The following is a 56,545-nucleotide window of genomic DNA, read 5'->3' as shown; positions in this document are numbered from 1 at the left end:
CCATGCCGTCATGGGAAGGGCAAGGGTGGCCTTAGATGCCTCGGCCTTGCCGTTGGTCGCTACGAAAACTACGGAGGAGTTCAACTCGAATCCCGATACCGCGCCTACCAATACGGTGAGGTCGTAGGATTCCTTCTTGACCTCCTCGATGGACTTGGTCGCGATCGAGCAGTCTATGGCTCCCTGGACGTTGGCTCCCCTGTAGAGAGGGTAGACCGATTTGGTCTTGAGGACGTCCGCCAGGGCGATCACTGCCTCTCCTGCGTCGGAGTCGTAACCTGCGCCCTTGCCGACGATTATGGCGATCTTTTTAGCCTTGCCTAGGAATTCTGCAGCCTTGGCGATGTTTTCTCCGTCGCTCTTTCCGTCCACGATGGCGGATTTCAAGGCTTTGGCGACCTTATCCACCGAGTCTTTCAGGACGACGGCTCCCCCCATGTCGAAACGGTCGCTGTGGGATCCTGCGTAGATCATGGCTGCGCCGTTTTTCCTCATGGCCCGGCGAATCCAGGAGGCCATGACCGGCTGATCCTGAGACAGGTCGTCGTCCAGAAGAAGAACGCAGTCGGCCTCTATGAGGCTGTCGTATCCGGCACCGGAGGACTTGCAGCCCCAGGAGCTCTCCATAGCGGAGGTCAGACCGGCGAAGCAGTCCACCCCGTCCACCGCGATGTCGGCGTCGATTCCTGAGAGCTTGACGAACTCGGTTACCGCTTCCATCTCCTCGTTGGTCAGATTGCCTCCGAGGACGAATGCTACCTTGGATGCCTTCTTGACCGAGTCCGCGAGCTTGGTCGCTCCCTCGGACCAGGATATGGTCTTTCCCGACGCCATAGGCGAACCTATGCGATCCTCTGAGACGTCGTCGAACTGGTAGCGTCCCTTGACGCAGGTCATTCCGAAGGCCGGACTGTCCACCTTGTTGAAGTCGCTGGTGATCCTGACGATTCTCTCCTTCGATGTGTCGAGGTTCATGTCTATCTCGCATCCCACCGGACACTTGGCGCAGGTGGTGCTGACGAGGGATGGCTTTTCCTGGTGAGGCCAGCGCTCGGCTCTCTTCTCGACCAAGGCGCCTACGGGGCAGTTCTGGACGCAGAGGCCGCAGAATGTGCAGTCCGATGCATCTATACCCTTGAAGTACTCCGGCGAGATGGTGGAGGAGAAGCCCCTCTTGGCGAAATCTATGGCGTGGAATCCGGCTATCTCGTCGCAGGTCCGGACGCACTGTCCGCAGAGGATGCACTTGTCCATGTTGCGGACGTAGAACTCGTTGGCCTCCTCTATGCCCTTTCCGTGCTCGCCTGCGACCCTCTCCGGGTTGACCTCGTAGTCTATGGCGTAGCGGCGTAGCTTGCACTCGAACACGTCGGGGCATCCACACTCCATGCAGCGGGAGGCGTCTCTGAGAACCTGCTCCTCCGTAAGCCCCGCATCGTATTCCTCGAAGGGCTTGCTGAGCCTTATGGCTGGATCGACGTGGGCGGTCTGCTCCCTGGGCTGTTTCTCCCTGTCGAGGAAGTCGTCGGGTCCCAGGTCGTCTCGAACCACGTCGTAGACGAAGGGTTTCTTCGCCTTGCCTGTGGTCAGATAGTGATGGATGCTCTCCGCAGCCCAGTGTCCCGTTCCGAGGGCCTCGACGGCTATCTTGGGGCCGGTCTGCTGGTCTCCGCATACGAAAACGCCTGGAAGAGGGGTCTCGAAGTCTCCGTCGACGGTCATCCTGCGTCCGTCGTGGATGGAGGAGGGCAGTCCCTGGAAATCGATTCCCTGACCGATGGCAGCTATGACGTTGTCCAGCTCGAGGGTGAAGGTCTCTCCGGTCGGTACAGGACGGCGTCTGCCGGAGGCGTCGGCCTCGCCGAGCTCCATCTTCTCGCAGACCATCCTCTCGACCTTTCCGTCTCCCTCGATGGACTTGGGAGCTGCCAGGAAGATGAACTCAATGCCTTCCTCCTTGGCCTCCTGTATCTCTATGGCCTCAGCCGGCATCTCTGCCTCGGTGCGGCGATATACGATGTAGACCTTTTCCGCTCCGAGCCTCTTTGCACAGCGACAGGCGTCCATGGCGGTGTTACCGCCTCCCACCACCGCTACCCTGTTGCCGATCTTGATCGGATCGTGAAGGTTGACGGTGTAGAGGAAGTCTATTCCACCCAGAACTCCGGGAAGATCCTCTCCGGCGGTCCTCATGGAGGAGGATTTCCAGCAGCCCATGGCCAGGAGAACTGCGTCGTATTCGTCCCTGAGCTGATCGAGGGTGACGTCCTTGCCCATGCAGGTGTTGAGCTTGACCTCTATACCGTGGGACAGAAGCCAATCGCATTCCTTCTGTATGACCTCCTGGGGAAGACGGTAGTCCGGTATGCCGTAACGCATCATTCCGCCGAGAGCGGCCTCTTTCTCTATCACCGTGACGGAATATCCCTTGAGACGGAGGTAATAGGCGGCACTCATGCCTCCAGGGCCTCCTCCGACGATCGCTACGGATTTCCCGTTTTCCTTTATGGAGGGGATGTATCCGAGGTCGCCGTTTTCCATGGCTCTGTCTCCGATAAACCTCTTGATGTTGCGTATCGATACCGGTTCCTCGTCGACGAAATGCCTGCGGCATTTCTCCTGGCAGGGAGCGGGGCAGACCCGTCCTATCGAGCTCGGAAGGACGATGTTTTCGTGGAGGATGTCCAGGGCCTCGGCGAACTTACCCTGGGCCGCCGTGTTGATGTAGCCCTGTACGTTTGCCTGAGCGGGACAGGCCAGGGTGCATGGAGGCCTGCAGTCTCCTACGTGGTCCGACAGGAGAAGCTCGAGGGCCAGTCTCCTGGCGTCGTTGGCTCTTTTAGTGTCGGTTCTTAACACCATGTTGGGAGCTATGGTGGAGGAACAGGCTCTGACGAGGGCCTTGGCTCCTTCCACCTCGACCAGACACAGCGAACAGCCTCCATGGATGGATAGGTGTTCGTTGTAACAGAGGGTGGGGATCTCCACACCGCACTCGGCGCAGAGGTCCAGTATCCTCTGTCCCTGGTAGCCGTAGACTTCCTTGTCGTTGAGGATAACTCTTACGTTTCTTTCCATAGCCATGAGCCTCCTACTCCACAGAGATGGCGCCCACGGGGCAGCTCACCTTGCACTTGCCGCATCTTATGCAGATGGTATCGTCGATGACGTGCGGTTTCTTTATCTCTCCGGAGATGGCGTCCACCGGGCAGTTCTTGGCGCATTTGGTGCAGCCGATGCACTTTTCCGGATCTATGACGTAGTGTATCAGGGACGGACAGACCGTTGCGGGGCATCTGTGGTCCACGATATGGGCCATGTACTCGTCCTTGAAGTATTTTATTGTCGTCAGAACCGGGTTAGGTGCCGTCTGACCCAGTCCGCAGAGGGAGCCGTCCTTTATCTGGTGGCATAGCTCCAAAAGGAGATCTATATCGCTTTCCTTGCCCTCTCCCTTGGTTATACGGTCCAGGATCTCCAGCATCCTCTTGGTTCCTATACGGCAGAAGGGGCACTTGCCGCAGGACTCGTTCTGTACGAAGGACAGGAAGAAGCGGGCGACGTCGATCATGCAGGTGTCCTCGTCCATGACGACCATGCCGCCCGAGCCCATTATGGCTCCTGTGGCGTTGATGGACTCGTAGTCGACGGGGGTGTCAAGGAGCTCCTTCGGTATGCAGCCACCGGAGGGGCCTCCCATCTGAACAGCCTTGAACTCCTTGCCGTCCGGGATTCCTCCGCCGATGTCGTATATGACCTCGCGGATGGGCATACCCATGGGAACCTCGACCAGGCCTCCCTTGGCGATCTTCCCTGCCAGGGCGAAGACCTTGGTGCCGCGGCTCTTGCCTATGCCGTATTTGGAGAACTCCTTGGATCCGTTTCTGATTATCCAGGCCACGTTGGCGTAGGTCTCGACGTTATTTATATTGGTAGGCTTTCCAAAAACCCCGCTTTGGGCCGGGAACGGAGGTCTGGGACGGGGCATTCCCCTTTTCCCTTCGATGGAGGCGATCAGGGCCGTCTCCTCTCCACAGACGAAGGCCCCGGCGCCCTCCTTTATCTTGAGGTCGAAGGAGAAACCACTGCCCATGATGTCGTCTCCGAGGAAGCCCCTTTCCTTGGCCTGCTCGATGGCTATGTTGAGGTTCTTGATCGCCAGAGGATACTCGGCGCGACAGTATATTATGCCGTGACTGGCCCCTATGGCGTAGCCGCATATGGCCATACCCTCGATGATGGCATGAGGGTCACCCTCAAGGACGGACCGGTCCATAAAGGCGCCCGGGTCCCCCTCGTCGGCGTTGCAGACCACGTACTTTTCGTCGCCTTTGGACAGGTTGGCGAACTTCCATTTCAGCCCCGTCGGAAATCCGGCTCCGCCTCTTCCTCTGAGGCCGCTGTCGAGGACCTCGGTGTATACCTGTTCGGAGGTCATGGAGGAGACCACCTTTTTAAGGGCGTCGTACCCCTCTCTCTCTATGTATTCGTCTATCTTCTCAGGATCGATTATCCCGCAGTTACGAAGGACTATGCGGACCTGTTTGTCCATCCTGGGATTTTCCATTCCGGATCCGTCGGAGTCGAGCACCAGGGCCTGGTCCAGCCTCTTGCCTCCCAGAACGTGTTCCTTGACGATATCCTCCACCGACTCCTCTGTGACGTGGCCGTACATGGTGGTTTTGCCGTCCATCTCCACCTCTACCAGAGGCTCCTGGAAACATAGGCCTATGCAGCCGACCTTCCTGATCTCTATCTCCGGGTGTCCTTCGAGCAGTGTCCTGAGTTTGGCCTCTACCGGGCGGGCTCCCGCCGCGATTCCGCAGCTTCCCATCCCTATCTTTACTATAGTCTGAGACATGTCCAGTCCTCCTTAACCCTTTTTACGGTAGTCTTCGAGGATCTCGATGGACTTCGGCGGCGTAAGCAGTCCGTGGACATTGTCTCCTACCATCATCACGGGAGCCAGACTGCAACATCCCAGACAGGCTACGTGCTGAAGGGTGAAAATCCCGTCCTCGGTGGTCTCACCTTCCTCGATCCCCAGGTGCCTTGCCACCTCTTCCGCCACAGAAGCGGACCCCTGGACGTGGCATGCGGTACCTCGGCAGATACGGATGACGTACTTGCCCTCGGGTTGAAGCCGGAACATGGCGTAAAAGGTAGCCACTCCGAACATCTCCGAGGCGGATATGTCCATTTTTCTGGAGACGTAGGTCACGGCCTCCTCCGCAACGTAACCGTACTCCTTCTGGATATCCGCCAAAAGCGGGATGGTTATCCCCTTCTTGCCTTGATAGCGCTGGACGATGGGATCCAGACGCTGCGACAGCTCGTTCGAGCTGACGGTGGTTGTGGATGACATCAAATTCCTCCTCCTCACAATGCGATCACGAGAGTTGCAATGCATTCATTATACTCGATTGATGAGGAAATGCCATTGCAAATACGAGCTTTTTGTTCAATCGTTTCTCCATTGAATTACCTGTGTTTATGGCTTGGATTTTTTGTGATGATACTTTTAGAAACTTTTATTGATACTATCTGTTTTTATCCCTGATGGGCTCTAGGCTTTTAAGTGATGCGTTTTCTCTTTAAGACGTCATATGGGAAGCGTCCCTCGGGTTTATTTTTAAGGCCTAAATCGAGCAAACTTCCCCTTTATTTGATATGATAATCTTCTACAGATGTAGCGTAGAGATTGCCGATAGAGGAGGCGATTTAAATGTTAGATGCGTTTTTTTTCAACGGAGTGGCCCCTTCGAGTTTGAATGAAGACCGGTTAAAAGAGGCTGCTGCCTGGATAGACCAGGGGGTTCAGGCGGGGTTGCCTGGATTTGGTTGGATGAATTTACCCGATGCCGATATCGGTTCTGTCCTGGAGATCTCTGAATGGTTGGGAAAGTTCGATTCCATCGTTCAGCTCGGCATAGGTGGATCTTCACTGGGCAACCTGATGCTCCATCAGGCTCTGTTGCCCCCCTATTTCAACGAGATGGACAGGATAGAGAGAGGGGACGTCCCCAGGTTCTACATGGCGGATAATCTCGACGAAGGGGAAAATCAGGCGATATGGAACAGGATAGACCCGAAGGATACCGCTTTTATAGTGGTGAGTAAGTCCGGGAGAACCCTGGAGACCATGGGCAACTTTCTCCTGTTCTGGGAGCGTATGACAGAGGCTCTGGGGAAAGAGGCTTCCTCCAGGTTGGTGGTCATAACCGATGCCGAGGACGGTCTGCTACGTCGTTTCGTGGGAGAGTCGGGATGCCGAAGCTTGATCCTTCCGGCGGACGTGGGGGGGCGTTACTCCGTTCTTTCCTCTGTCGGGCTCCTTTCCGCCGCTGCTTTGGGGATAGACGTCGAAAAGCTGTTGGAGGGAGCCTCAGAGATCAGAGAGGCCCTTTCCGGCGATGGGGTTCCAGGGGATAATCTGGCGTGGGTCATGGCCTGGAATCTGCTTTATCAGCTGGAGACTGGAAGGTCGAATACGGTTTTCATGCCCTACGGAGATAGGATGGAACGTCTTTCTGAATGGTTCTGCCAACTCTGGGCGGAAAGCCTCGGCAAAGGCGGTAAGGGTTTATCTCCTTTGAGGGCACTGGGGGCGGTCGATCAGCACTCTCAGCTTCAGCTCTATTCACAGGGACCGGACGATAAAGCCTATATAATTCTGGGGGTAAAACCGAGAGGTCGATTTCCCATAAAAGGGTCGATAATCCCCTCCCTGGAGGAGCTTTCCTTTCTCGACGGGTTGACCCAGGAGGATATTCTCGATCACGAGAGAAGGGCAATAGTGGCTGTTTTGGCCGGAGAGAATAGGCCGGTGTTTTCAATAACCATGGATAGCCTGGACGAGAGGACAATGGGAGGTCTGATATTCTTTCTGGAATACCTGACTGCCCTTACCGGTCGTCTAATGGATATATCCCCCTTCGATCAGCCCGGAGTAGAGCTTGGTAAAAAATACGCAAACGGATTGGCCGGGAAGAAAGAGGATAGCTGCTACGTGACCTTGGTCCAGGAGGTAGAGGAAAGGTTTAGGACAGGCAGGGTCGAGATCTAGTCTTCAGCCTGCCAGCGATCTTTTCCGTCTATCGATCTAAGAGCGTGGAGTATGTTTTGCTTTACGTCGGGGAACCTGGTCGCCAGATCGGAAACCAGTTCCTTGGCTCGGGTCCTCTCCGTCTCCAGGGAAAAGGGGCAGGTGTAGCGAACCAAGGGAAGCCTCATCCTCGAGATCTCCTGCAATATGGCCTTTTCCGTAAGGTAAAGGAGCGGTCTTATGAGGTTCATGTCGCTGTTGCTCTGCCATATTCTGGGCTGGAAGGATCTGAACCTGCCGGTGCGGAATAGGTTCATGAGGGCTGTCTCGACGGCGTCGTCCAGGTTATGCCCTAGGGCCACGGTGTTTCCTCCCATCTCTTTAGCCCAGCTGTTGAGGATGCCTCTTCTCATGTTGGCGCAGAAGCTACAGGGGGACCTCTCCTCTCTGATACGTATTATCTCCTCTATAGGGTGGGGTACCACCTTATAGGGGATTCCCAATTCGTCGCAGAGTTTCTCCATAGGAGACACGTCCCAGTTTCCCCCTGAAATGTCGACGCTACAGGCGGAAAGGTCGAATTTAACCGGACTCCATCTTCGGATCTGGCTGAGAGCCACCAGGAGAAACACGCTGTCTTTCCCGCCGGATAGCCCGACTACGACATGGTCTCCTTCGGAGACCATGTCGTAGTCGAAAATAGCTTTTCCGATTTTCCCCCTTATTCTGTTTCCGAGACTATGTTTTTTCATCTATATATCACCTTTTATTTAAGGTATAGTGTTCCACTAAACTAGCTTATTATGATAGCATATGAAGCGCTCTTGAGGAGGGATGTCCGTAATGGAAAAAATTCGCATGGTTCTCATAGATGATCACAAGCTTTTTCGCGACGGGATGAAAAAACTCCTGGAGATGGAGCCGGATTTTTCGGTGGAGGGAGAGGCTTCGGACGGCATCGAGGGGCTTGCCCTTATAAAAAGGTCGAGACCGGACGTTGTCTTGCTGGATATAGGGATGCCCAACCTAGACGGTATAGGACTTATAAGGGAGCTCAGGCGCATGGAGCAAAACACCAAATTCGTCGCTATAACCGCTTTTAACGATGAGAGGAAGCTCTCGGAGCTATCCTCCGTTGGGGTCCACGGATTCGTTCTGAAGTCTTCGGGGAGGACAGAGCTTCTATCGGCGATTCGTTCGGTCGCGAGGGGGCAGTGTTACGTGGATCCTAAAGTGGCAGGGCTGCTTTTAGGGGCTTTTCATAAAAAACAGGACGAGTCCGATATGCTTTGCGATCTCACCGACAGGGAGAAGGAGGTCCTTTATTGGCTAGCCCAAGGGCTCAGTAACCTGGAGATATCGGCGAAGATGAATCTCTCCGAAAAGACGGTAAAGAACCATGTCAGCCACATACTTAAAAAGCTGGACCTCAGGGACAGGACCCAGGCGGCCATATTGGCATGGAGGGTCGGAATAGCCGAGTCTTTAGAGGAGTAGTGCAAGACGAATACGGCGGGAAGAAGGACCTCCTTCTTCCCGCCGTATGTTATTTAACTGCTTCCGGAAGCAGATAGGGAGCTGAACGTGCTGGAAAGAGACGATGCCTGATAGTTGAGCTTTGTCATCTGTTCCTCCATGGCGGCGTATTGTTTATACATGTTCAGCTGTTGGGTGGTAATCCTCTCCTCGTAATCCTTTATCCTCTGTTGAAGCTGTGTGACCTCGTTTTCCCAGACGTTTATCTGGCTTGGTATACGGCCCTCTTTGGTGGAGGTGTCTCCTATCGCTACGGTAGAGGTGCTTACCACGCTGTCGAACTGGGTGTCTAGACTCTCCGATATCGTCTTTACAAGTTTTTGGACCGAGTCCGAATCGGTGGTCATAGCTTCCATGAACTTGTCGGTGTCGAACTCCAGCTTTCCGCTCTTTCCGAAGTCGGTCTCTTCGGTGGAGATCCCTATCTGATAAAGCATGTTGAAGGTGTCCTCGTCATCTCCTACCGACTCGGAAATGATCTTCCTGAGGTTGGACTTGGTCTGCCATAAAACGGTGTCGCCGGCCAAGAGGCCCTTCCTCCGACTCATGTCATCTTCCGGTACGGCTTTGGTGTCCGAGTTGGGGGTGTCCGAATAGTTGTAAGTCTTCTCTTCGGAGCGGACGTTTATGTATTCCATGAGGTCGTTGTAGCTTTCGACGAAGGCCTGGATGGACTCTACCGCCTTCTGGGCGTTCAAAGTGACCTCCATGTTCACCTCTCCGACTCCTTGGAGGTTCAGTGTAGCGCCGCCTATGAGGTCGTCGATTTCGTTGGAGGATCTCGTTACGTCTATTCCGTTGACGGTCAAAGAGGCATCCTGGGCGTCCCTGTGGTGGGTGGCGTCCTCCGTCAGTATTCCCAAGCCGTCGAGAAGGCTGTTATCGGTGTTCGAGTAATCTATCGAGAAGGTTGCGCCGTCGGCAGGTTTGGACCCTATCCAATGGATCGCCCATTTTTTGTTGTCATCTGGGTCCTCTACGATCTCGTAATCCGTTCCCTCCGTGTACCCTGCGATGCTTACGGTCGCTGTGTCCAGCTTCTCCACGTCGATGGTGTCGTAGTCGGACCCGGTTGCCCTGGTCAGGTCCTTGGACAGGGTTTCCCTTATCTCGTACAGCCCAAAGGTGTTGGCGTCATAGTCGTAGGATACGTCGTAGGTACTGGCCTCGCCGGGACGACTGGCTCCTAGCCAGTGTATTTGGTATCCGCCGGTGGCTGTGTCGGCTATTACCTCGAAGTCGGTTCCTTTTTCGTAAGTGGTGGACCCGACTGTTATGTCTCCTATGGAGCTCGGGTCTATTCCGTTGGCTCCCAGTGGGTCGTAGTCGCCGCTCCCTCTGGTGACCTTTTCCGCGAAGGTGCTTGATCCCAGTCCGGTGTTCTCGCTCTCTACGACCAGCCTGTTGTCTATCAGATAGGCGTCGAGTCCTATGTCGGCCGACCGTATCTTCTCGGCTACGGTCCTGAGCGAATCGCTGCTCTCGTAGGTTATCTCAGCTGCCTTCGTTCCGATCCTCACGAAAAAAGAACCGGACTTCCCTAGAGGAGTCGAGGAGCTGTCCTGACGGTCGGATAGCCGTCTCTCCGCTACGGCTAGGCTGTTTACCTTTATATTCCATTCCTGTATCTGGGCGGAAGGTTCTAAGTCGACCTTTAAGATGGCGTCGGAGCTTTCATTGCTTCCCACCACCACAAGCTCTGGGGTCTTCGATGTAAAGGTAGATTCCAGCTTAAGGGGGTCCAGGGCGGATTGAGCCGCCTTGACGGAGGAGGAAAACTCCTGGTAGAGATAGATCTTGTCGTTTAATAACTGAATTTTGTCGTACCAGGGATCCTCGTTCTTTCTGAGGGCCGTCATCTGTTCATCTATGATGTCCCCCCAGTCGAGACCAGATGACAGGCCGGTCATCTGAGTCGTGGGCAAACTGATCGACATATACCACACCTCCTGAGAGAGATTTGACATTGAAACTCTATTTGGTTATCGGAGAGATCGGCTTTTCGGTTGAGTCCAGGCCTTTAAGCGCTGTGCATGCTACAATACCACAATGAGGCGGAGGGCGATATGGAGGAGTGATGTTTCTTTATGGATATGTTTATAGACGGAGTTCCTTTTTCCATACTGCACATGGAAAGCCTGTCCAGGGAGGAGCTGTTGGACGTTGTCCTGGAGGAATTAGCCGGACGTGGTCTGGTTCTGAAGGAGATCGTCAGCCACGGAGAGGCTCTGAGCGAGGAGTCTTTTCTATCCATCCCCGACGGTGTAGAGGTCTATTTCCTTTCCGACACTAAGGAAGGAATAGTCGATAAGATCATTCTGGAGTTTAAGGAATCAGTGGATCGTTGTATTTCCGTCGCGGAAGGTTGGATGTCCCGGAGATCGGATATTCCGGACAAAAACTCGATGGAACGGTGGGTCGAGTCCATGGAATGGATCGTGGAGGTCATGTCAGAGCTTAACGACCTCGGCGAAAAGGGTCCTCTCTTTCCCGACGTGGAGTCTTTTAGACTGGAGCTGGGACGCTGGAGCACTATCTCGGTTGAATCTCCGGAGCGAACGGTTCCCGAACTGGAAGAAACGGTGTTCAAGCTGGACTTGTTGAGAGATAAACTGGAAGACCTGGAATCCCTCCGTCGAAATCTGTCCGAGGGAGAGGAAGTCGTGAAAGGAGACGATGTCTGAAGTGTCTCTGAGAAAAGGACTGGCTATCTTCCTTCTGCTATCTTTCGGGGTTAGTTGCGTAGTTCTCGCCTTCAGCGTCGATGGATCGACCTGGAGTACCTTGTTGACAGCCCGAAAAGGTCCGATGGCTCTGGCTTTTCTGCTGGTCTTGGGGGCCTGGCTCTGCGACGCTATAAGGTTTTGCTCGTTGGCTCGGGCTATGGACAGAAAAATATCGATCCCGAACGGGATTATCCTCACCTGGCTCCACTATTTCGGCTGCGCCGTAACGCCGATGCAGGTAGGGGGAGGCCCTTTTCAGGTATATGTGCTGTATCGTTCGGGCGTCCCTATAGGGAAAGGGGTTGCCATAACCTTGGTGAGGACCCTCCTGACCACGTTCATCCTTTCGGTGGCGGCACCCCTTTCTTTTCTTCTGGATCCTAGATTCATGAATGAGAGTCCTTTCTTGGTAGGCATTTTCTACTATGTCCTTCTCATATCGATTTTGGCTTGGGTCGCCTTTGGGATCAGTGTCGTTCGCCCCGATCTGGTGAAAAAAGCGGGATCGGTGCTGGTGTTGTGGCTCAATCGTTTCAACGTGATAGGCAAGTATAAGATCCTCTGTACAATAAGAAGGATAAACCTCGAGATAGACGGATATTCGGCCAACCTGAGATATCTCTTTTCCAGAGGCATAGGGTGGTTTACCTTGGCATTCGTCATGTCCTTGCTTCACCTGGTGTTTTTGTTTTCCGTATTGCCCTGCCTGATCTGGTCTATAGGATTGGAGGTCAACTACGTCGAAAGTTTCCTGGCCCAGGCGATATTCCTCTTCGTGCTTTATTTCGTTCCGACCCCGGGGGCCAGCGGCGTCGCCGAAGGAGGCGGAGCGGCTATATTCGGGCTTCTGGTCCCCTGGAGTATGGCGGGAGTGACGGCCATCGCCTGGAGATTTTTTACCGAATATCTGGCGATCATAATGGGAGCTATTGTGGCGGTACGGTTCATAGGTTGGGGTACCGCCGAGATGATAATCAAAAACAGGCGAAGGGAATGTGATGATCTTGAACTTGCCAAAAGTGGACGGGAAAGCTGAGTTCGACTGGATACGGGCAGAGGCCTTTCGTCTCAGAGGAGGAATATGGACGGTCCTTTTTCTGGCCATATTGGCTGTAGCCCGTCCGACTGCTACGACTATACTCGTTGGAGCTTTGCCGGTCCTGTTGGGACAGGCTCTTAGATGTTGGGCAGTAGGATGTATAGTCCTGTATAGAGGAGAGAGGGTCAAGGCCCGGAGGCTGGTTACCTGGGGGCCATACTCGATATGCAGAAATCCCCTCTACGTGGCGAATGGCCTGATAGGCCTAGGGTGGGGAATAATGGCTGGTCCCTTGGCTCTTTCTCTCTTTTTCGTCGTCTTCGTAGCGCTTTACGGCTTCCTGATAGTTCCTTGGGAAGAGCGATTTTTGTCCGAGAAGTTCGGTAAAACTTTTGACGACTACCGTAAAAGAGTGGGGACGTTTTGGCCCAAGATCTGGCCTCCCAGTATATCCTCCGGACCTTTCGACTATTCCGTTATATGGAATAGCGAGAAACACAGTATGTTGGTGACGGTGGTGGGGACCTCGTTGTTGTTATCCAGGTTATGGTGGTGAATTGAGAGCAAAAACGAACGCCGACCGGGTATAACCCGAATCGGCGCTCAGTTTTTTGAGTTTTAGAATCTGGCTATGTATCCTCCGTACAGCCTCTTCCATGTGTTCTCGAAAACCTCCTGAGGAGCGGGGGAGATTCGAGCCAGCCCCTCTCTTATGCATGACTGAGCCACCGCCTCTGCTATTCTCGGGGTGAGTTCGTCGGAAAATATAAAAGGAGTAATGTGATCTGCCCTAATCCGTCGGGGATCTACGTTCGCCGCATATTCCTTTGCCGCCTCCATCTGGACGTTGAAGTTCAATCCCGTGGCTCTGACGTCCAGAAGGCCTCTGGTTATTCCTGGGAATACCTTCAGGTTGGGCATGGTGTTGGGGCCTTCTATCAGGCCGCAGCCGACTACCTCCGCACCTGCCGCCTTGGCTTCTTCCGGGTCCATCTCGGGTTCCGGCCTGGAAAGGGGAAAAACGATGCTTCGTGGAGCCATCGAGGCTACATCGTCTATTCCGAAGGCTCCTACCTTGCCTGTAAGGCCTATCAGGATATCCGCGTCCTTTGCGGCCTCCTTTATTCCTCCTCTGATCCCCTCGGGATTAAGTCTGTCCAGTATAAACCTCTGAACTCCGTTCAAGTCGTCCATATCTTCGTGGATGATACCTCTTCTGTTGAGCATCACTACGTTTGTCGCTCCGGCGTAGAGCATCAGTTCCGCCGTGGCTACCGCCGAGGTCCCGGCTCCCACTATGACGATTTTTACCGATGAGATCTCCTTGTCTACGACCTTGAGAGCGTTGATAAGAGATCCCAGTATGACGACGGATGAGCAGTGCATATCGTCACCGAAAATGGGGATCTCCAGCTCTTTGCGAAGCCTTTTTACCAAGTCGAAATCTATCGGACTTTTTACGTCCTCTATGTTTATAGCCCCGAAGCTAGGTTCCAACAGACGACAGAAACTCATTATCTCATCCATATCGTTGGATTTTATGCAAAGAGGTATGGCATCGACATCTCCGAAATGTTTGTAGAGCAGGCTTTTGCCCTCTATCATGGGAAGAGCTGCCTCGGGTCCATAGTCTCCAAGTCCCAAAACGGAGGTCCCGTTCGAGACTATAGCAAGACGGTTGCTCTTTCCCGTGTAGTCGTAGACCAGCTCTTTCTCCCTTAAAATCTCGGCGGATGCCACAGCTCCTCCCTGTATGTAGGCAAGGCTTATATCCCTCTTGTTTCTTACCGACACGTTAGGGGAGAGCTTTATCTTACCCTTAGCCTTGCGGTGAAGTTCCAACGCTTCATTTCGGTCAACGGTCATGGAAGTCACTCCTCTCGATATGTCTTCCCGTCTGTTTTACGTCGTGCGATTTCGTCGAAATCTATTATCATACCGTCCTCAGCCGACAACACCTGAGTGCGCTCGTTTGAGAGCCTCTCCGCTATTTTCGAGGGGGACGATTCCAGTATCCTGGTTCCTAGGTGGGTCATAAGCAACAGCTTCGGCGAGATCTCCTCAAGGAGTTTCTCCATGTCCGGGACGGATAGATGCTCTATTCTGCCGACCTTTTCGAGCAATGTTGTGTTGGCCACTACCACGTCGCAGTCGAAGAAGAAACTGGGTATTTTCGCGATATAGGCTGTATCGCTGATAATTCCCCATGTCGGAAAATTTCCTATGAATTTCAGTCCGTAACACTCGACTCCGTGGTGTCTCAATCTCAGGGGAATAACCTCTCCTTTAGGGAAGGGGACAGGTATGCCGTCTTCCCATAGGTGGATTTCCGCTATTCTTCGCTTCAGGTATCCGAAAAGCACCGGTTCCTCCGATATGGCGTCCGAAGGCAGGGCCACTAGACCTCCGGGGCGGCGTCCTCCTCCGGTCATCGCTTCCGCCACAACGTTAAAATCTCCGCTGTGGTCTATATGACGATGGGTTAAAAGCATCCCGTCGATTTTATTGGGATCTACTGTAGGTCTCAGCGAGCACATACGGACCAGTGCTCCTGGGCCGGGATCTATCGCCACTATGAACCCGTCCAAGGAAGCCACCATTCCTCCGGAGCTTCTTCTTTGGTTTATGACGTTGAATCTGGTTCCGGCGGTCCCCAAAAAGACCAGGCCGTTGACCGGAAGCACCTGACTCAATTACTTAAACAGAGGGAGCAGTTGCTTGAACTCCGGTGTTCCGGATACCTTTATCAACTGGTAGACCACCGATTCCATAGGAAGAACGTGAACGCCGCAGGCCGACATATTTCGCAGGGCTATCTCGTGGTTGCCGTTTTCCCTGCTGCCACATCCATCCGCCACCACAGTAACCTCGAAGTCTCTCTCGAGAAGCTGCATGGCCGTCGTGTGCACGCATATATGGCTCTCTATTCCGAAGAGGACCACCTGGTTTCTCCTGGTACAGCGAAAGAAATCGTCGAAACCCTCCTCGTCGAAACATCCGAAGGCCTTTTTCTCGAAAACATCGTCAGACGATATCTCCTCTGCCAGTCCGGGAACGGTGGTCCCTAAACCCTTCGGGTATTGCTCCGTAACCTTCAAAGGTATCTCCATTGCCTGGGACGCCTTTATGAGCTTTTTTGCATTGAGTTCCACCGACTCCTTCCCGTATATGGCGGGCAGGAGCTTCTCCTGAACGTCGATCATCAACATAACCGTGTTCTTAGGTCGCAATATCTGTGGATTCATGGTAAGCACCTCCATTCGTGAATACATGACTATTATGCCACAGGTGAGGATTTGTCGGTATCGGAAAGAGAGGATTTATGCTATCCTTACCACCGTTATCGAAATCCAGGGGGGTGGATTGAATGACAGAAAAGAACGATAATCTCGAGCGTTGGACCGTAAGCGAGGTGCTGGAGGCCATGTCTAAGCCCGGCTATCCCGAATACATAGTAAAAGCTGTGGAACAGATACAGCTTTGGATGAAAGAGGGACTTGATCCTTCGGTGCAATCTGGAGACCCCTTTTATGCCGATTACGACAAACTCTACTATCAGCTGGATTGGCTTAGGAATCACGTTACTTTTTTGGGAGAAGACGGACAGGGAGCTCCCTCAGAGGCCATAGTGGTCTCTTTGGATCCCGGAGATCAGGACGAGGCCATGAGAATGGCGGTGGATCACGTAGCGATATTCAGCGATGGAAAATGTAACAGAGTATGGATATTAAGCGATTCATGGCTTCCCGGGGAGATCTTCAGATATCGACGTCATCTGGAGACCCTTAGGGGCAGAGGCGTGGATTTTCATTTCTTGCTGATAACCCCGGAAGGGTGGACAGAGATCCCCCTCTACGGTGAGAGCCAAGGTGGACCTCTGGGTTGGCAACGGGGGACTACCGGTGTAACCGGAAACGAAGGCCCTAAAGGCAAAGAGGGCAATAAATAGTTTGACGAAATCTACCTACGATTGTATAATGCCCTTCGTCCGGGGTGTAGCGCAGTCTGGTTAGCGTGCCTCGTTCGGGACGAGGAGGTCGGAGGTTCAAATCCTCTCACCCCGACCAGACCGAAAGAAAGACGATCTCGATTTCTGTCGAGGTCGTTTTTTTTACAGCTTTATCTTTGTTGACTATCTTTGACTATTTCGATATAATCTGCCCGAAAGAGGTGAAGATCATGGCCGTGGAGAGGGTAGCCCAGAATCGGAAAGCCCGGCACGACTACTTTATATTGGACACCTTTGAGTGCGGCTTAGTCCTTACCGGAACTGAGATAAAATCCGTCAGAGCTGGACGGGTCAACCTTAAGGACGGATATGCCAAGCTGGAAAAGGGCGAGCTGTGGTTGATGAACGTTCACATTTCACCTTACGAAAACGCTAGCTGGAGACAGCACGACCCGACCCAGAGACGAAAGCTCCTGATGCATAGGTCGGAGATACGCAAGCTTTCAGTAAAGATAAAAGAACGAGGTTTTACGTTGGTTCCTTTGTCCATGTACATAAAGGACGGTCGATGGGCCAAGATAGAGCTTGGATTGGCGAAGGGTAAGGCCCTTCACGACAAAAGACAATCCCTTGCGGAAGAGGACGCCAAGCGTACCATGGCAAGGGAGATCAGGAACAGGCAGAAAGTTTAACATGGGGGCGACTGGTTTCGACTGGTATGTCGGAAGTCTGGAAGCAGGCCGAGCGATGACCGTAAGTCATCACTAAATGAACTGACAACAATTACGCTCTGGCAGCTTAATTAAGCGGCCGCCCGACCGAAGGGGAGCGCTCGCAGATTCGGAAGGGCTATCAACGCGGGCGACGTATGGTGTTGTCCCGGATGGGAAACGATAGTGTTCTGTCGATCACAGATCGTTTCTCCCGTAGTTAAAGAGATCGACTAAGCCTGTAGCCGTCCATTCATACACGGCATGTTAGGACCGGGGTTCGAATCCCCGCGCCTCCACCATTAGCCATTTCGTAGCCGTCGGGATCGTCGCAGATCCCGACGGCTACTGTATTATAATTAAACATCCACGGTCGGAGCAAATATAAGTTTCGCTCCGACTGTTTTTATAACGTATCCGTCTTTATCTTATTTTCGGTCTAGCTCCGGGAATCAAAGGGCTCTCGTAAGGATCTCCCTCGGTGTCCCTTTCGAAGGCGTCTTTTGCCTTTTTAAACAGCGATGTGTCCCTTAAAAGCTCCAAAGCGGTCAGAGTGAGCACTTCGGAGGCGAAGTTCATTCCCTTCAATCCGACTGTGCTACCGAAGGATTCGTTGCTTTGCCAGGAGTGTAGAGAGGTCCCTATGGGCATGGTACAGGTCGTTATCTGAAGGGTGGGTACGATGTGGGATACGTCTCCCACGTCGGTCGATCCCGCCATGGTCTTTCCCTTTGCCATGGGGCCTCCTCCTTGAAGATAGACATCGCTAAGCTCCCGGCCCAGGAAGTCTGAGGTGGCTCCGTATCTTTTGAAAGCCTCTTTTACCGTTTTCTCCGATAGGCTGGATTGCAGCTTATCTGCCTTCTCTCGATCGACCTTGTCGAAGCTCGGTCCTCCAAGTTCCGACATTATCTTTGACGCGACCTCGTTTAACACCGGGTTGGGCAGGTAGTCGTAAAGTCCGTCGATCATATCGATCTCGAAGGTTGTGTCGGTCATAAGAGCTGCACCCTTGGCGCAGTTGACCACCCTTTCGAAAAGAGGCTCCACCTGGTCTCGCCTGGGGGCTCTGACGTAGTAGCATATGGTAGCCTCGGCTGGGACCACGTTGGGAGTCTTGCCGCCAGAGGTTATAACGCTGTGGATCCGTGCCTCCTGGATCATATGTTCCCTCAGGTAGTTGACCCCTACATCCATCAGTATGGCTCCGTCCAGGGCACTTCTGCCCGCCTCCGGAGACTTGGCCGCATGGGATGTGACACCTTTGAAGACGAAGTTACAGGCGTTCAGGGCAAGGGTCCCAGCCTCCCATACTGCGTTTACGTCAGAGGGATGCCAGGTCAGAGCGGCGTCCAGCTCGGAGAAGCAACCGTCTCTTGCCATATAGACCTTTCCGCCGTTGTTTTCCTCGGCGGGGCAGCCATAGAAGACCACCGTTCCGGACAGATTCAGTTTTTCCATGTATTTCTTCAGGGCCATGGCAGCCCCTAGAGATGCGGCTCCGAGGAGGTTGTGTCCGCATCCGTGTCCCGGGCCACCGTCTTCAGCTATGCCAGGCAGAGCGTCGTATTCTCCCAGAAATCCTATACAGGGGGAGCCGGAGCCCCAGCTAGCCGAGATGGCTGTGTCCAGGTCGCCGATCCCTCTTCGGACCTGAAATCCCTCAAGGGAAAGAATTTCCTGGTATCTGTCGGCGGCGTATCTTTCTTCAAGGCCCAGCTCGGGATTTTCCCATAGGTCCAGGGCCAGTTTTTCCGATGTCGGTGCGATCTCCCCCAATAGACGCAGAATATCCTTTCTCGATTCATCTGTCATTGTATCGATCCTATATGCTTAGAACGGGCCGTAACCTATGGCGATAGCTCCCCAGAGGAATAGAACCTGAACTACGAAGAGCACGGCGAAGAGGGGAAGGAACCAACGCAGATAACGGCTGAGAGGAACCTTAGCCAGGATGCAGCCGATCAGAATGAAGCCTGTCGGCCAAAGCAGGTTGGAGAATCCGTCGCCGAACTGAAAGGCCAGTACTGCTACCTGTCTTTTAACCTCCAACAGATCGGCCAAGGGGGCCATTATCGGCATGGTAGTGGCCGCTTGTCCCGATCCGGATGGAACGAGGAAATTCATCATAGTCTGGAAAAGCAGCATTCCGACGGAGCTCAGATAGGCCGAGCCCTGACCCAGAAGGTTTGCCATTCCGTTTATTATGGAGTCCACGATCTTGCCTTCCGATAATACGACCAGGATTCCCCGTGCCACTCCTACCACCATCGCGGAGAGGACTCCTTTGCTCATCCCTTCTACGAAAAGCTCGGCGATGCGGCTGGGTGCCTTTCTGTCCGCTATGCCTACCAGAATACCCATGATGAGGAACAGTCCAGCCAGCTGGTTGATATACCAGTGAAGCTTAAGGAGTCCGAATCCTGCTACCAATATGGTGATCAAAAAAAGCATTAGGACTGTTTTGTGGGTTTTCGTGAACTGAAGGTTCACCTTTTCTTCGTCGAATTCCAAGTCCTCGAAGTCCAGGTCGCTTACCACGCTCTTGGATGGGTCGGCTTTGATCTTTGCGGCATATCTGAGGGTCCATGCTATGGTTATGCTTCCCATTACCGCCAATATCAGCAGCCTGTAGGCCAGCCCTGAGAAAAGGGGAAGTTCCGATATGGTCTGTGCTACCCCGATTGTGAATGGGTTTACCGTGGCTGAGGCGAATCCTATGCCGACGGAGACGAACGATACAGCCAATCCCACTATGGGGTCGTATCCCAGAGCCAAGGCAAGGCTGGCGAAGATGGGGACGAAGGCTATCATCTCCTCGTAGGACAGGGTTCCGGTGGATCCCCATATCATGAATACAGCCATGAGAACTCCGAATGTGACGTTGGCTGAAGCTGGGTTGGACCTGGTCTTGCGGACCATCCAGGCTATGAAGGCGTCTATGGCCCCTGTCGACATCACAACGTATATGGAAGAAAATACGATGAATATGAAAAAGACTATCGATCCCGCCTGGGTCATGCCTTTCTGGACGGCTACGAACATCTGGAATGGATCGACCGGTGCCTGTTCAACCGAGTGGAAGCTGTCCGGTACTATTACGGTTCGATTGCTCTTCGGGTCCAACTGTCTGTTGAACTCTCCGGCTGGAACGAACCAGGTCGCCACCATAGCTACTACCATTATGGATAGGAGTATGACGAATACGTGTGGAAATGAAGAGCGCTTTTTCTCCTGTGTGATCATAACAAAACCTCCTGTAGTTCATTTATGTATCCAAAAGAAAGCGTTTTACAGTTTATCTCTTTAGCCGTATGAGGTCAAGTAGGGCTCCTGTGTGGAGTTCCATGTATCTGGTATGATGTGTCCGAAAGTGAAGGGAGCGATGGTATGGTGGTCTCGAATCGTAAGGATTTTCCCACCAATGTGATAGAGCGAATAGGGAGGCTTCGTCTTGTCTTATTCGCCTTGCTTTTCGTCTCTTTGAGTCTCCTGGTCCCGTTTTTTCTCTCCAAGGGGCTGGGAGGCGATTTTCACGTGGACTGTGGATTTCTGTCCCTTCGCACCGCGGTCTGTCTGCTAGGGCTTTTGGTCGTCTACTTCTGTTGCGATGGACTGAGGCTATACTATGTTCTCCGGTCGATGGGGCATAGAATTCCTTTAGGGGGATTGGCCAAACTGGTATTCGTAAACATATTTTTCTCGAATATAACCCCTATGGCGACCGGTGGAGGTTTTGCCCAGATATGGTATCTTCGGAGGTTCGGTATCCCTCTCGGAACTGCTACGGCGGCTACCACCTTGAGGACGTTCTTGGCCACTGCCTGTATATTCGGGGTCTCGCCTTTTCTGCTTCTCTTTTTGCATCCCTTTTCGACTTCCTCCAGAGGGTGGATTTTGTCCTTAGTTTTTGCCTCTTTGGGGATCGTATATCTGTCTCTGTTCTGTCTGGCTCTGCTCAAGAGAAACTGGATGATCTTCGTCCTCCATAGAGGGCTTAACCTGCTTTGCCGAGCCAAGGTGATCGACAGAGCAAGGGCCGTTTCCTGGAGATCCAAGGCGGTAAAGGAGATCGTGCGTTTCTCCAGGGATATCAGACGCTGTAGCAGAGGAGGTGCCGATATCCTTCTTTCCGTGGCATGTACGGCCGTTTTTCTGATGGCCCTCTTCTCCTTTCCCTTTTTTCTTCTTCGGGGAACCGGTTATCCTGTACCCTATCTTCTTTCCGTAGGTCTCTTGATCTTGACGACTTTTATAATGTATTTTTCGCCTACTCCCGGTGGAGCCGGTTTTGCCGAGGGGCTATTCGGCCTTTTTTTTCTGTCGTCGATCCCTTCCTCCGAGTTGGTCTCGGTAATAGTGATCTGGCGTTTCCTGACCATATATCTGGGAATGGGAATAGGCTTCATTTTCATGTTGACCGACTTATTCGGTCGGAGACGTTGCGATGCGTAGATCCAGAGAGCTAAAGATCCTCTTCTACGTCAACGTCGTTATAATTGTTTTTTTGGTGGGGTATAAACTATATCTCAATTTTGTTGAGGAGAATTACGGAGCGGTTCACGCCGTTCAGATGGAAAGGATAGAGAGGTGTTTAAAGGGGAGGTCCTGTTTTTCCTTTACCGTCGTCGGGAACGTGAAGAACTCGATCGGAATTTTCGAGAAAAAGATCGTTCCCCTCCTTAACTCAAGCGAAACGGATTTCGTGGTTTCCGCCGGAAACGCGGTCAGCGGTGGAGGAGAGGATAAGTACAGAGCTCTTCACAGTACCATGGAGAAGCTTGGCATACCCTATATGCTCACCTTCGGGGAAGACGAGGAGAGCGCTTTCGGAGGTGGTCGGTTTTACGAACACTACGGTCCGTACCTGTTCACCTTCGTGGCAGGAAACAGCAGGTTTGTTTTTCTGGATGGGACCGGGAAAACCTCGTGGGATTGGCAGTTTAGATGGTTCGAGGATCTGATGGCCGGATCCTCGGAAGAGCGTGTCTTCGTTTTCGTGGGACGACCTCCCATACCGGTAAATACAGTAGGGCTTGTAGGGGTTTCGAGCAAATCCTTTTTGGATCAGGATGTAGGGCAAAAACTGGTCTCGATGTTCTCCCGTTTCGGTGTCGATGTCGTTTTTTCGGCTAATCTGCCCTTTTTCGACGAGACTTTCTGCGACGGGGTCAAGTATATAATAACCGGAGGCTCGGGCGGTTTGGTCTTGAACGATGATCTTAGCTTCTACCATTATGTGCAGGTGAAGGTGGATGAGGACGGTATCTCGATAGAGCCAATAAGGCTGGATATCGGACAGCATCCGTTCTTTCGAACTTTGGAGAGCTTTTGGTTTTTCGTCCATTCACTTTTCTACGTCGGGTACGTCAACTTCCTTTTGATGGTCTGTATGTGTGCCGCCGTGGCGATATGGCTTTATTCGGTGGTATTCGTCGAGAAAAATTACTATCCCGATTTCGATAGTCCCTCCGATCCGATGTTGAATAGACCTATAGGGGTTGCCATGTTCACCAATACTTTTTTCCCTTTCATCGGTGGAGTTCCCGTGTCGGTGGACAGGCTGAGACGGGCTTTGAGCTCTCTGGGACATCGGGTGATCGTGGTGGCTCCCGGAGGCGGGAAGAGCGAGGAGGGGGTTCTGGGCGTACCCCCTCTTCTCAGGGGGTTCAAGGTTTTTGGGGTGGCGGTCTCCAACATCTTTCTTCCCCGTATATATCGCTCGGTGTCGGGTTTTAAGCCCGATGTAATTCACGTTCATCATCCCTATTGGCTAGGCTCCGTCGGGTTGTTTATAGCCGGACGGATGGGTGTCCCGGTGGTCTATACCTATCACACCAGACTGGATCGTTTCGATCACGCTGTTCCCATCCCGGGAGCGTTGTTTCGTAACTTCATTTCTCACGCCATGGTGCGGCATTTTTGCAATAAATGCGATGGAGTTGTGGTACCTACCGAATCTGCGGAGTATTACCTTCGTATGATAGGGGTTCGGCGGCCTCTTTTCGTGCTTCCCACCGGCATAGACAGGGAGCTTTTTTCCAGGGTGAATCGAGCTCAGGTGGAAGAACTGAGGGATAAACTGGGCTTGGGAGAGGAAAAAATATTGATAACTGTCTCCAGGTTGAGCAAGGAGAAGAACATCCTCTTTATGCTGGATGCCCTAGCGTCGCTTCGGGATATTTGCGATGTCCCTTTCAAATTTCTCATAGTGGGGGACGGCCCTGATAGAGAAGAGGTAGAAACCGCTATATCCGACCTTCGATTGGACGATACGGTGGTTCTGGTAGGAGCTGTGTCTCCTGAGAATATTCCGGTTTACTATGGTTTGGGCGATCTGTTTGTCTTCGCTTCCTGTTCGGAGACCCAAGGTATGGTGGTGCTGGAGGCTTTGACCATGGGATTGCCGGTCGTGGCGGTCAGGTCAAGCGGAGTGGACGATTTCATCAAGGACGGAATAAACGGCTATAAAACCCTTCTGGACAGGGCTTCCTGGTCCGATAGAATTAGGACTTTGATAGAGGATCCCGACCTCAGCAAGAGGATATCGGAAAACGCCGAGGCACTTGCCCGGAAATACGGTATGGAGGAGTTCGGAAGGTCGATGGAGAAGGTATACGCCAGGCTTTTGAATAAAAAGGTAGAAAGAGAGTAGACTTTTCTCTTTTTGTGGTATTCTTACGGCGATGTTTTCTAGATTTGTCTGTCCTATCGAAAGGTGTGTTGTGTAAAATTATGGTCCTCTCGGTTTTTGCCGTCGGTTTTGGGCTGGCGCTCCTGGTATGGAGCGCCGATCGTTTTGTAGAGGGAGCGGCCTCGTCTGCTAAGAAGTCCGGAATGTCTCCCATGTTGATAGGCATGGTGATAATGGGTTTCGGTACCTCTGCTCCCGAGATGGTCGTTTCCGTGTTATCCGCTTTTCAGGGGAATCCCGGAATCGCTTTAGGCAACGCTTACGGCTCCAATATAGCCAACATAGCGGTTATATTGGGAGTTACCGCGGTGATCTCTCCTATCGCAGTAAGCGGAGGGGTATTGCGGAAAGAGCTTCCGGTCTTATCCGTCGTGACGTTGTTGGCGGCCTTTCAGCTTTACGATGGCAGACTTTCCCGGCTGGATGGAATGGTCCTTCTCCTCTTCTTTGCGGTTATCCTGATCTGGGGGGTTGTGAATGGAAGAGATAATAATATAAAATCAGAAAACGAGTCGTTGTCTAAGGCCTCGGACAGATCTAACCGCAGGGATGCCTTCGATTTGCTTGCCGGTTTGATCGTTTTGGTCATCTCCTCCAAGCTTATGGTCTGGGGAGCTGTTGGCATCGCTCATCGTATGGGCGTCAGCGATCTGATTATCGGTCTTACCGTGGTGGCTCTGGGAACTTCTCTGCCCGAGCTAGCTTCTTCCATCATGGCATGTAGGAGAGGAGAGCACGAAATGGCTTTGGGGAACGTCTTGGGATCGAACCTTTTCAACACCTTGGCGGTGGTCGGTCTTGCCGGGGCGATCTGCCCGATGGACGTACCTCCTGAGGTTCTATCCAGGGATATGGCCGTTATGGGAGCCTTGACCCTTTCTCTCTTCGTAATATGTTATGGATTTAGAGGAAAGGGCAGGATAAACAGGTTCGAAGGGGCCGGCCTTCTCGCCGCATCCATGATGTACTCGGGGTGGCTCTTGTCGTCTTCTCTGGGTATGTGATTTTGTAGTTGTTTTTAGGGAAACGCGATATTCTATAGGGGAGGGATCGTTACATGCTGCATCGACCTATGAGACGAAAGGATAGAGAGGTTACGGATCAAGATCGTATAGATTCAATTTTGGATCGTGCTCAGGTCTGTCATCTGGCTCTTTTCGACGGAGAGTGGCCCTACGTGCTGCCGATAACCTTTGGATACGAGCCGGGTCATATGTATTTTCACTCTGCCAAGGAAGGCAAGAAGGTCGATATAATAAAGAAAAATCCGAGGGCTTCCTTTTGCGTCGAGGTCGATGTCCTTCCAATTCCTGCGCCCAAGAAGAGGTCGGGGCTTGACCTTCCCTACCGGAGCGTGGTGGGTTTCGGGGAGATATCGGTGATCCCCGACGACGAAGAGGATAGGAAAAGACATGCTCTATCCGTGTTGGCGGCACACTATTGTCGTCAAGGGGTGGATATCCCCCGTCCCAGAGCCCTACTGGACAAGGTAGAGGTTTTGGAGATGAAAATAGTGCATATTACCGGGAAAGAAAAAGGTCCTTTCATAGAGAGATAAAAAGACGGCAGATCGTGGCAAAACACGATCTGCCGTCTCTCTTTGTATTCTTCGCTTCTATGGAGCTACAGGGCATCTCTAAAAACACTATTTTTCGGACGTGAGTTTCTATAGGAGTCCTAACGACCTTTAGATACGTTTCTACAGTTGGTCTCAGGGAAGACCAGCGAGCATATCAGCCCCAGAACGGTCGCTCCCAGGCATATGCCAAGGGCGGCGGTGAATTTTTCCTGAGAGGCAAGGTGGGACATGTTTTCCAGCATCATCCCCATCACTGTCGTTATGACGGCACTCCCCAGAAAAGCTCCGGTGTTGACCAGGGCTATGGCTACCCCGGTCGATTGGGGTCTGTTTATCTCCTTGACTATGGCCCAGGATATGACGTAGGACGTGGCGGAGAATCCCACCATAAAGAAAAGGGGCCTTATTGCCCACACCGGTGGTTTGCCCTGCCACAGTACCACTATCGCCAACCAAGTCGCGGTCGCCAATATGTTCATCAAGATCAGTGGCAGCTTTCTCTTTCCTATCCTGTCCGAAATGGAACCGGCGGTTATCCCTCCGACGATCGTACCGTAAACGGCAAAGGAAACCATGGAGGATGCCTGCTGGACCGTCATTCCGTATACGTCCTGTAAATAAGGGGTCCCCCAGGTTCCGGAAAGAGCCAGATAAACTCCACTGTAACATCCGAAGAACACGAACACCGGCCATATGCGCCAATCCGAAGCGGATTCCTTAAGAGTGGTCATAAGAGGAATCGGCACGACGTCTTCTCCGATGTCGTTCGATTCGTCTATGGCGGGGAAGCCCTTCTCCTGTGGGGTGTTTCGTATCACGATCCAGCAAAGAGCGGCGATGCCGAAGGTAGCTATCCCTATGGTCACGAAAGAGGCCCGCCAGCTGAACAGACCGACAAGGATTGCCAACGGTGCCTGGGCCAGCACCCCTCCCAGGTTGCCAACCAGAGAGGTCAGCCCTGACATCGTTCCGAACTCCCTTTCCTTGAACCACTGGGATTGGACCTTCAGGATCGATACGAATACGGTGGACACTCCTACCCCGACCAAAAATCTTCCGATCAGCAGCAGACCGTAGCTGGACGCTGTGCCGAACAATACCGATCCGGTTCCCGCCAGCATCATTCCGACCGACACGGTTACCCTTGCTCCCAGGGAATCGGCCATGAGTCCCACCGGGATCTGCATGAGCATGTATGCGTAAAAATAGGCCGAGGCCATGTTTCCAAAAGCCGTGGAGGAGAGATCGAAGGCTTCCGTGACGTTCGCTCTGACCACCCCGGCGGCGAGACGGTGAAAGAACACCACCATATAGGCCAGTACCATGGCTCCCCATACGGCCCACCTGTATCTAAGGGCTTTCCTCATATCCCCTGTCATCCTCTTTACCCCCTGTGATCTCTTTTGTATGTTCCGATGCCGATAAAGCATATCAAAGGATTGACGGAATATCAATTTTTTTGTATAAAGATGGCATGTCACGTTTTTGATGTGGCGTCAAAAGAGTGAGGAGGATTCTCTGTGGAAAAACTGCATCCGATATTGAGATCCATGCTGCCCATGGTAAAGGGGCTCGCCTTGGCTCTGGGCCCCGATTATGAGGTGGTTCTGCACGACGTCTCCGATCCGGATCACTCGGTCGTGGCCATAGAGAACGGTCATGTGACGGGCAGATCCGTAGGTTCTCCTCTCAGGGATTTCGCCCTCTATGTCCTGAAGTCCGCCGAGGAACAGGATCGGGACTACGTGGTCAACTATCTTACCCGCTCTAAGGATGGCAAACGGATCCGTTCGAACACCTTTTATCTCAAGGACGATACCGGGGAGATCGTGGGATATATGTGCGTCAACTACGACATGACCAAGGCGGAGATGGTCAAGGGAATGGTCGATTTTTTGGTGGCGGTGGATCCCTCGGCGGCCTATTCCGAGTTCGACGTGGATGGTCCTCAGGGTAAGTTCGAGGATCTTCTGGAGCGCAACCTCAGGGTGCTCAGAGGAAAGGTAGGAAAACCTCTGCACCTATGTTCTAAACAGGAGTGTCTCGAGGCGGTTAAGGACCTGGACGAGGGGGGCTTTTTTCTTTTGAAGGGGGCGGTCGAGACCCTGGCTCAGGAGACCGGTAAGACGAAATACACTATTTATTCCTACATAAGAGAGGTCAGGAAAGAAGATTGACTCATGAATTGCCGAAAGGGGAAATGACTTCATGTCAGAGAGAAGAATATTGCTCGGAAACGAGGCCATAGCCAGAGGGGTTGTGGAGTCGGGGTGTGCCGTTGCCACAGCTTACCCCGGAACTCCTTCGTCGGAGATATTGCCTGCCATAGCGGCATACTCCGACGAGATGGGGACCAATACCCAGGTGGAGTGGGGGGCCAACGAGAAGGTCGCCCTGGAGATGGCCATAGGGGCCTGTTATGCTGGAAAGAGAAGCTGTGCCGTGATGAAGCAGGTCGGGTTGAACGTGGCAGCAGATCCCTTTATGAGCGTGGCCCATCAGAAGCTAGACGGAGGTCTGTTGGTCGTGGTGTCCGACGACCCGGGATGTCACGCATCCCAGGACGATCAGGACAGCAGGGCCTACGCCGCGGCGGCCAAAATACCCTGTTTTGACCCTTCCGACGCGAGGGAGGCGAAGGCCATGGTTGCGGATGCATTCGATCTGGCCGGTAGATATGGGGTTATGGCCATGCTCAGACCCACCGTAAGGGTGGACCACTGTCGGCAGGATGTGGAGATTATGGATGACGTGGTATCCCAGAGGGACGCCGTTTTCGACCGTAAACCTGCCGGCAAGAGGATAGTCATGCCGGCGGTCATACACGGGTTCCTTGACGATCATTCCGATCGTTTCGAAGCGATTCGCGGGGAATTCGGAGCTATGGACCGCTATAACTTCGAGGTCCCCTCTGAAGAGCCCGCTAAGTTGGGGGTTATCGCCTGTGGTATATCCTACTCGGTCGTCAGGGATATACTCAATCGACTGGGACGGAAGGACGTCTCCATATTGAAGATAGGCACTCCGGTGCCCCTACCGGTGAACCTGGTGGAGGACTTCGTCGACAGACACGATCGAGTTCTGGTTTTGGAGGAGACTCAGCCGGTGGTTGAGGGACAGATCCTGAACAGGACCGCTGTCATGGGGAGGTGGAACGGCTGGGTTCCTAAAACCGGGGAGTTGGTCCCCGAGGTCGTGGAGTCGGTCCTTCTCAGGGTGCTCGGGGTCGAGGAGGATCTTTCGGAGCGAGAGGTTTTTAATAAAATAGAGGAGGAGCTTTCCCCGGAGAAGAGACGTCCCAGACTCTGCCCCGGATGCTCTCACCGTCCGGCTTATTTCTCGATAAGAAAGGTCTTCCCCGATGCGGTGGTAGCCAGCGATATAGGATGCTATGGCCTAGCCATAGCCCAGAACGCGGTTGATACCAACATCTGCATGGGAGGGTCGGTCACTGCCGCGTCTGGCATATATCTGGCTTTCAAGGCCGACGGCAAGGGGGCGGATCGCCCGATATTCGCCACCCTTGGCGACTCCACGTTCTTTCACAGTGGAATGACCGGTCTGGCTACGGCGGTTTACAATCGTCACGCCTTCGTTCTGGTCATATTGGACAACCGTATAACGGCCATGACCGGAGGACAGGATCATCCTGGAACGGGGGATAAAATGCGTTCCGGCGAGGAAGGGGTATCTGTCTCCATAGAGGAAGCGGTTAAGGGATGCGGCGTGAAATGGCTTTCCGTCCTTGATCCCTACGATATAGAAAAGAACGAAAAGACCATCGAAAAGGCCTGGGAATACGCCTCCTCCAACGGTGAGCCGGCGGTCATAGTGTTCCGTCACCCCTGTATAACAATGCTCAAGGTCAAGCCCGAGTATCGTCCTGTGAAGGTGGATCCGTCTGTATGCATAGGATGTGGCATATGTATAAGGGATTTCAACTGTCCCGGTCTGGTCTGGGACCAGACGACCGGAAAGGCGATGGTGGACGACCGCTATTGCGTCAATTGTGGCGTATGCGTAGCCGTGTGTCCCAAGGGCGCGATAGTTTCGGAAGGAGGGGACAGATAATGCAGATAGTCATCGTGGGAGTCGGAGGACAGGGCATACTGTTTTCCAGCAAGGTACTCGGAGAGATCGCGTTGAGGCGGGGCGATAAAGTCATAGGCAGCGAGGTCCACGGCATGTCCCAGAGAGGTGGGTCGGTCATAAGCCATTTCAAGTCGGGGGAGCATTTCGGGCCTTTGGTGCAGAACGGAGACGCCGACGTCGTCCTTGCCTTCGATACCGACGAGGCGATAAGAAACGTGTCCTTTCTTCGGTCGGGCGGGACCCTTATCGTGAACTGCGACGATCCAGCCAGATTCGAGGCCGGGACAATGGGAGAATATCTTCGGGATAAGGACATAAAGGTCCTGCCGGTCGACGGATACGGAATCCTCAGAGAGGAGATGGGAGGCCGCTTTCTCTTCCTCAACGTGATGATATTGGGGGCTTTGGTGGCATCCGATTCCTTCGGTATCTCCATGGAAGATATGGAGTCAGCGGTGGCGGATATGTCTCCCGAGAGGTTCAGGGACGATAACATAAAAGCTCTGAATTTGGGTTTTAAAAGGTAAGGGCACAATATTTCGTCCATTTTCCCGGTCTTCGGACCGGGATTTTTTTTGCCTTATCCACTGGGAGGATGTTACTGTTCCATGTATAATGTCTACAGGGTTTTTTGTCGGAGGTGCGATTACATGGATGATATAAGGTGTCCTTCCTGCGGAGGAGGCAGAGTGTTACCCATATACAGAGGTTATTTGACCTTTGATCTGGCCCGGGCGGTGGAGGAGAAAAGAGCCGTCTACGATGGACCTATCCTATCAGACGAAGGTGGCGATTCGTGGCTCTGCCTGGACTGTATGAATAGATGGCGGTAGCTTTGATGGATCGAAGGGAGTGGTAGAGCGGTCTCAAAGGGGGGGCAGAAAGTTTTGTGAAGTCTGTAACATTTTTTACAATTTGTCGTTCGAGCTGTATAAAAAATACGGAAGGTCGACAGAATGCAAGACAAGTCTTTTGAGGGGGTGTCGTATGTGTTTGTATTCGTCCTCTCCTTCCTCATGTACCTTTTGCTGGTCTGGTCTGGGGAAGGGATTCCTCCGGTTGAGATAGGTATCGGTCTGGTACTCGCTACAGTGGTAGCCGTATCGGTCCGAAGCCGAAGCAACGCTAGGCATTTTGGTCTGGCTGGTCTCAATCCGGTTAGGTGGGCAGGTTTTCTCTACTTTCTTTTCGGCCCGTTTCTTTGGGCTCTCATCAAGGCGAACATCGACGTAGCTATCCGTATCGTGACGGGAAAGATCAACCCCGGCATAGTCGAGGTCGATACCGGGCTTCACGGCGAGATGGCCAAGACTCTTCTGGCCAACGCCATAACCCTTACTCCCGGAACCCTAACGGTGGATGTCGAGGACGACAGCGGGGTTTTCTACGTTCATTGGATCAATGTGACCGACCCTCACCCCTCCGGTGAGGCGGTATACGGGTCCTTCGGAGAGTGGGCGAGAAAGGTGGCTCAGTGACCATGATCGGTTTTTTCGCGTTGGCTGCGGGGTTCCTGACCCTTCTGGTCCTTTTAATGACTGGAAGGTTGATAATGGGACCTACCGGGGCAGATAGAGCGGTGGCCCTGGACGCCATGAATACCCTGGTCATAGGTATCATGATTCTTCTGGCGGCTCATTTCGAATCGGTAGTCATGGTGGACGTAGCGATAGTCTATGCGGCTTTGTCCTTCGTGAGCACTATGTTTATAGCCCGTTATATAGAGGAGGGGAGAAAATAGCATGATCTACGTATTTTCCGTGCTGTTCCTTCTGCTGGGGATGTTGGTCAACACCCTGGGAACCATATCTCTCTTCCGTTTCCCCGATGTCTACACGAGGATGCACGGTTCCACCAAGTGTACGACTTTCGGGACCATATCTCTCTCCCTCGGTGTGATAGTCTATGCCATTATCCGCCGATTCCAGACGGGAGAGGTCCGTTTTTCCGTCCTGGCTCTTCACACCGCGGTAGTTGTGGCCGCGTTGCTTATAAGCAACGCTACGGGAGCTCACGTTTTGGCGAGGGCTGCTCACAGAAGCAAGGCTTTCCCGAAAAATGCGGTGATAGACAGTTTGGCCGAGAGGGACGAGAGGCTTCTCAAGGAGGGATTTAGACGATGACTTCATTTCACGTCTTCAATCTTATCTTGCTCCTGGTGACCGGCTTTTACGCCGTGTGGTTCAGAGATCTTCTGTATTCGGTCGTCAGTCTGGGGGCTTTCAGCCTTCTTATGGCTCTGGAGTTCTACATCCTTCAGGCTCCCGATGTGGCCATTGCAGAGGCCAGTATAGGTGCTGCCCTGGATACGGCGATTTTCGTGATCGCACTGTTCGGAGTCGGCCGTCTCCGTAAGGACAGGGGGGGGCGCAGATGAAGTTGAAGGCCCTATTTATCGCCGCGACCTTGGTGTTGGGTGGGATCCTTCTCTCCGGTCTGGATGCGGTTCATCCCTTCGGTGTTCCCGGGGACGTGGCTATGGACGAGTATTTCCTGGATCATGCAGTGGAGGAGAGGTCTTCCGAGAACGTCGTGACCTCCATAGTTTTTGACTATCGTGCTTTCGATACCCTCGGAGAGTCGGCGGTGCTTTTTACTGCCATTTGTTCCGTGGTGATGCTTTTTAGAAAGGGGAGGAAGTAAATGCGTAAACCTCTTTCTCTAGTGGCACGTACGGTATGTGACCTCTTCGCCTGGTTTCTTATAATTTTCGGTGTCTACGTCATAATCCACGGTGACGTGACTCCCGGCGGAGGTTTCCAGGGAGGAGCTATCGTAGGTTCCTTCATGGCTCTTCTCCTGGTCGCTCACGGAGGGGACAGGGTTTTAGAGTGGGTTAAGACCTCCGTTTACTGGATAATGCTCTTCGTCGGGTTGATGATGTTCATCGGTTTCGGGCTTAGAGGCATTCCCGAGGGAACTTTCTTCTACAACTTCCTGGCGGTTCCGCACGATGTGGCAAAGACGATGGCCCACGGTCTGATCCCCTTCTCCGGTACAATCGGCGTGATGGATATCGCCGTCGGTATAGAGGTCGCCGGTGGACTTACCGTGATCATTCTGTCCATGTTCCGCGGTATCGTCCTGCACGATTTTGCCGATTCTCGAAAGGAGACTGGTCATGATGGCTAACCTGCCTTTTGTCGTGGTAGGTCTGCTTTTCCTGATGGGGCTTATCGCTATCATTGCGGAGAATAACCTTTTTAAGATCGCCATAGGGGTCGGCGTTATGGAGTCCGCTGCCAATATGTTTCTGGTAGTCCTGGGATACAGGCTGAAGGGGGATATACCGGTCAAGTTCCTGCCCGGCCCCGTCGATGTCTACGTTTTACCCACGCCCCAGGCTTTGACCCTGACCGCTATAGTTATAGCTTTGGCGACGTCGGCTTTGATGTTGTCTCTGATAGTCATGCTCTATCGTCATTACGGTACCCTGGACGTCAGAGAGATCAGGAGGTTGAGAGGATGAGTTGGTCCGTACATCTGCCCGCTCTCATGCTGGCGGTTCCCCTTTTCGGGGCTTTCTCGACCCCGATAGTAGCTTTAGGCGGCCGTAGGGCGAGGACGATCTGGTCGGTTTTGATCTCCTCGGTTCTTCTCGTTCTCTCTTTCTGTCTGCTTCAGTACGTGGCGACCGAGGGCACGGCGGTCTACGTCATGGGCGGCAAGGCCTGGAACCTCACCTTGCCCTCTGGGATGGCCTATCCTGTTAGGATAATTCTGGAGGTCGACTCGTTCAACTCCTTCATAGCCGTTATAGGGTGTTTTGCCTCCCTGGCGGGAGTACTGTTCGGTCTTCGTTTTCTCGATAGGTTTTCCGGAAAAATCTGGTATTCTGCCCTGTATTTCCTGCTTACCGCTGGTATGCTCGGGCTGATACTCACCGGAGACCTGTTCAACTTTTTCGTGTTTCTCGAGATAGCCTCGGTCTCCTCGTTTGGGCTGATCGCCTACTGGAGGGACAGACCGGAATCCATAGAGGCGTCCTTCAAGTACATGCTCGTCTCTCAGATAGCGGCCATGATGGTTTTGTTGGCCATCGGCTTTCTCTACGGCAGGTATAACCTGCTGAACATGGCCGCGGTCGGCAAGGTTATACAGTTTGGCTTGGCGGAGAAGGTAGCTCTCGTGTTCATGATAACGGCGTTGGCCATGAAGTGTGGGGCTTTCCCCATGCATATGTGGATGCCCGACGCCTACGCAGAGGCTCCCGCATCAGTCACGGTTCTTCTCGTGGTTGTGAGCCAGGCCTCCTTGGTGGGGCTGTGCAGGATAGTCTTTTCCGTCTTCGGATCCGCCATAGTCGGGGACGTTGTGCCATGGGCTCTCATAACCCTGGGGATGATGTCCATGTTCTTCGGCGTCTCCATGGCGGTGGTCCAGCACGAGGTCAAGAGACTTATGGGATATCATTCGGTCTCCCAGGTGGGATATATGCTCATGGCTTTCGGCGTAGGGCTTCTCGCTATGGGCGATCCCCGACAGATGGCCGATTTCGGCATGACCTCCATGAAGGGCGGCATTTTCCACATGGTCAACTACGTGACCTATAAAGGCTTGCTCTTTCTGGTTGCCGGCGCTCTCTACTACGTGACGGGAACCAGGGATCTGGACAAGATGGGCGGTCTGGCCAAGAGGATGCCCTTTACGACCTTCATGTTCGTGATCGCCGCTGCGGCGATCTCCGGAATACCTCCCTTCAACGGTTTCGTATCGAAGCTGTTGATCTACGAATCGTCTTTCGCGGTTCATCCCGCCCTGTCCGTGGTGGCTCTGGTAACCTCTATCCTCACCCTGGCCAGTTTCGTAAAGGTGTTCCAGACGGCGTTCCTCGGACCGGAGAAGAAAGAGTTCTCGAAGGTCAAAGAGGTACCTGCATCGATGGTGCTGGGCATGGCCGTTCTGACCGTCGTAATACTGGGACTGTCTCTTTTCCCAACCTGGGTAGTCTCCCATCTGGTGGAGCCCGCCGCTACCGCGTTGGTGGATAAGGGAGCCTATATCGGCGCTGTCTTGGGAGGTGGAATCTGATGTTCGGCAGTCTTTTCACCGGTTTCGGCTATTGGGATTTCGGTAGCTGGCTACTGTTCTTCATACTGGCAGGAGCCATGACAACCTGGCTTCGTTCTCAAGGACGTCAGGACTACAAGAAGGGAACCGAACAGGACCAGATCTATTTTTCCGGAAACGAACTTCCCGATTCGGAGGAGATAACGGTTCCGGCCAGCTCTTCCTACTGGGGGTTCCGGAAGGCTCTGAAACCCTATTACGATAAACTGGTGGCCTTCCATTCAGGCCAAACGGTGACCTACGTCGGTTGGTTTCTCGTCACCACTGCCCTGTTGATGGTTCTGATCATCCTATAGGAGGGACTTAAATGAAGCTGGATACTATGCTACAGGTTTTGCCAAAGTCCCTGTGGGTTTTCTCGACCAACACGGGGTCCTGTAACGGGTGCGATATAGAGATAGTCTCCACCGTATCGCCCAGGTACGATATAGAGCGTTTCGGCATGAAGCTTACCGGGACGCCTCGTCACGCCGATGTCCTTTTGGTTACCGGTCCTGTTACGCGTTTCATGAAGGAGAAGTTGGAGCGCATATACGCTCAGATACCCGATCCGAAGGTAGTCATAGCTGTCGGAAACTGCGCCTGTTCCGGGGACGTCTACTTCAAGTCCTACAACCTGGTAGGACCGGTGGACAGGATCATACCGGTGGACGTTTACGTCCATGGCTGTCCTCCCAGACCGGAGGCCATTATAGAGGGAGCTGCCAAGGCGGTCTTGAAGCTGGAGGCCAAGAGGGCGGAGCTCAGAAAGGCTGGTGCTTGATCCTATGGACTGCTTTATAGACAGGGAAAAGGTGGTAAAAACTCCACAGGAGCTGGCTGACCATCTTCAAGGTGTGTTCGGAGACGACCTGTCCTACGTGGATCTGAGGGATTTTTCCGAGGGAAGCTCCGGTGAGGTTACCAGTCACCATCTGTGGATGACCATCGGCAAGAGTCGCCTTCTGGATTTTGTGGACGAGCTGGGAAAGTTTGATTTTCCGAACTTTCACGTGGTTTCCGGAGACGACGAGGGCGATCATATCTCCCTTTACTATCACTTCGACCTTTACAGAGCCGTAGAGAGGGGCGTCAGCCTTCACGTCACGGTATGCGTCCATGTGCCGAAAGACGATCTCACTGTGGATTCGCTTTTCAGCCGTATTCCGGGAGTCGAGTACAGCGAGAGGGAGATTCAGGAGATGTTCGGAGTGGACCACATAGGTCTTCCCAACAAGGCCCTCGTCTTTTTGCCCGATGATTGGAACAGGGAAGTCTTCCCCTGGCGCAGGGACGAGACGGCTCCGGGCGAAGACCTGGTAGAGGATCTCTCCTAGGAGGGCTACTATGAGCGAGACTAAAACCTATAAACTTCCCATCGGTCCGGTTCACGTAGGGCTGAAAGAGCCCATCACCGCGTGGCTGGATATCGAGGGAGAACACATAAAAGACGCGGTAATTCGTCCAGGAGCCATCCACCGAGGGGTGGAGTTTATGGCAAGGGAGAGAAATCCGATACAGGTGATATACCTGGCCGAGAGGGTCTGCGGTATCTGTTCCTTCAGCCACGCCATAGCTTTCGTTAAGGCCGTGGAGGATGCCGCCCAGATAGAGGTTCCGATCAGAGCCCAGTACATAAGGTCCATGGTCCTCGAACTGGAGAGGATTCATTCCCATATACTCTGGTCCGGGGTGGCCTGTTACACCATCGGTTTCGACAGCGCCTTCCATCTAGGGATGATGTTGAGAGAGAAGGTCATGGATGTTCTCGAGGCCCTTTCGGGGAACAGGGTAAACTATGCCGTAACCACCGTGGGCGGAGTTCGTTGGGACGTTACTCCGGCGGTGGAGAGAACAGTAATGGATATGATCCATTACTACAGAAACGAGTTTGCCTCCTTCTATGAGGCGGCGATAAACGATCCGGTGGTCAGGGCCCGTCTCAGAGACGTCGGAGTTCTTACCACCGAGCAGGCCATAAAGTACTGTGCTTTAGGGCCTACCTCCCGAGGTAGCGGAGTCCGGGCCGACGTCCGTTGGTCTGCGCCATATGACGCTTACTGCGATATTCACGTCGAGCCGGTCGTGCCTCAGGATTACACCGGCGAGGTCCATGGCGACGTTTACGATCGCTTTCTCGTTAGGGTATACGAGGTCCTTCAGTCGTTGGATATCCTGGAGAAGATAATGGAGGGGCTTCCCGAGGGTCCTATAACCTTCGAGCCCAAGGTGAACAAGCTTCTAACCGTTCTCAAAAAGGCGGAAGGGGTCGGATACGGATGTATCGAGGCTCCCAGAGGCGACGATACCCACGCGGTCGGTCTGAAGGCTCAGCAGGAGAACGTTCAGTGGTGGAAGGTGAGGGCTCCCACCTACAGCAATGCCGTGTCTTGGCCTCTGATGTTCAAGGATAACGAGCTGGCCGATGCTCCGTTGATAATCAACAGTATCGATCCCTGTATCTCCTGTATGGAGAGGATGGTCCTTTCCGACACGAGCTCCGGCACGAAGTCCGTAGTGACCAAGGCCGACCTGCTGAAGCTCTGCCGAGAGAAGACTGATAAGACGAGGAGGCTGATGGGAGCATGATACTCGGTCTTGTTATGCGGGTGATCGCGGGGATCGCCCTGATGCTTCTCATAACCGTTTTCGCGGTGCTTTTCGAGGGAGTTGACAGAAAACTTCACGCCGTCATGCAGCGTCGTATCGGCCCGCCCCTGCTTCAGCCCGTATACGACATCCTGAAGCTTTTGGGTAAGGAGAATATCGTTCCCCGTTGGGCGACCCCGGTCTTTTTCCACGGCGGTCCCTGGGTGGCGATGGTCGCCAGTATGATGGTCTTCATGTACATCCCGATGGGCTCTCTTCCCCCGGTGCTTAACGGTAGCGGCGATCTCATTCTGATCCTCTATCTGCTCAGTCTTTCTGGGGTAGCCGTGGCGGTAGGAGGTTTTGCCAGCGGTTCTCCCATAGCTAACGTAGGAGCTCAGAGAGAGATGATTCTCATGATGAGCTACGAGGTACCACTGGCGATAGTCGTTTCTACCCTGGCTTGGTTCGCCTATAAGCTGGGGATGCCGGGACATCCCTTCTCCCTGGAGACCTACGTCGCGACCTCTGTCTGGTCCGTGGTTGGCAAAGCAGGTTTCCTCGGATTGATATGTCTGTTTGTAGCTATTCTAACGGTTATACCGGGAGAGACCGGTAAGGGGCTCATGGATATACCGGAGGCCAAGACGGAGATACTGGAAGGTGTTACGGTGGAGTATTCCGGGGTAAACCTGGCTTTGCTTCACATAGGTTTCAACCTAAGGGGAGCTGCCATATCCGCATTGGTCGTAAGCCTGTTCTTTCCCTTCTCTTTGGGTAAGGCTATAGGCCTTTCCGGAGTGCCGATGGCCATAATCGATTTCCCCTGGTTCTGGGTAAAGGTTTTTCTCGTCGAGGTTTTCGGCGTGACCTTCCTTAGGACCGCTTTCGGACGTCTGAAAATATGGCAGGCATCCCATTTTTATTGGGCTCAGGTTGGGGCTCTCTCGCTGGCCGGGATGATCCTCATTTCCGTGGACGTTTTGCTGCATTAGGGGGGTGAGATCATGCTGAACGCCATGTCGGTACAGATACTGCGACATCTTTTCAAGAAGGCCTTCACCAACCCCTACCCGGTCTCTCATATGCCAGACGATCTGACCGGAGCCTTGGAGGCAGCCTCCAAGGGAGAGATCGACCTGAACGATCCGGTCGAAACCTGGGGACGTTTCAGAGGCAAGGTCGGTTACGACAGAGAGAAGTGCATAGGCTGCGGAATGTGCATGAAGGTCTGTCCTGCGAACGCCATAGAGAGGGCTCCGGAGGATCCGAAAAAGATAATCGTTCACAACGACAGGTGCTGTTTCTGTGCTCAGTGCAACGATATCTGTCCGGTCGATGCTCTGACTATGACCTGCGATTTCGCCATATCCACCTATGAGAGAAAGTCAAACGTGACCTTGGATACCGGTAAGGCCGATCGTAAGCCCTTCCAGAGCGAGTGGACCTATAGAAAGGGCGAGGTTCCCGATGAGGTCGAAGCTCCTAAGACCCAATCTAAGAAAGTCTACCGTGTCAGGGAAGAAGACTGCATCGGCTGTACTATATGTGCGAAGGCCTGTCCCGTAGGTGCCATAGAGGGCAAGATAAAGGAGAAGCACGTCATAGACCCGGAGAAATGCGTGGGGTGTGGCGTATGTGCCTCCAAATGTCCCAAGGGAGCGATCGAAGAGGATGAGTACACCCCTGAGGGGTAAATCCGTCCTCGATCGGTTGAGATCGATCTAGATCTAAAAGAGAGAGGGAGCCGATTTTATCATCGGCTCCCTCTCTCTTTTTACGTTCGTATCCCCGGATATTACAGGAATCCGTAGTGGGACAACCTGCGTTTGATCTCCTCTTTGCCCATGAACTCGGCTAGCTCGAAGATCCCCGGACTTACCTTGTGTCCCGTTATGGCGAACCTCATAGGCATGGCGACGTCCTTCAACTTGACCCCTTTTTCCTTGGTCCAGTCCCTTGCGAAGGTCTCCATGGACGATGCCGTCCATGTGTCCAGTTTCATCATATCGGAGAAAAACCCCTGGAGGGTCTTTCTGGTTTCGTCGGAGACCTCTCCATCGTATCTTTTCGTCACAGGAGCGAAATCGAGGAAGTAGTCGGTGAACTCCGCCAGGTCCTTGACGGTCCTGCCCCTCCCTCCCATGAGATCGAAGGCCTTTTCCATATAGCTCTCGTCTACGGAGGAAAGGTCTATGCCTGCCTCCTCCCAAAAAGGTGCCAGCATCTCGATCTTCTTTGCGGTGGGGAGGGCGTGGAGATGTCCCTGGTTGACGTAGTTGAGTTTATCCATGTCGAAAACCGAGGGTTTTCTGTTGACGTCCTTAAGGTCGAACTCGGTTATGGCCAGATCTCTGTCGAAGATCTCTCTGTCTCCGGATGGAGCCCATCCCAACAGGGCCAGGAAGTTGAACACCGAGTCCGGCATATAGCCCATGTCCCTGTATTCGTAGACGCTGGTTGCCCCATGGCGTTTGGATAGCTTCTTCTTGTCCTTTCCGAGTATCATCGGGAGATGGGCGAAGGTAGGCAATTCCCAGCCCAATGCCTTGTACAGGAGCACCTGCTTGGGAGTATTGGATATATGGTCCTCGCCCCTTATTACGTGGGTTATGCCCATGGTGTGGTCGTCCACCACTACGGCGTAGTTGTAGGTAGGCATTCCATCGCTCTTCATCAGGACGATGTCCTTCATCTGACCGGTCCTGCCGTCCTTCAGCGAGTCGCTGACTACGTCGATCGATCCGTACACCATGTCCTCGAAGCCGATGTTTTCTCCCAGGGGAACCTTGAAGATGATCGCATCGCCGTCTTTGTAGGCCAGCCCTCTCTCCAACAGTTCGTCGGCGTATTTTCTGTAAAGATGAAGCCTTTCGGTCTGGCGGTATGGGCCGAAATCTCCTCCGATATCGGGACCCTCGTCCCAATCGAGGTTCATCCACTTCATTCCGGCCATGATGGTATCCTCGTATTCCTTGGTGGAGCGAACCTGGTCGGTGTCCTCGATCCTCAGGATGAATTTTCCTCCCATGTGTCGGGCCCAGAGCCAGTTGAACAACGCTGTATGGGCCCCACCGATATGAAGAGCCCCGGTCGGACTGGGGGCGAATCGGACTCTTACGGTTTTAGACATATTCCGTTCCTCCCTGTTTATCGTTTGCTTGGTACAATTGATGGCGTCAAGAGGACATTATACCTTAAACATGTGAAAGAGGAGGAGAGATATGACCGAAGGACCTATTATGTTCGTGGACGGACACGGCCTTGCCTTCAGGGCCTTTTACGCCATTCCTGAACTGACCGCTCCGGATGGAACTTCGACCAACGCCTTGGTCGGGTTTTTCAACATGCTTTCCAAGATCAAAAAAGAGTGGGCTCCCGAGTCTCTCTCGGTGGTTTTCGACGCCCCTGGAAAGACCTTCCGTCACGAGATGTTCGACGAATACAAAAAGGGGAGAAAACCTACCCCGGAGGAGTTCAAGGTACAGCTTCCGATATTGAAGAAAATGCTGGGGCTTTTGGGTATTCCGGTGATATGTCGTCCCGGCGTCGAGGCCGACGACGTCATAGGCGCCGTTTCCAGGGAGTATGCGGAGAAGGGTACCCCCGTTCTGGTGGTCACGTCCGATAAGGACATGCTTCAGATACTGGACGAAGGGATAACGGTGATAAGACCGGGCAAAGGAATCTCTTCCTTCAACCGGTGGGACGCAGAGACCTTTCAGGGAGAATATGGTTTTCCTCCCGCCAGGATGGCCGACTATCTGGCTTTGGTCGGAGATAGCGTGGACAACGTACCGGGTGTGCCTGGCATTGGCGATAAGACCGCTCGAAGGCTGCTCGGGAAATACGGAGACCTGGAGGGAATATTGGCCCATACGGCGGATCTGACCGCCGGTCAGAGAAAAAAACTGGAGGAAAACGCGGACTTGGCCAGGAAGTCCCTTATGCTTACGACTTTAAGCGTCGATGGGGCTCCGGACGATGTCGACCTGGTGTGCAGCGTTCCCGATCCGGACGGTTTCGTCGCTCTCTGTCGGGAGCTGGGTATGAGCTCCCTTGAGAGATCGATGGGAGATCTCATCTGTGGAGAGGCGAGTTTTTCCGGAGGCTCCTCGGTAGAGAAAGAAGCCCCGTCTCTCCCTTTGGTGGAGCTTAAATCTGTCGAGCTGGACGAGCTCCTGATGTGCGACGAGCTTGCCTTTCACGGCGAGTGGACCGGAGAGTATCCCTTGTCGCTTGTGGCCGATCCTCTGGTGGTGTGTGCCGAGGACGGACGGTTCTGGTCCGGTAGCGAGATGCCCTCAGAGTTATATTCCTGGCTGGAGAGGGGCTCGGTGGTTACCTCGGATTACAAGAGATTGCTGGTCGCCATGGGAGTCCCTTTGGATCATTCCAGGGTATGGGATCTCAGGAGCGTCGATTATCTGCTTCATCCAGACAAAGCCTCTCACGATATGCCGTCGGTCATGGTAGACGACTGTCCCGAGTCCACGGAGGAACGGGCGATGGCGTTATGGCGTCTTCGAGACGATCTATCTCAAACGATTGAGTCCAGAGGGCTCTCCGAGGTCTTGTACGATATAGATATGCCCTTGGTCCCAGTCCTGGTATCGATGGAAAAATCCGGCATAAAGCTGGAGGAACCCGTTCTTCAAGACGTCATATCGGATCTAAAAGAACGTTTAGAGCTGATAGTGGAGGAGATAACCTCCGCTGCCGGAGAATCGATAAACCTCAACTCTCCCAAACAGGTCGGGACCCTTCTTTTCGAGAGGCTCGGTCTTCCTCCTGTTAAGAAGACGAAGACCGGATACTCTACGGACGTCACGGTGTTGGAGCAGCTGTCGGAACTTCCGAAGCCTCACAACGCCGTTCCGTCCATGTTGCTGGAGCATAGAGCCCTGTCAAAGATGTCCAGTGGTTTTGCCCTGCCCCTGATGAGTTCCGTCTGTGAGGACGGTATAATACGCAGCACCTTCGAGAGCGATACCACCGGTACAGGCAGGCTCAGCAGCAGAGATCCCAACCTGCAGAATCTGCCGGCATACGGAGAATGGTCCGATAGGATAAAAAGATCTCTGATCCCGAGGGAGAAAGGGCGATGTTTCGTCGCCGCCGACTACTCTCAGGTAGAGTTGAGGGTCTTGGCCCATATATCGGGAGAAAAAAGGTTGGCCGACGTATTCCGCTCCGGCAGGGATATCCACACAGAAACGGCATCCATGGTCTTCGGGGTGGACCCCTCTATGGTTACCAAAGAGCTGCGGCGTTCCGCCAAGATGGTGACCTTCGGACTTCTCTACGGCATGAGCGCCTTCGGTTTAGCCAAGAGATTGGGAGTCGGACGATCCGAGGCGGACAGGATAATGTCCCGTTATTTTGCTGCCCTTCCCGGTGTAGAGGCCTACGTGACCAAGAGCGCCGACGTGGCGATCGCCAGGGGCTACACCGAGACCTTGTTCGGAAGGATAAGGCCTCTGGAGGAGGTAGTCACCGGCAATGCCAGGGATCGGGGCCATGTCAGAAGGGTGGCGATAAATTCTCCGATACAGGGTACTGCCGCTGACCTGGCGAAAAAGGCCATGATAGCCGTTTCCAGGTCTTTTGCGGAGGATTCAGACGTGTCGATGGTCCTTCAGGTCCATGACTCGATAGTCTGTGAATGTCCCGAAGAACGATCGGAGGAGGTCCTTGCCGAGCTTCAGGACATCATGAAAAACGTGGCATCTCTGGCGGTTCCGTTGGAGACTGAGGGTAAAATAGGTTTCTCCCTGGCGGAGGTGTAATATAGCGTATGATCGATAACCGGGCTGTGATACAATATCCATCCGTAGGTATCGTGAAAAAAGCGATCATGAAAGGGGAAGATTTACGTTGATGTTGAGGACGCTTCGTACACAGGTGAAATGGATTCTCGTCTTTTTCCTGCTGTGTTTTGTTTTGGCTATCCCCCTGATGTACGGGGTAGGCGGAGGTAAGAGCAGCCGTAGCGGCAACGAGGACTATGCGGTGGCCGAAATAGACGGCAAGAAACTGATGAGGAGTCAGCTTCTTAGGTCCGTACAGGACTACGTAGAGAGGTCTGGAATAAAGGACGTTACGTCCACCGATCTCCCCATGATAAGGCAGATGGTCCTTGACCAGATGGTCGTCCAGGAGGCCCTTGTCAAGGAAGTCAAGGCTCTAGGCATCACCCCGTCCAAGGAAGAACTGGATAGGGCCGTGTCCGGAATAGAGGATCAGTTCCCGACGAAAGAGGCCTTTATGCAGTACCTTCAGGAAACGGGCATAACTATGGATGCCCTCAGAGAACAGATTAAGACCCAGCTTTCTCAGCAGATGCTCCTGGAGGAGGCTTCCGCCGCCGCCAAGGTAAACGACGAAGAGCTTCAGGCCCTTTACGACAGCGTAAAGGACTTCGTCTTTACAGTTCCCGAGGGATTCGAGGTGCTTGCGGCCGAGTTCAACAGCCAAGAGGCTGCGGATAAGGCTTACGATGAGCTTTCATCCGGGACGTCCTGGGACGTGGTTTTGGAGGGATTCTCATCCTCGGATATCACGGGATCTACCGGGTCCGAAAAGCCTGTGTTCCTCAAGAAGGATTCCCTGCCGGAGAATATGGCTTTTATCGCCTCTATGGACGACGGTCAGTACGCCGAGCCGGTGGAGGTCGCCAGCGACGATTTTATAGTCGTGTTCAGAAAGTCCGCCAAGGACAGAGAGGTTACCTCCTTCGAGGACGCCAAAGAGCAGCTTCAGTCTATGGTGTTGAACCAGAAGAGACAGGAGCTTCAGAGAACCTTCCTGGACGAGATATCTGAAAAAGTGGATGTCAAGGTACTTGATCCGGAGATCTTCCCTGCCGAGGAAGAAGTTGTAGAGGTCATCTCCGAGGATAACGCGAGTGGGGATCAAGAGTCAGAAGAATAAATTCTCGGATCGACTTGACAGAAACCTCTCCCGTATGTAGAATATGCTGCGTTGCGTGGAGAGATGGCCGAGTGGTCGAAGGCGCGCGCCTGCTAAGTGCGTGATCCGATTCGGATCCGAGGGTTCGAATCCCTCTCTCTCCGCCACTAAAGAGTGCGCCGGTAGCTCAGCTGGATAGAGCGTCTGGCTACGGACCAGAAGGTCGTGGGTTCGAATCCTGCCCGGCGCGCCATAGCATTTCTGAAGCGAGATCCCGAGGGGTCTCGCTTTTTTTGTAGTCAGGAGATGATTTGATTGATGGAGGAGACTCCTCGTGGGTTGTTGAAGCGCCTTTTCGGGTACGACGAATTCCGTCTGAATCAAGGAGACGCCATAGACCACGTCATGGGTGGAGGGGATTGCCTTCTCCTTATGCCCACCGGAGGAGGGAAGTCCCTTTGCTATCAGATACCGGCCATTCTACGTCCCGGAATAGGTGTCGTGATCTCTCCGCTAATAGCCTTGATGCACGATCAGGTAAACGGGCTTGTTCAGAGCGGTGTGAGGGCCGCCTACATGAATTCCACCATGAACTACGAGGAGTTCGTGCAGGTCTCCCGGGCCGCCATGAGAGGGGAACTGGACCTCCTTTATGTGGCCCCCGAAAGGGCTATGAAGCCGAGCTTTATGGATTTTCTCTCCAGGATCTCCCTTTCCGTTATAGCCATAGACGAAGCTCACTGCGTATCCCAATGGGGGCACGATTTTCGCCCCGAGTACCTTCGGCTAGGAGAGCTGGGTAGGGCCTTCCCTGAGGTCCCCAGGATAGCGGTCACAGCTACGGCGGACGAGCTCACAAGAAAAGAGATCCTCTCGCGGCTCGACCTGAACGGAGGTAAAGTTTTCGTCTCCGGCTTCGACAGGCCGAACATCCGCTATCAGGTGGTCATGAAGGAAAAACCGAAAAAACAGTTGCTTGATTTTCTCAGGGGAAACCATCGTAACGACTCTGGCATCGTATACTGTATGACCAGGCGAAAAACCGAGTCGATAGCCCAGTGGCTTCGAGACAACGGAATTAAAGCTCTGTCCTATCACGGTGGCATGGGGGCGGAGGAAAGAAGGACGGTCCAGGAAAGGTTCCAGGACGAGGATGCGGTCGTGGTGGTCGCCACCATCGCCTTCGGAATGGGTATAGACAAGCCCGACGTCCGTTTCGTAGCCCATCTGGACATGCCTAAGAGCCTGGCAGCCTACTATCAGGAAACTGGAAGGGCAGGCAGAGATGGACTGCCCGCCGATGCATGGATGACCTACGGTATGGCCGATGTAACGGGACAACTCAAGTTGATAGAGATGTCCGAAGGAGACGAAAGATACAAGAGGATCAGTCGACAGAATCTGGAGATAATGTTGGGATACTGCGAGACCACCGACTGTCGTCGCCGTTCCCTGCTTTCCTTCTTTGGAGATAGCTGCGACGTTCCCTGCGGAAACTGCGATACCTGTTTGAACCCCGTAGAAACCTGGGATGGCACGGTTCAGGCTCAAAAGGCTCTGTCCTGTGTCTATCGAACGGGGCAGATCTACGGAACAGGACATCTTATAGATGTGCTGTTGGGCAGGGGGACTAAGAAAGTCCTGGAAGCCGGACACGATCAAGTATCCACCTTCGGTATAGGCGATGATCTGAACGAAAGACAGTGGCGTTCTGTCTACAGACAGCTGTTGGCTATGGGGGTTCTGTCGGTGGTGTCTGACGGTTACGGAGGGCTTCGTCTTTGCGGAGATAGCTGGCCGGTTCTTCGTGGAGAAAGGCGCCTTTCCTTTCGGGTGGACGAGGTTAAGACATCTGAGAAAAGCAGTAGGTCGAGCACGTCAGAGGTATCTACCAAAGGCTCTTCGGAATTCGACGGTAATCCTCTGTGGGAGGCCTTGAGAGCGAAGAGACTGGAGTTGGCCAAAGAACACGGGGTTCCAGCCTATGTTATATTTCATGACGCCACCTTGCGCCAGATGTTGGAATTACGGCCAGATTCTCTGGATGAGATGAGCTGTCTTCAGGGAGTGGGATTTAAAAAACTAGATCTTTACGGAATGGATTTTATAGAAGTTTTGAAGAGCTTTGAAATTTGATTATTTATTATGGCCGACCTTTTCTTAGAAGAATTGGTCGGCCATAAATTATTTAATCCTTTTTTACTTTAAATTTGCTGATCAAGTCTTTCATTTTTTTGGAATTTTCTGCCATTATCATGGCCTGTTGTGCCACTATTTCCGATGCTGAAGAGGTGTCATCTGAAGCTCTGTTTATGTCGTCTATCTCGTTTACTGTGTCGATAGTGGCTTTCGTTATTTCTTCTACCGCTTTGGCCATCTCCTCGCTGGAAGAGGCTTGTTCTTCTGAGATAGAAGCTAGGTCTTGAATAATATCATCAAGATTTTGTATGCTTGTCAGACTTTGTCTTAATACTTCCTGTGTTTTTATTGCACGTTCAACAGTAAGGCGAAGTTTTTCCGCCGTCATCTCAGTGGCTGAAATAGCTCCCTGAGAGTGTTCTTGAAGTTGGATGATAAGTTCGCCTACTCTTTTGGCTGCTCGTTCGGATTCCTCCGCAAGTTTTCTTACTTCATCCGCGACGACGGCGAAACCTTTGCCAGCTTCTCCCGCTCTGGCGGCTTCGATTGCTGCGTTTAATGCCAGCAGATTTGTCTGATTGGCTATTTTACTGATCGTGTCTACAAAATCTGAGATTGCCTCAACCGATTGTGCCAGCACTTGGATTTTTTCTTTTCCCTTATCGGATTCGCTGTCAGCTAACTGTACTTCACTTACGACTGAATTGACATCTGATACGACAGTTTTGGTCATGTCTACCATTGAGGCCGCCGAAGTCGCTCCTGAAGTGGCCGAAGTCGCTCCTGATCGTGCACCTGAAGCAACTTCTTCTATGGAGGCGTTTATTTCCTCAAGAGCTGCCGAGTTGTTAGAGGATAAGTCGGAAACTTTTTCGACCGATTCTTTAACCTGTCCCATAGATGCGCTTTGTTCTTCCGCTACGGCGGCCAGATTTTCTGCCCTGTCCGCCGTGTCGATTGCCTCTTTTAGGATATTGCTTATTACTGAGTTTTGGGTTTCTACCAGTTTTTGTAGTGAATGTGCCATAACCGTAAGTTCGTCGTTACCCTTGTCGTTGAAATCAGTTGTAAGGTCTCCGTCTGAGAGTATTTTGATATTCGCGACCATGTTAGCTATTCTAGTAGTTACACGTCTTACCACCCATATGACTAGCACGATTGTGATTATCAAACCGATCAAGAAGATACCCATCTGTCTGATTACCAAGGCTTTTACGGTAGCTTTAAGATCTGAAACATATAGTCCCGTGCCATACCACCATTTCCATGGAGCATACGAGCCTATATAGCTGATTTTTTCTTCTAATAGACCTGATGTGGGATTTATCCACTTATAATCGTAGTATCCCGTTTCTTTGTTTTTAGCTAATGTGTTTAGGGCTACAAGGGGGTTCTTAGGGTCGCTTCCATCTATTTTTTCCCCTAGTTCTTTGCCTGGAGAAGGGATTACCACTATGAAATCTTGATTATATCCAAAAATATAATCTTCTTTGTTGTATCTCATTGATCCAACTTCATTTGCAACTCTTTTTTGTGCTTCCTCTACCGAAATTTCTCCTCTGTCAACCATTGCTCCATAATATCTTACAAGGTCATCTACGATCTGAATTATGTTCATTATTGACTGTGCTCTTTGGTCGTAAAGCGAACGATATGAGACTCGATAGGTTACTATTCCCATCGATAGTGCTAGTACTAGTAAGATTGTCATCACCGGAGCTATTAACTTCATTGCCAAGCGACTAATTTTCATCTTAACGCCTCCCTCCCTTTTTTAACCTGAAGCTAGGTTGATTTTTACGTCGAATCGTTAATCTGAGATGTTATAAATCCGGTTTTTTGTGGATAGAGGAAAATCCTATGTTCAGGATACTCCTTTCAAGGGTCTTTTTCCAGGGGTTTTTGTGTGAGACAAGCCGATCTCCTTAGATAGGCTAATGGGGATATCATTTCGTAAATAATCCCTTTAAAACTTACATCCTAAGGTGAATCCTAACCTCCCTATTTCGTAGTGTTATTTTGAAAAATGTTCGTATATAAAAAGACCCTTGGAAAAATCTAAGGGCCTTTTCTCTATGAACTTTTAAAGTGGCGGAGGAGGTGTCTGTACAATCGACCAAACCAAAGCCAGTCATAACAAGGCTTTACAAGTTTAATGCAACCGTAGAGGTACGGTGATCGTTACGGTTTTCCCTGCGGTTTAGCATTTTTCTCCAGTGATTTTCTCCCTAAAGCTAGGTCTTTCGAGCTGATCTGTAAACGGTTTATAGCCCTTCCAGAACCCGCTTTTAGATTTAAAAGGCTTACAGCCCCTAATGGCCGTTCTAGATGCTAGAGACGGAGAAAAGAAACAGGAATGTATTCGACACAAGATGGGACTAACCAAAGAAAGGTACTATCATCGGAGTTTCCGGACTATCATCTTAAAACCGTAGTTGTCATTTCATTTAACGCTGTCCTGAGAAAAAGCGAACTTTTCTCTCTGGATTGGAGCGATGTCGACGACGTTATAACCGTAAGCTCCTCCAACGCCAAAAGCAGTAAGGCCCTACGACGTCCCCCTTGAACAAAAAGGCAATGCAGACCTTAGCTTAAAAAACACATATTTATCCTAATACTTAAATATGTTAAGTAAGTCTTATTTATGTAATCTTTGACCTTCTATGCCTTATACAAACTGAAAGCACGAACCATTTCATTCCGTTCAGGCAGATGGAGCTCCGGTGGAGCGGTAGTGAGAACATGGAACTCTTGTGGGATTTTCGGACAGATCGTCTGAAAGTCACACTTGGAGCATTTATTCTGATGTGGTCTCATAGGGAAGTCCGATGCAAGGATACCTGTCACAGCCCATTCCACGTTGGCTAGGGCCGAATCCACAGCTTCTTTGGTAATAGGTACTTCGACTCGTTGGTTGTCTTTCAGAAGATGAACGCTACCCGTTTTTGCGTTATGCCCTAGGACCTGGTCAGCGGCTCTTGCATATAGCTGAACCTGCAAAGCGAGTTCTGTCCAATCTATATCTTTGTTTTCTGTAGGGTTTTCTCCCCCCTCAATCGTTTTGAAATCAATGACCTCGGCCTGTAGAATGTCCCCATTTTCATCTTTGTGGAGGAGGAGGTCGATCGAACCCGTTAGTACACAATTAGAGGCCGGGATCTCAAAAATCGCTTCAACCTGCCGCTCTCGTTCAAAATCATTTCCAAAGGATGCGACATAATTCTGCGTAATTTTCATAGCCCGATTTCTTGAGTGCTCGTACGGTCCAGGATGGTTTTTTGGATCACCGCTTTCAGGAACATGCTTCAAGTGGAAGGTATCCAGTACCACACTTTCCACCTGGTCTGCATCCGGAGGAGAACCCGGGTATAGCTCATGTGTTTTTTCGATCGACGTATGAACGGTTCGACCGTAACCGAACATTTCTGGAATAATCGGATTAAATCCATAACGCTCTCTAAATTGGTATTCTTTAGGACAATGTAGATATGACTTTATCTCGGTAAAACTAGTCGGATAATCTGCTTCTTCGACCCTTCGACGAGGTGCAAAAGAAGCGAGCCCTACCGGGAGGCCTGTGGAATCCCAAAGCACCTTTGGATGTTCCGCCAGCTTTAAAGCGTAAGGAGACAATTTATGATTCTGTTTCCCCATAGGAAGTTTTTCTGCGCAGCTTACGTAAAGATACCGTTCCGCCCGCGTCACCGCAGTGTAAAAAAGCCGGCTTTCCTCATCATGGGTGCTCTGATATGCACCGCGATCTATAGCTGCGGCCATAACTTTATGTGGCAACCATCCCGTATATTTGCTCTTTTTTTTCGGAAACCGACGGGCCTCAGTATCTACGACAAAGACACAGGGGAATTCGAGCCCCTTCATTTTGTGGACGGTCGACACTGTAACGGCATCGGGACGCTGAAGCACATCGTCGGTAGATACGTTGTACCCCTTTTCCGCCACGTTCTGCAGAAAATTCAAGACTTCGGCAAAACGTTTGCTCGAGTCTACGCTCATATAGACGGTCTCTACATCCATGATCATTTGGCTGAAAAGTCCGATATCCCGCATGACTTCATCTTTGAAATTAGAAAGAGCAACGTTAAAAGATTCCAGCAGATCATAGACAAGTTTTTGGGGATAAAGCCTTATTCTTGGGGCACCTTTAGGACAATGGATGCGGCGACTCCAATCGGTAAGCACACGAACTAGCGCATCAAAATCGGCAGAGGGGTAGGCTGATAGCACTTCATTTTCGAAATGTTGCTGAACCGTATCTCGGTTCACGCCAGGTTCGCGAAGAAGCTCGAAAGTAGTTCTTAAAACCGAGGTCTGTGGACGGTCGAATGGCCCCCCTCCAGCTTCAAGGCTAAAAGGGATGCCTAGTTTTTCTAAGGCAGTTGTAAATGCTTCGTGTCTTGGAGATTCATCCTGTTCTGCTTGGCGAGTTGAGCGCATAAGTATAGCGAAATCAGCTGGCGTCAAACCGCGGAGGTTGCCATCGTCATTATATGCGGTACCTCGTAGAGCTTTAATCCTTTCCGCGACCCATTTGGCTTCAGCGACACGATCTGGAAACGACAGCACCCTGAAATCCTGAGGAGTTTGATTCTTATTGGCTTGAGGATTTTTATTTATTCGGCTAGGACCCAGCATTGAGGCTACGAATGAATTTGAGGCCTGGACGATGGGTTCTGTGCTGCGAAAATTCTTGGATAGTGTGTGTATGCTACAACTGGTGTATCTTTTCGCGAAGCTCAGTATGTTGCTAACGTCCGCTCCCCGCCAAGCATAGATGGATTGATCATCGTCCCCAACCACAAAAAGCGTTTCTGCACGCTGGTGCAATAAACTGATCAGTTTTTCCTGACAGGGGTTGACGTCTTGATACTCATCGACCATGAGGTGTCGCAACTTTCCTATTCCGTTTTTCACACTCGCAGAGTTGGAATCGATTGCGTCAACCGCATCCCTGATCATCAGGGAAAAATCGATATATTGATCCGTTCTGAGTTTGTCTTTTATGCGATTGAGCAAGTCAGCAAGCTCCGAATCTTCGTTAGCGACCGTATTGAAATTCAATATTTCGTCATTAGCCGTCTTCCAAGCGTCTGAGACCTGCTCTATTATATCGAAATAGCTGTTATTTCTGGCTCGACTGCGAAACTGGTAGAGTCCCAGGGCGCTAGACCTTGAAATCAGATAAAGCTTCAATCGATTTTCGTCGAGCACGTCATACTGACGGTACGTGGCGTCCATTTCTCCAAGTACGTGTTGACAGTAGGCATGTATGGTTCCAATATACATTGCTCCTATCACTGTAGGATCGATTCCTGCGGCAACGAGGGCCTGAGAAACTCGACGTTTGATGGATTCAGCCGCCTTGTCGGTGAAGGTGAAGGCTACGATCCCTCCAGGTGGTTCTCCCTCGGCGAGAAGTCGGGCTATGCGGTAAGCCAATGTTCTGGACTTGCCCGAACCAGCGCACGCAAGACACAAAACCTCCTTCGCGTTATCCATTGCAGCCTTGTATTGTTCCTGTGTCAGGTTGTCTTTCAAAATCTGCTCAATATCCACGTTGATTTAGCCCCTTCCCGATTTGGTTACACCTTGTCTCTAACCTTGAGAACGCGTTTAATACTTTTGCCATGTGCCGCAATGAAAGGAGGTGGCAAAGCATTGCCGATCATCAAGGCAATGGCGGACTTATTATTAGTGGTTGGGAACTTATACAGGAGTGGAAATCCCTGGAGCAACGCAGCCTCGCGCATCGTAATGGCACGGTTTTCTTCGGGATGGAGGAACCTCCCTTTGGAGGGATTGAAGCATCCGCTGGTGATTGTGGGAGCAACACTGTCCCAAGCCATTCGCCCGTAGACATCTTTAAACCCGTTGCATCGTTTGTGACATTCGAGTTGAAACTTTTCTGGCAGATCTTTGCGGCTTCCACCGTTTTTTGGGATGAGGCTGATGAGTTCTAAAACCTTTGGGGTCCGTCTTTCTGGCATGTCATGCAAGGGATCTCCGCTTTGTCCCGCTTTAGGCATACCTCCGATAGCGTCTTTTACTGTTTTCCTTCTTCGTTTTTTTTCGCCGAACGGAATTTCCCTCTTTATTCCAGCCAGATAAATTAGCCGGCGCCTCCGCTGTGGAACGCCATAATCAGCGGCATTCAGAACAGCATGATGACCGTTATAACCAAATGTTTCTAGTCTGCTGCAAAAAATGGCGAAAAGTTTATCGTTAGCTAGTCCGGGGACGTTTTCAATCATTATCGTGCGAGGGAGGATAACCTCCACAAATCTTTCAAATTCCATCAAGAGATCATTCTGAGGATCTTCAACTTTGATGGCCCCATTCATGGTTCGCAAAGTGGAAAAACCTTGGCAAGGCGGACAGCCTGCCAATAGGTCTAGTTCTCCTCTCTTCAATCCAAGAACATTAAGCATCTCCTCAGGTTTCAGCTCTCGGATATCTTTTTCCCATAAAGTAACCTCTTTATGATTTTCCTTGTAAGTTCTAGCTGCAAGTGGATCAATATCCAATGCTCCGAGAACTTTAAATCCCGCTATTTTTAGTCCAACAGTAAGCCCCCCACAGCCACAGAAAAGATCGACAGCTGTGGGCTTACTGTAGTCAGAATGGATCAAATCACTTTCCCAGCTGAGATCACCTTTCATCATAAAATCCTTCTTTCATGTAAAAACGCACTAAGGTTTGGATGGGGCTATTGCAGGTGGATGATGAAATGACCTGCAATATTATAACAGCTCTGCTATGTCATTGTCGGCGTGTACACTTGGTTGCTTTAAATAATTTAGTTTAGCATAAAATAAAAAACAGTAGCACATGAAAAGTTAGGCTATAAGGGAAGCAGCATGGCCGTTATAAGAGGGACGAATTCTTCCGCCTGCTTATTTCCCCATCTCCTCCAGCCTGATCTGCATAGCCAGAGGGCTGACGCCGAAGATCTGAGCCAGTTGCTTTGTGTCGTGCTTGTAGTGGATTGCCTGAAGGGCCGTCTTGGGCATGAGTAGTTCCGCCGCAAAAGCGTTGGCGGCCTGTTCTTCCCTGACGACCCAGGATTCGGGGCTGTCGAGGGAGAAGGCGACCTTCTGGTGGCCGAGGACGTAATGTCCTAGCTCGTGGCCCACTGTGAAGCGACGGCGTTCGTAAGGAAGGGCGGTGGAGACAAGGATAATCTTTCGGTCTCCGTGAGTGAGTAGTGTGCCGTCGATGTGTCTGGCTTTGCTGTGACATATTTCGATCCCCAGCCTCCGGCATAGTGCGCTTAGTCGGATGGGGATCGTTCGTTCCAGTCCGTATCTCTCTAGCAGGGTCCGGGCCATGACCTGGATCCTGGTTGCATTGTTTGCCATGTCGTTCTCCTGTGGGGAAATGCCTTTGTTACCTTTCGTTTCTCTCTCCTGGGTGGAAATCACCATGAGTCCACCTGACAAAATTAGAAGAATGAAGTATATATGTCTTTGCCGTGTTTTCTGCAAGAACTCCATTTGCTTGCTTCTCCTTGACGATGTTGATGTATTCTCTGAGCTTTTTGTCGATATCCATCTCACTCATGAATCTTCCCCCTCGCTGTCCTCAGTATTCATCCGTATGGTCTTCCAGCGTGATTTTGCCCAATGCCGCTTTGAAGAGCGTCGCCAGGAACTCCCGGTCTTCCGGGGCGAGCCTGGTGGCGTTCTTTGCTACGTGGCGAAACCTCAGCACGATATCTGGGTCCTCTGCCGCTAGCATCTTGAGCAGGGTTTCCAGGTCCTCTTCACTCTGCCCCTTTTTCGGCTTCGATCCCATCCCCTGGATGTCGCCGTCCCTCTCCGCAAGGTATTTCCCATAGGCTTTTATGAGTTTGTCCTTTAAGGCGTCGTCTGCCTTTTCTTCGTGAATTTCCATCATCTCCAGGTCTTCCGCTGGTAGATGTATGAGGGCAGCCGCTTCCTCGATGGATAGGCCAGTTTGCTCTCTCATGGCTTGCAGGATGACCATTGGTGCTTTAGAAAAGTTTTCAGTTAATGGATTGTAACTATTCAGTCGCCCTACCGAATTGCTGTCGCTACAGAATCGATAAGCCCTTCGATGAGTTGTTTGCCTCCGGTCTAGCCCAAAACTCCCTATCGACTGGGAAGAGGGCAAGAGGCAGGCCCCAAAAAGGCAAGGCCAGGAACCTCATGGAGAGATTTAGGGACCATAAGGAGGAGATCCTGCTCTATGCCAGGGACTTTACGATCCCCTTCGACAATAACGAGGCTGAGCGAAATATCCGCAACTTCAAGGCGAAGCTTAAAATATCTGGCTGTTTCCGAACCCCGGAAGGGGTTAGTGACTATGCCAAAATAATGTCGTTCCTCATCACGGCGAAGAAGAACTCGATCAACATCTTCAAGGCCATGTCTATGGCTATCGATGGTCAGATTCTCTTCCTGGATGGGGCGACTGAATAGTCACTCAGACTCAAAGAAGGTCAAATAAAACCCATTACAGTTCGTAAATTTGGGACATCTCGCTTCACAAGTACCGCCCCTCTAGTTTTATTGCCCAAATGTATGTGATTGAGATCCCATTTCTATAAATCATATGGTGTTCCTTGCCAACCAAGAATTTCCAAGTAGTAAAAATTGAAAAGACACTTCGTCAAGAGATTGAGTCTGTGAAGTTCTCTAAATGCCAACAATATTCTTCTACTAAAATCCAGAAAATACATTGACTCTGAACATTTTTGTTTCATTCCTTCTCTTTTTGGGTAATAAATTATCTCTTGAGTAACGTCATTGTATTCAACTTTATAATGAGCTATGGAGTTCCTTAAGTGGTTATCCATCACGTCACCACTTAGGGAATACCAACTATCGTCAATATAGTTCAATTTTTCCCCAAGTGAAAAGTCAGTGAACTTGTCTAAATTGGATGGTGTTCTTTTTTTAGCTGCAAAAACATCATGAGAATCACGTTTTAGTAAATTGTTAATTCCAGCAACAAGAACTAAAGCCCTAGATATTATTTCAGCGATATCTTTATATAGATCTTTAGTTTCAAGGAACTCATGAGAGGAAACTCTATATGGAACTGGACAATTTTCATATTGTTTATCAAAATCAAGAAAAAGTGCAGGTCTGAGCATTAACTCGATATCAATTATTCTTGGATATACTTCCAAACAATCTTTTTGAGTATTCTTAAGAAAACCATTTTCAACAACTTTATTTATGAAGAGGAACAAGGCCTCCTTATTAACGCTTTCTAGCTCAATTAGCTTATGTTTAAAAAAAGCAACAGTGTCTAACTTTTTCTTAGGTTCTGAAAATGGAAAAAACGCCCTCTCTATGACAAAATATAACGCTCTGTTTCTGTCTAGTTCTGTATCGCAGCCCATTTTTGAGCCAAGAAATTCCAAGGATTTTTCCTTAAAAAGTTCATGTTTGTTTCTTTTGTATAATGTAAAAATATTTTTTATTTTTTCCCGCTGCTTGAATATTTTGTTTAAACCTTCTATGCGTATTGCGTGAATTGGCATGTCCTTATGGTCAATCCGCATAGATGCGGCGATAAATGGGGTAATCCCCATTATATATTTACCAAACGAAACAGGGAAATCTAAGTGCAAATCGACAAAATTAGTCTCTGGCTTGAATTCTTCAGAATAGATTCTTTTGGCATTTTTAACCTGAATGTCTGCCCCGACATTCTCAAAATTTAGAGTCATAGTGATATCTATAGGCGCTCCACAAGATGCACACCTAAATCTCAAAGGCTGATATTCTCTATTTGAGAATCCCAAACGACAATTTGTTTGCTCTTGGCAGGTGTCACAAAGCACACTAATATTAAGGTTCATGTGGTTTCTCCTTATTTAACATTAAATTAATTATATTGTTTTTTATAAAAATATAAATCCTCACAGGAAAGTGCGGACTAAATCTTGGGCATTTACATTCGCTTATTCTGAACGTAACACAAGTAAGTTATGTTGCTTTGAGTCTCCTGAGGTAAGAAGGGTTCCTCTGTGGTGGAGGCTACACCAAGAGTAAACGTCTGTATTTTGTTCGACGTGTGCGAAGGCATCCCTAAAGAGCGTCCTTCTTCGGTGAGATAGAAAACGCTTTGGTTGCTTCCTTCAATGATGCGGCGTTCTTTGATGACCCTTGCTTCGAGATTTTCTTGTACCGAGGAAATGGTGCGATCCCACTTTTATAACGGTACATTTTCATTCTTTTTTTGGGCCTTGTTGAGTTCGTTTGAGAGCTTTTCTATTTTCTTGGGCTCTCCATAAAGTTATCTGCTTTCTCTTCGAAGAGAGGTATCTGTGTGTCAGACATATACTATTTCTCCATTGCATTCCCCAAAGAACACCCCTAAATTGCCCCTCCAATTTTATGGTGGACCCCATTGTCAAGACCATTTTTTAGCCTAGATTAGTTTAGGTCAGACTGCTATAGGTCTTCCTCTTCGAAGTAGATCTCCTGCGGTGTGC

General features: G+C 51.6%; 52 protein-coding genes, 3 tRNA genes and 1 other RNA gene (1 of these 56 cut by a window edge). 37 read left to right on the top strand and 19 right to left on the bottom strand.

The window, feature by feature from the left end; genetic code table 11:
- The 3 genes in view from L2W48_RS05365 to nuoE are tightly spaced (at most 13 nt apart) and all read right to left on the bottom strand, a layout consistent with a single transcriptional unit that may run on beyond the window.
- A protein-coding gene (locus tag L2W48_RS05365) for an FAD-dependent oxidoreductase (RefSeq protein ID WP_236098575.1) crosses the window boundary here: on the bottom strand, positions 1-3,078 show its 5' portion. It extends 150 nt beyond the left edge of the window; only the first 3,078 of its 3,228 coding nucleotides appear in the window; its start codon is at positions 3,076-3,078; the stop codon falls past the left edge of the window.
- Between the two features lie 13 nt (positions 3,079-3,091).
- Complete coding sequence (locus L2W48_RS05360; protein WP_236098576.1) at positions 3,092-4,861, bottom strand: NADH-ubiquinone oxidoreductase-F iron-sulfur binding region domain-containing protein; 1,770 nt, start codon at positions 4,859-4,861, stop codon at positions 3,092-3,094.
- Positions 4,862-4,873: 12 nt separating this feature from the next.
- Positions 4,874-5,365, bottom strand: coding sequence for an NADH-quinone oxidoreductase subunit NuoE (gene nuoE / locus L2W48_RS05355; protein ID WP_236098577.1), 492 nt, complete (start codon positions 5,363-5,365; stop codon positions 4,874-4,876).
- Positions 5,366-5,725: 360 nt separating this feature from the next.
- Here nuoE and L2W48_RS05350 point away from each other — a divergent pair, with 360 nt between their 5' ends.
- Positions 5,726-7,066, top strand: coding sequence for a phosphoglucose isomerase-related protein (locus L2W48_RS05350; protein ID WP_236098578.1), 1,341 nt, complete (start codon positions 5,726-5,728; stop codon positions 7,064-7,066).
- On the opposite strand, the gene L2W48_RS05345 is transcribed toward L2W48_RS05350, so the two are convergent.
- Positions 7,063-7,797 carry a tRNA 2-thiocytidine biosynthesis TtcA family protein gene (locus tag L2W48_RS05345; RefSeq protein ID WP_236098579.1) on the bottom strand — a complete coding sequence of 245 codons (735 nt, stop codon included), beginning with the start codon at positions 7,795-7,797 and terminating at the stop codon, positions 7,063-7,065. The two genes, L2W48_RS05350 and L2W48_RS05345, sit on opposite strands and share 4 nt — an antisense overlap.
- Positions 7,798-7,888: 91 nt before the next feature.
- On the opposite strand from L2W48_RS05345, the gene L2W48_RS05340 reads away from it, so the two are divergent.
- On the top strand, positions 7,889-8,542 hold the full coding sequence (locus L2W48_RS05340; protein ID WP_236098580.1) for a response regulator: 654 nt from the start codon (positions 7,889-7,891) through the stop codon (positions 8,540-8,542).
- A gap of 53 nt (positions 8,543-8,595) precedes the next feature.
- Here the strand turns inward: L2W48_RS05340 and fliD are convergent, their stop codons facing one another.
- Complete coding sequence (fliD, locus tag L2W48_RS05335; protein WP_236098581.1) at positions 8,596-10,518, bottom strand: flagellar filament capping protein FliD; 1,923 nt, start codon at positions 10,516-10,518, stop codon at positions 8,596-8,598.
- A 150-nt stretch (positions 10,519-10,668) separates the two neighbouring features.
- On the opposite strand from fliD, the gene L2W48_RS05330 reads away from it, so the two are divergent.
- From L2W48_RS05330 to L2W48_RS05320, 3 genes are read left to right on the top strand one after another with little or no spacing between them, the layout of a single operon-like run.
- Complete coding sequence (locus tag L2W48_RS05330; RefSeq protein WP_236098582.1) at positions 10,669-11,265, top strand: hypothetical protein; 597 nt, start codon at positions 10,669-10,671, stop codon at positions 11,263-11,265.
- The gene (locus tag L2W48_RS05325) at positions 11,258-12,343 is read left to right on the top strand and encodes a lysylphosphatidylglycerol synthase transmembrane domain-containing protein (protein WP_236098583.1); all 1,086 of its coding nucleotides are present in this window, start codon (positions 11,258-11,260) and stop codon (positions 12,341-12,343) included. The genes L2W48_RS05330 and L2W48_RS05325 overlap by 8 nt, the downstream gene beginning before the upstream one ends.
- The gene (locus L2W48_RS05320) at positions 12,327-12,902 is read left to right on the top strand and encodes a methyltransferase family protein (protein WP_329606900.1); all 576 of its coding nucleotides are present in this window, start codon (positions 12,327-12,329) and stop codon (positions 12,900-12,902) included. The genes L2W48_RS05325 and L2W48_RS05320 overlap by 17 nt, the downstream gene beginning before the upstream one ends.
- A gap of 62 nt (positions 12,903-12,964) precedes the next feature.
- On the opposite strand, the gene L2W48_RS05315 is transcribed toward L2W48_RS05320, so the two are convergent.
- The 3 genes from L2W48_RS05315 to L2W48_RS05305 are packed head-to-tail and all read right to left on the bottom strand — an operon-like array spanning position 12,965 to position 15,591.
- Positions 12,965-14,212, bottom strand: coding sequence for an NAD(P)-dependent malic enzyme (locus tag L2W48_RS05315; RefSeq protein WP_236098585.1), 1,248 nt, complete (start codon positions 14,210-14,212; stop codon positions 12,965-12,967).
- A 5-nt stretch (positions 14,213-14,217) separates the two neighbouring features.
- Positions 14,218-15,030 (bottom strand): MBL fold metallo-hydrolase, encoded by an 813-nt coding sequence (locus tag L2W48_RS05310; protein ID WP_236098630.1) that lies wholly within the window; start codon positions 15,028-15,030, stop codon positions 14,218-14,220.
- A gap of 9 nt (positions 15,031-15,039) precedes the next feature.
- Positions 15,040-15,591, bottom strand: a complete 552-nt coding sequence (locus L2W48_RS05305; protein WP_236098586.1) for an isochorismatase family protein — start codon at positions 15,589-15,591, stop codon at positions 15,040-15,042.
- Positions 15,592-15,713: 122 nt separating this feature from the next.
- Between L2W48_RS05305 and L2W48_RS05300 the strand changes: the two genes are divergently transcribed.
- The 4 genes from L2W48_RS05300 to ssrA all read left to right on the top strand — a co-directional run bounded on the left by L2W48_RS05300 (position 15,714) and on the right by ssrA (position 17,307).
- The gene (locus L2W48_RS05300) at positions 15,714-16,295 is read left to right on the top strand and encodes a hypothetical protein (protein ID WP_236098587.1); all 582 of its coding nucleotides are present in this window, start codon (positions 15,714-15,716) and stop codon (positions 16,293-16,295) included.
- A gap of 40 nt (positions 16,296-16,335) precedes the next feature.
- Positions 16,336-16,413, top strand: a tRNA-Pro gene (locus tag L2W48_RS05295).
- Positions 16,414-16,471: 58 nt separating this feature from the next.
- A complete protein-coding gene (gene smpB, locus L2W48_RS05290) occupies positions 16,472-16,987 on the top strand; it encodes an SsrA-binding protein SmpB (protein WP_236098588.1) in 516 nt (171 codons plus the stop codon).
- A gap of 3 nt (positions 16,988-16,990) precedes the next feature.
- Positions 16,991-17,307: a transfer-messenger RNA gene (ssrA, locus tag L2W48_RS05285) on the top strand.
- A gap of 121 nt (positions 17,308-17,428) precedes the next feature.
- Here ssrA and L2W48_RS05280 read toward each other — a convergent pair.
- Both L2W48_RS05280 and L2W48_RS05275 read right to left on the bottom strand, forming a co-directional pair.
- On the bottom strand, positions 17,429-18,820 hold the full coding sequence (locus tag L2W48_RS05280; RefSeq protein ID WP_236098589.1) for an amidohydrolase: 1,392 nt from the start codon (positions 18,818-18,820) through the stop codon (positions 17,429-17,431).
- Positions 18,821-18,838: 18 nt separating this feature from the next.
- A complete protein-coding gene (locus tag L2W48_RS05275) occupies positions 18,839-20,251 on the bottom strand; it encodes a YfcC family protein (protein WP_236098590.1) in 1,413 nt (470 codons plus the stop codon).
- A 144-nt stretch (positions 20,252-20,395) separates the two neighbouring features.
- Between L2W48_RS05275 and L2W48_RS05270 the strand changes: the two genes are divergently transcribed.
- The 4 genes from L2W48_RS05270 (at position 20,396) to L2W48_RS05255 (ending at position 25,257) form a co-directional block, all read left to right on the top strand.
- On the top strand, positions 20,396-21,460 hold the full coding sequence (locus L2W48_RS05270) for a lysylphosphatidylglycerol synthase transmembrane domain-containing protein (RefSeq protein ID WP_236098591.1): 1,065 nt from the start codon (positions 20,396-20,398) through the stop codon (positions 21,458-21,460).
- Positions 21,453-23,660, top strand: a complete 2,208-nt coding sequence (locus L2W48_RS05265; protein WP_236098592.1) for a glycosyltransferase — start codon at positions 21,453-21,455, stop codon at positions 23,658-23,660. Before L2W48_RS05270 ends, L2W48_RS05265 begins: the two co-directional genes overlap by 8 nt.
- A gap of 80 nt (positions 23,661-23,740) precedes the next feature.
- A complete protein-coding gene (locus tag L2W48_RS05260; RefSeq protein WP_236098593.1) occupies positions 23,741-24,703 on the top strand; it encodes a calcium/sodium antiporter in 963 nt (320 codons plus the stop codon).
- A 68-nt stretch (positions 24,704-24,771) separates the two neighbouring features.
- On the top strand, positions 24,772-25,257 hold the full coding sequence (locus L2W48_RS05255) for a pyridoxamine 5'-phosphate oxidase family protein (protein ID WP_236098594.1): 486 nt from the start codon (positions 24,772-24,774) through the stop codon (positions 25,255-25,257).
- 119 nt (positions 25,258-25,376) lie between these two features.
- On the opposite strand, the gene L2W48_RS05250 is transcribed toward L2W48_RS05255, so the two are convergent.
- Entirely contained in the window at positions 25,377-26,657 is a 1,281-nt protein-coding gene (locus L2W48_RS05250) for an MFS transporter (protein WP_236098595.1), read from the bottom strand.
- 141 nt (positions 26,658-26,798) lie between these two features.
- On the opposite strand from L2W48_RS05250, the gene L2W48_RS05245 reads away from it, so the two are divergent.
- The 18 genes from L2W48_RS05245 (at position 26,799) to L2W48_RS05160 (ending at position 38,705) form a co-directional block, all read left to right on the top strand.
- Entirely contained in the window at positions 26,799-27,455 is a 657-nt protein-coding gene (locus L2W48_RS05245) for a helix-turn-helix transcriptional regulator (protein ID WP_005662547.1), read from the top strand.
- 31 nt (positions 27,456-27,486) lie between these two features.
- Complete coding sequence (locus L2W48_RS05240) at positions 27,487-29,349, top strand: thiamine pyrophosphate-dependent enzyme (protein ID WP_236098596.1); 1,863 nt, start codon at positions 27,487-27,489, stop codon at positions 29,347-29,349.
- Positions 29,349-29,897 carry a 2-oxoacid:acceptor oxidoreductase family protein gene (locus tag L2W48_RS05235; protein WP_236098597.1) on the top strand — a complete coding sequence of 183 codons (549 nt, stop codon included), beginning with the start codon at positions 29,349-29,351 and terminating at the stop codon, positions 29,895-29,897. The genes L2W48_RS05240 and L2W48_RS05235 overlap by 1 nt, the downstream gene beginning before the upstream one ends.
- Before the next feature lie 123 nt (positions 29,898-30,020).
- Positions 30,021-30,203, top strand: coding sequence for a hypothetical protein (locus L2W48_RS05230; RefSeq protein WP_236098598.1), 183 nt, complete (start codon positions 30,021-30,023; stop codon positions 30,201-30,203).
- A 156-nt stretch (positions 30,204-30,359) separates the two neighbouring features.
- Positions 30,360-30,848: a Na+/H+ antiporter subunit E gene (locus L2W48_RS05225; RefSeq protein ID WP_236098599.1), complete on the top strand. Its 489-nt coding sequence runs from the start codon at positions 30,360-30,362 to the stop codon at positions 30,846-30,848.
- Between the two features lie 2 nt (positions 30,849-30,850).
- Positions 30,851-31,111: a monovalent cation/H+ antiporter complex subunit F gene (locus L2W48_RS05220; protein WP_236098600.1), complete on the top strand. Its 261-nt coding sequence runs from the start codon at positions 30,851-30,853 to the stop codon at positions 31,109-31,111.
- A 1-nt stretch (position 31,112) separates the two neighbouring features.
- Positions 31,113-31,493 (top strand): monovalent cation/H(+) antiporter subunit G, encoded by a 381-nt coding sequence (gene mnhG, locus L2W48_RS05215; protein ID WP_236098601.1) that lies wholly within the window; start codon positions 31,113-31,115, stop codon positions 31,491-31,493.
- On the top strand, positions 31,490-31,747 hold the full coding sequence (locus tag L2W48_RS05210; protein ID WP_236098602.1) for a Na(+)/H(+) antiporter subunit B: 258 nt from the start codon (positions 31,490-31,492) through the stop codon (positions 31,745-31,747). Before mnhG ends, L2W48_RS05210 begins: the two co-directional genes overlap by 4 nt.
- Complete coding sequence (gene mbhE / locus L2W48_RS05205; RefSeq protein ID WP_236098603.1) at positions 31,744-32,013, top strand: hydrogen gas-evolving membrane-bound hydrogenase subunit E; 270 nt, start codon at positions 31,744-31,746, stop codon at positions 32,011-32,013. The genes L2W48_RS05210 and mbhE overlap by 4 nt, the downstream gene beginning before the upstream one ends.
- Positions 32,014-32,502 (top strand): MnhB domain-containing protein, encoded by a 489-nt coding sequence (locus L2W48_RS05200; protein ID WP_236098604.1) that lies wholly within the window; start codon positions 32,014-32,016, stop codon positions 32,500-32,502.
- Complete coding sequence (locus L2W48_RS05195) at positions 32,492-32,839, top strand: sodium:proton antiporter (RefSeq protein WP_040382680.1); 348 nt, start codon at positions 32,492-32,494, stop codon at positions 32,837-32,839. The genes L2W48_RS05200 and L2W48_RS05195 overlap by 11 nt, the downstream gene beginning before the upstream one ends.
- A complete protein-coding gene (locus L2W48_RS05190; RefSeq protein WP_236098605.1) occupies positions 32,836-34,401 on the top strand; it encodes a proton-conducting transporter transmembrane domain-containing protein in 1,566 nt (521 codons plus the stop codon). The genes L2W48_RS05195 and L2W48_RS05190 overlap by 4 nt, the downstream gene beginning before the upstream one ends.
- Positions 34,401-34,736, top strand: coding sequence for a membrane-bound hydrogenase complex subunit MbhI (mbhI, locus tag L2W48_RS05185; protein WP_236098606.1), 336 nt, complete (start codon positions 34,401-34,403; stop codon positions 34,734-34,736). The genes L2W48_RS05190 and mbhI overlap by 1 nt, the downstream gene beginning before the upstream one ends.
- Before the next feature lie 11 nt (positions 34,737-34,747).
- Positions 34,748-35,203, top strand: coding sequence for an NADH-quinone oxidoreductase subunit B family protein (locus L2W48_RS05180; RefSeq protein ID WP_005662525.1), 456 nt, complete (start codon positions 34,748-34,750; stop codon positions 35,201-35,203).
- Positions 35,196-35,756 carry an NADH-quinone oxidoreductase subunit C gene (locus L2W48_RS05175; RefSeq protein WP_236098607.1) on the top strand — a complete coding sequence of 187 codons (561 nt, stop codon included), beginning with the start codon at positions 35,196-35,198 and terminating at the stop codon, positions 35,754-35,756. The genes L2W48_RS05180 and L2W48_RS05175 overlap by 8 nt, the downstream gene beginning before the upstream one ends.
- 10 nt (positions 35,757-35,766) lie before the next feature.
- Positions 35,767-37,008, top strand: coding sequence for a hydrogenase large subunit (locus L2W48_RS05170; protein WP_236098608.1), 1,242 nt, complete (start codon positions 35,767-35,769; stop codon positions 37,006-37,008).
- Positions 37,005-38,003, top strand: coding sequence for a respiratory chain complex I subunit 1 family protein (locus L2W48_RS05165; protein ID WP_236098609.1), 999 nt, complete (start codon positions 37,005-37,007; stop codon positions 38,001-38,003). Before L2W48_RS05170 ends, L2W48_RS05165 begins: the two co-directional genes overlap by 4 nt.
- Before the next feature lie 12 nt (positions 38,004-38,015).
- Entirely contained in the window at positions 38,016-38,705 is a 690-nt protein-coding gene (locus L2W48_RS05160; protein WP_236098610.1) for a 4Fe-4S binding protein, read from the top strand.
- Between the two features lie 101 nt (positions 38,706-38,806).
- Here the strand turns inward: L2W48_RS05160 and gltX are convergent, their stop codons facing one another.
- Complete coding sequence (gltX, locus tag L2W48_RS05155; protein WP_236098611.1) at positions 38,807-40,141, bottom strand: glutamate--tRNA ligase; 1,335 nt, start codon at positions 40,139-40,141, stop codon at positions 38,807-38,809.
- 91 nt (positions 40,142-40,232) lie between these two features.
- Between gltX and L2W48_RS05150 the strand changes: the two genes are divergently transcribed.
- The 5 genes from L2W48_RS05150 (at position 40,233) to recQ (ending at position 46,056) form a co-directional block, all read left to right on the top strand.
- A complete protein-coding gene (locus tag L2W48_RS05150) occupies positions 40,233-42,797 on the top strand; it encodes a DNA polymerase (RefSeq protein WP_236098612.1) in 2,565 nt (854 codons plus the stop codon).
- A gap of 91 nt (positions 42,798-42,888) precedes the next feature.
- Entirely contained in the window at positions 42,889-43,941 is a 1,053-nt protein-coding gene (locus L2W48_RS05145; RefSeq protein ID WP_268906404.1) for a peptidylprolyl isomerase, read from the top strand.
- 57 nt (positions 43,942-43,998) lie between these two features.
- Positions 43,999-44,087: transfer RNA gene (locus tag L2W48_RS05140), tRNA-Ser, on the top strand.
- Between the two features lie 9 nt (positions 44,088-44,096).
- A tRNA-Arg gene (locus tag L2W48_RS05135) sits at positions 44,097-44,173 on the top strand.
- Between the two features lie 65 nt (positions 44,174-44,238).
- On the top strand, positions 44,239-46,056 hold the full coding sequence (gene recQ, locus L2W48_RS05130; protein WP_236098631.1) for a DNA helicase RecQ: 1,818 nt from the start codon (positions 44,239-44,241) through the stop codon (positions 46,054-46,056).
- Positions 46,057-46,108: 52 nt separating this feature from the next.
- On the opposite strand, the gene L2W48_RS05125 is transcribed toward recQ, so the two are convergent.
- From L2W48_RS05125 to L2W48_RS05100, 6 genes are all read right to left on the bottom strand, one after another.
- On the bottom strand, positions 46,109-47,812 hold the full coding sequence (locus L2W48_RS05125) for a methyl-accepting chemotaxis protein (RefSeq protein ID WP_236098614.1): 1,704 nt from the start codon (positions 47,810-47,812) through the stop codon (positions 46,109-46,111).
- Positions 47,813-48,720: 908 nt separating this feature from the next.
- Positions 48,721-51,633 carry an ATP-dependent helicase gene (locus L2W48_RS05120; RefSeq protein ID WP_236098615.1) on the bottom strand — a complete coding sequence of 971 codons (2,913 nt, stop codon included), beginning with the start codon at positions 51,631-51,633 and terminating at the stop codon, positions 48,721-48,723.
- Positions 51,634-51,659: 26 nt separating this feature from the next.
- Positions 51,660-52,739, bottom strand: coding sequence for a DNA cytosine methyltransferase (locus tag L2W48_RS05115; RefSeq protein WP_236114763.1), 1,080 nt, complete (start codon positions 52,737-52,739; stop codon positions 51,660-51,662).
- 231 nt (positions 52,740-52,970) lie between these two features.
- Complete coding sequence (locus tag L2W48_RS05110; protein WP_236098617.1) at positions 52,971-53,435, bottom strand: ImmA/IrrE family metallo-endopeptidase; 465 nt, start codon at positions 53,433-53,435, stop codon at positions 52,971-52,973.
- 28 nt (positions 53,436-53,463) lie between these two features.
- Positions 53,464-53,637 (bottom strand): hypothetical protein, encoded by a 174-nt coding sequence (locus tag L2W48_RS05105; RefSeq protein ID WP_236098618.1) that lies wholly within the window; start codon positions 53,635-53,637, stop codon positions 53,464-53,466.
- Between the two features lie 21 nt (positions 53,638-53,658).
- Positions 53,659-54,045, bottom strand: a complete 387-nt coding sequence (locus L2W48_RS05100; RefSeq protein ID WP_236116508.1) for a hypothetical protein — start codon at positions 54,043-54,045, stop codon at positions 53,659-53,661.
- Positions 54,046-54,089: 44 nt separating this feature from the next.
- Between L2W48_RS05100 and L2W48_RS05095 the strand changes: the two genes are divergently transcribed.
- Positions 54,090-54,518 (top strand): IS66 family transposase, encoded by a 429-nt coding sequence (locus L2W48_RS05095; protein ID WP_236098620.1) that lies wholly within the window; start codon positions 54,090-54,092, stop codon positions 54,516-54,518.
- Positions 54,519-54,640: 122 nt separating this feature from the next.
- On the opposite strand, the gene L2W48_RS05090 is transcribed toward L2W48_RS05095, so the two are convergent.
- Positions 54,641-55,909 carry a hypothetical protein gene (locus L2W48_RS05090; protein ID WP_236098621.1) on the bottom strand — a complete coding sequence of 423 codons (1,269 nt, stop codon included), beginning with the start codon at positions 55,907-55,909 and terminating at the stop codon, positions 54,641-54,643.
- Positions 55,910-56,545: the final 636 nt, after the last annotated feature.

Source organism: Dethiosulfovibrio russensis (assembly GCF_021568855.1).
GTDB classification, from domain to species: Bacteria; Synergistota; Synergistia; order Synergistales; family Dethiosulfovibrionaceae; genus Dethiosulfovibrio; species Dethiosulfovibrio russensis.
Note: the sequence above shows the minus strand (reverse complement) of the source record. Positions and strands in the feature narration are given on the sequence as shown.

What these genes read in the sequence shown, in the direction of transcription:
- L2W48_RS05150 (WP_236098612.1), top strand. Translation starts at nt 40,233, where the DNA reads ATGACCGAAGGACCTATTATGTTCGTGGACGGACACGGCCTTGCCTTC.
- L2W48_RS05260 (WP_236098593.1), top strand. Translation starts at nt 23,741, where the DNA reads ATGGTCCTCTCGGTTTTTGCCGTCGGTTTTGGGCTGGCGCTCCTGGTA.
- gltX (WP_236098611.1), bottom strand. Translation starts at nt 40,141, where the DNA reads ATGTCTAAAACCGTAAGAGTCCGATTCGCCCCCAGTCCGACCGGGGCT.
- L2W48_RS05250 (WP_236098595.1), bottom strand. Translation starts at nt 26,657, where the DNA reads ATGACAGGGGATATGAGGAAAGCCCTTAGATACAGGTGGGCCGTATGG.
- nuoE (WP_236098577.1), bottom strand. Translation starts at nt 5,365, where the DNA reads ATGTCATCCACAACCACCGTCAGCTCGAACGAGCTGTCGCAGCGTCTG.
- mnhG (WP_236098601.1), top strand. Translation starts at nt 31,113, where the DNA reads ATGATCTACGTATTTTCCGTGCTGTTCCTTCTGCTGGGGATGTTGGTC.
- L2W48_RS05325 (WP_236098583.1), top strand. Translation starts at nt 11,258, where the DNA reads ATGTCTGAAGTGTCTCTGAGAAAAGGACTGGCTATCTTCCTTCTGCTA.
- L2W48_RS05180 (WP_005662525.1), top strand. Translation starts at nt 34,748, where the DNA reads ATGAAGCTGGATACTATGCTACAGGTTTTGCCAAAGTCCCTGTGGGTT.
- L2W48_RS05210 (WP_236098602.1), top strand. Translation starts at nt 31,490, where the DNA reads ATGACTTCATTTCACGTCTTCAATCTTATCTTGCTCCTGGTGACCGGC.
- L2W48_RS05230 (WP_236098598.1), top strand. Translation starts at nt 30,021, where the DNA reads ATGGATGATATAAGGTGTCCTTCCTGCGGAGGAGGCAGAGTGTTACCC.
- mbhE (WP_236098603.1), top strand. Translation starts at nt 31,744, where the DNA reads ATGAAGTTGAAGGCCCTATTTATCGCCGCGACCTTGGTGTTGGGTGGG.
- L2W48_RS05240 (WP_236098596.1), top strand. Translation starts at nt 27,487, where the DNA reads ATGTCAGAGAGAAGAATATTGCTCGGAAACGAGGCCATAGCCAGAGGG.
- L2W48_RS05315 (WP_236098585.1), bottom strand. Translation starts at nt 14,212, where the DNA reads ATGACCGTTGACCGAAATGAAGCGTTGGAACTTCACCGCAAGGCTAAG.
- L2W48_RS05270 (WP_236098591.1), top strand. Translation starts at nt 20,396, where the DNA reads ATGGTGGTCTCGAATCGTAAGGATTTTCCCACCAATGTGATAGAGCGA.
- L2W48_RS05280 (WP_236098589.1), bottom strand. Translation starts at nt 18,820, where the DNA reads ATGACAGATGAATCGAGAAAGGATATTCTGCGTCTATTGGGGGAGATC.
- L2W48_RS05160 (WP_236098610.1), top strand. Translation starts at nt 38,016, where the DNA reads ATGCTGAACGCCATGTCGGTACAGATACTGCGACATCTTTTCAAGAAG.
- L2W48_RS05300 (WP_236098587.1), top strand. Translation starts at nt 15,714, where the DNA reads ATGACAGAAAAGAACGATAATCTCGAGCGTTGGACCGTAAGCGAGGTG.
- L2W48_RS05125 (WP_236098614.1), bottom strand. Translation starts at nt 47,812, where the DNA reads ATGAAAATTAGTCGCTTGGCAATGAAGTTAATAGCTCCGGTGATGACA.
- L2W48_RS05255 (WP_236098594.1), top strand. Translation starts at nt 24,772, where the DNA reads ATGAGACGAAAGGATAGAGAGGTTACGGATCAAGATCGTATAGATTCA.
- L2W48_RS05115 (WP_236114763.1), bottom strand. Translation starts at nt 52,739, where the DNA reads ATGATGAAAGGTGATCTCAGCTGGGAAAGTGATTTGATCCATTCTGAC.
- L2W48_RS05350 (WP_236098578.1), top strand. Translation starts at nt 5,726, where the DNA reads ATGTTAGATGCGTTTTTTTTCAACGGAGTGGCCCCTTCGAGTTTGAAT.
- L2W48_RS05145 (WP_268906404.1), top strand. Translation starts at nt 42,889, where the DNA reads ATGTTGAGGACGCTTCGTACACAGGTGAAATGGATTCTCGTCTTTTTC.
- L2W48_RS05165 (WP_236098609.1), top strand. Translation starts at nt 37,005, where the DNA reads ATGATACTCGGTCTTGTTATGCGGGTGATCGCGGGGATCGCCCTGATG.
- L2W48_RS05305 (WP_236098586.1), bottom strand. Translation starts at nt 15,591, where the DNA reads ATGAATCCACAGATATTGCGACCTAAGAACACGGTTATGTTGATGATC.
- mbhI (WP_236098606.1), top strand. Translation starts at nt 34,401, where the DNA reads ATGTTCGGCAGTCTTTTCACCGGTTTCGGCTATTGGGATTTCGGTAGC.
- L2W48_RS05110 (WP_236098617.1), bottom strand. Translation starts at nt 53,435, where the DNA reads ATGGCAAACAATGCAACCAGGATCCAGGTCATGGCCCGGACCCTGCTA.
- L2W48_RS05330 (WP_236098582.1), top strand. Translation starts at nt 10,669, where the DNA reads ATGGATATGTTTATAGACGGAGTTCCTTTTTCCATACTGCACATGGAA.
- L2W48_RS05090 (WP_236098621.1), bottom strand. Translation starts at nt 55,909, where the DNA reads ATGAACCTTAATATTAGTGTGCTTTGTGACACCTGCCAAGAGCAAACA.
- L2W48_RS05195 (WP_040382680.1), top strand. Translation starts at nt 32,492, where the DNA reads ATGATGGCTAACCTGCCTTTTGTCGTGGTAGGTCTGCTTTTCCTGATG.
- recQ (WP_236098631.1), top strand. Translation starts at nt 44,239, where the DNA reads ATGGAGGAGACTCCTCGTGGGTTGTTGAAGCGCCTTTTCGGGTACGAC.
- L2W48_RS05235 (WP_236098597.1), top strand. Translation starts at nt 29,349, where the DNA reads ATGCAGATAGTCATCGTGGGAGTCGGAGGACAGGGCATACTGTTTTCC.
- L2W48_RS05170 (WP_236098608.1), top strand. Translation starts at nt 35,767, where the DNA reads ATGAGCGAGACTAAAACCTATAAACTTCCCATCGGTCCGGTTCACGTA.
- L2W48_RS05100 (WP_236116508.1), bottom strand. Translation starts at nt 54,045, where the DNA reads ATGAGAGAGCAAACTGGCCTATCCATCGAGGAAGCGGCTGCCCTCATA.
- L2W48_RS05275 (WP_236098590.1), bottom strand. Translation starts at nt 20,251, where the DNA reads ATGATCACACAGGAGAAAAAGCGCTCTTCATTTCCACACGTATTCGTC.
- L2W48_RS05095 (WP_236098620.1), top strand. Translation starts at nt 54,090, where the DNA reads ATGGATTGTAACTATTCAGTCGCCCTACCGAATTGCTGTCGCTACAGA.
- L2W48_RS05190 (WP_236098605.1), top strand. Translation starts at nt 32,836, where the DNA reads ATGAGTTGGTCCGTACATCTGCCCGCTCTCATGCTGGCGGTTCCCCTT.
- fliD (WP_236098581.1), bottom strand. Translation starts at nt 10,518, where the DNA reads ATGTCGATCAGTTTGCCCACGACTCAGATGACCGGCCTGTCATCTGGT.
- L2W48_RS05360 (WP_236098576.1), bottom strand. Translation starts at nt 4,861, where the DNA reads ATGTCTCAGACTATAGTAAAGATAGGGATGGGAAGCTGCGGAATCGCG.
- L2W48_RS05200 (WP_236098604.1), top strand. Translation starts at nt 32,014, where the DNA reads ATGCGTAAACCTCTTTCTCTAGTGGCACGTACGGTATGTGACCTCTTC.
- L2W48_RS05265 (WP_236098592.1), top strand. Translation starts at nt 21,453, where the DNA reads ATGCGTAGATCCAGAGAGCTAAAGATCCTCTTCTACGTCAACGTCGTT.
- L2W48_RS05340 (WP_236098580.1), top strand. Translation starts at nt 7,889, where the DNA reads ATGGAAAAAATTCGCATGGTTCTCATAGATGATCACAAGCTTTTTCGC.
- L2W48_RS05345 (WP_236098579.1), bottom strand. Translation starts at nt 7,797, where the DNA reads ATGAAAAAACATAGTCTCGGAAACAGAATAAGGGGGAAAATCGGAAAA.
- L2W48_RS05220 (WP_236098600.1), top strand. Translation starts at nt 30,851, where the DNA reads ATGATCGGTTTTTTCGCGTTGGCTGCGGGGTTCCTGACCCTTCTGGTC.
- L2W48_RS05105 (WP_236098618.1), bottom strand. Translation starts at nt 53,637, where the DNA reads ATGAGTGAGATGGATATCGACAAAAAGCTCAGAGAATACATCAACATC.